The organism is Nocardia sp. NPDC058244, assembly GCF_042882065.1.
In the GTDB taxonomy this organism is placed as follows: Bacteria; Actinomycetota; Actinomycetes; order Mycobacteriales; family Mycobacteriaceae; genus Nocardia.
The window spans coordinates 1-57,671 of record NZ_JBHVWX010000007.1 but is presented as its reverse complement, the minus strand read 5'-3'; the positions used below and the strand labels follow the sequence as shown (position 1 = coordinate 57,671).

The window sequence follows — 57,671 nt, the reverse complement described above, 5'->3', positions numbered from 1 at the left end:
GCGAATCTCGTCCTTGCCGATCGGCCCGCCGAGATCGAAGGTCTCGTCGTCGCCGAGTATCGGCGTCTCCCACTGTCGATTGCGCAGGAGGTAGGCCCGCAGTGCATCGCGCATGATTTCGTTCTTGGATCGACCCTCGCCGTCGGCTTGCGCAGCGAGCGCCGCCTCTTCGTCATCGGTGAGCCGCATTGTCCACGCCATGAGACCCATGGTATCAATCATGACACCACATTGGTACGACCCCGGACACGACGAAGGCCCGCTTCCCTGGGGAAACGGGCCTTCGTGGCAACGATCTCGATGGATCGAGGAGGGACCTTACTTGGCCTTCTCCAGGACCTCGACCAGACGCCAGCGCTTGGTGGCCGACAGCGGGCGGGTCTCCATCAGCTGAACGCGGTCGCCGACGCCGGCGATCTCGTTCTCGTCATGCGCCTTCACCTTGGAGGTGGTGCGAATGATCTTGCCGTAGAGCTTGTGCCGGTGACGGTCTTCCAGCTCGACGACGATCGTCTTGTTCATCTTGTCCGAGACGACGTAGCCGCTGCGTACCTTGCGGCTGTTGCGCTCTTCCTTGTTCTCGCTCATGCCGCATCTCCCTTGCCAGCGGGTGCCGTGGCCAGGCCGAGCTCGCGCTCACGCATGACCGTGTAGATCCGCGCGATCTCATGACGGACGACGCGCAGACGTCGGTTGTTGTCGAGCTGACCCGTCGCCATCTGGAAGCGCAGGTTGAACAGCTCTTCCTTCGACTCGCGCAGGCGGGCGACGAGCTCCTCTTCGTTGAGCTCGCGGAGCTCTGCGGCCGGTGTTCCGGTAGCCATCAGAACTGCTCCTCCCTGGTCACGATCCTGCACTTCATCGGGAGCTTGTGCATCGCGCGACGCAGGGCCTCGCGAGCGATCTCCTCGTTCGGGTAAGACATCTCGAACATGACCCGACCGGGCTTCACGTTCGCGACCCACCACTCCGGCGAACCCTTACCGGAACCCATGCGGGTCTCGGCAGGCTTCTTGGTGAGCGGGCGGTCGGGGTAGATGTTGATCCAGATCTTGCCGCCACGCTTGATGTGGCGGGTCATCGCGATACGCGCCGACTCGATCTGACGGTTGGTGACGTAGGCGGGCTCGAGAGCCTGGATGCCGTACTCACCGAACGCCACCGCGGTGCCGCCCTTGGACATGCCGGAGCGGGACGGGTGGTGCTGCTTGCGGTGCTTGACGCGACGGGGCATCAGCATGCGTCAGCCCTCCTGGTTCTCTGCCGGTGCGTCCGCCACAGCGGTGGCGGCGCGACCGACCTCGGTCGAGGTCGCGGTGGTGCCGGCGGAACCGGAACGACGCGGGCGGCTCGGACGCTCGCGGCGCGGGCGCTCCGGAGCAGCGGCGGCGGCGGTCAGCTCACGACGACCACCGACGATGTCACCCTTGTAGATCCAGACCTTCACGCCGATGCGACCGAAGGTGGTCTTGGCCTCGTAGAGGCCGTAGTCGATGTCCGCGCGCAGCGTGTGCAGCGGGACGCGACCCTCGCGGTAGAACTCCGAGCGCGACATTTCGGCGCCACCGAGGCGGCCCGAGCACTGCACGCGGATGCCCTTGACGTTCGGCGAACGCATGGCCGACTGGATGGCCTTGCGCATCGCGCGACGGAACGCCACACGGTTGCTGAGCTGCTCGGCGACACCCTGAGCGACCAGCTGCGCATCCGACTCGGGGTTCTTGACCTCGAGGATGTTCAGCTGAACCTGCTTCTTGGTGAGCTTCTCCAGCTCGGCGCGGATGCGGTCGGCCTCCGCGCCACGGCGACCGATCACGATGCCGGGACGCGCGGTGTGGATATCCACACGGACGCGATCACGGGTGCGCTCGATCTCGACCTTCGAGATACCAGCCCGCTCCATGCCGGTGGCGAGGAGCTTGCGGATCTGAACGTCTTCCTTCACGTATTCCGCGTACTGCTTGTCCGCGTACCAACGCGACTTCCAGTCGGTGGTGATACCGAGGCGGAAGCCATGGGGGTTGATTTTCTGTCCCATTTACTTTGCCCCTCCCTTCCGGCGGCTACGAGTGGCAGCGCCGGCAGTGGGCACGCTCTCGACCTCGATGGTGATGTGGCTGGTGCGCTTGCGGATCCGGAACGCGCGGCCCTGGGCCCGCGGCTGGAAACGCTTCATGGTGGCACCCTCGTCGACGAACGCGGTCGAGATGACCAGGGTGGCCGGGTTCAGACCGAGGTTGTTCTCGGCGTTCGCCGCGGCGCTGGCCACGACCTTGGCAACCGGCTCGCTCGCGGCCTGCGGCGCGAACTTCAGGATCGCCAGGGCGTCCTCGACACGCTTGCCGCGGACCAGGTCCACGACGCGACGCGCCTTCATCGGGGTGACCCGCACGTGCTTAGCGGTAGCGCGGGCAGTCGGGTTCTGAACCGTTTCGGTGTTGGTTTCAGTCATCGCCGCTTGCTCTTCCGGTCGTCCTTGACGTGGCTCTTGAACGTCCTGGTCGGCGCGAACTCACCGAGCTTGTGGCCGACCATGTTGTCCGACACGAACACCGGGACATGCTTGCGACCGTCGTGGACGGCGAAAGTGTGGCCGATGAAATCGGGGATGATGGTCGAGCGACGCGACCAGGTCTTGATGACCTGCTTCGTGCCCTTTTCGTTCTGCACGTCCACCTTCGCGAGGAGGTGGTCGTCGACGAACGGGCCCTTCTTGAGGCTGCGTGGCATTTCTTACCTCCTCCTTAGCGCTTCTTGCCGGTCTTGCGGCGGCGAACGATGAGCTTGTCGCTCGGACGGTTGGGCTTACGGGTGCGGCCCTCAGGCTGACCCCACGGGGAGACCGGGTGGCGACCACCGGAGGTCTTACCCTCACCACCACCGTGCGGGTGGTCGACCGGGTTCATGACGACACCACGGACGGTAGGACGACGGCCCTTCCAGCGCATACGGCCGGCCTTGCCCCAGTTGATGTTCGACTGCTCGGCGTTGCCGACCTCGCCGACGGTGGCGCGGCAGCGCACGTCGACACGGCGGATTTCACCGGAGGGCATACGCAGGGTCGCGTACGGCCCTTCCTTGCCCAGCAGCTGGATGCTCATGCCTGCGGCACGGGCCATCTTGGCGCCGCCGCCCGGACGCAGCTCCACGTTGTGGATCGTGGTACCGGTCGGGATGTTGCGCAGCGGCAGGTTGTTGCCCGGCTTGATGTCGGCCGTGGGGCCGGACTCGATCGGGCTGCCCTGCTGGATGCCCTTCGGCGCGATGATGTAGCGCTTCTCGCCGTCGGCGAAGTGCAGCAGTGCGATGTTGGCGGTGCGGTTGGGGTCGTACTCGATGTGAGCGACCTTGGCCGGGATGCCGTCCTTGTCCAGGCGACGGAAGTCGATGACACGGTAGGCACGCTTGTGACCGCCACCGCGGTGACGCGTGGTGATGCGACCGTGCGCGTTACGACCACCGGACTTGGTGAGCGGGCGCAGCAGCGACTTCTCCGGCGTCGACCGGGTGATCTCGGCGAAGTCCGAGACGCTGGAGCCACGACGGCCCGGCGTTGTCGGCTTGTACTTACGGATTGCCATGAGTTCTTCTCTACTTTCTGGATGACCAGCCGCTTACGCGACCGGGCCTCCGAAGATCTCGATGGGCTTGCTGTCGGCCGAGATGGTCACGAGCGCGCGCTTGGTGTCCTTGCGCTTGCCGTAACCGAAGCGGGTCCGCTTGCGCTTGCCCTGACGGTTGGCGGTGTTGACGCTGGTGACCTTGACGCCGAAAACCTTCTCGACGGCGATCTTGATCTGCGTCTTGTTCGAATCCGGGTGCACCAGGAAGGTGTAGGTGCCTTCCTCGATCAGTCCGTAGGACTTCTCCGAGATGACCGGTGCGAGCAGGATGTCGCGGGGGTCGGCGATGGTGCTCACTTGCTCTCCTCCTGGGCCGCCTCGGCGGGACCGTGAACGAACGCGTTCAGGGCCTCGACGCTGAACACCAGTTCGTCGCTGTTGAGGACGTCGTAGGTGTTGAGCTGATCCGGGGCGATCGGCAGCACGTTCTGCAGGTTCGCCACGCTCTTCCACGCGGCGACGTCCTCGCGACCGACGACGACCAGGAACTTCTTGCGGTCCGACAGCTCGGACAGGAAGCTCTTGGCGGCCTTGGTCGACGGGGTCTGACCCGCGACCAGCTCGGTGATCACGTGGATGCGCTCGTTGCGGGCCCGGTCGGACAGGGCGCCACGCAGGGCGGCGGCCTTCATCTTCTTGGGGGTCCGCTGGCTGTAGTCACGCGGCTGCGGGCCGTGGACGGTGCCACCGCCGGCGAACTGCGGCGCACGGGTCGAACCCTGGCGGGCGCGGCCGGTGCCCTTCTGGCGGTACGGCTTCTTGCCACCACCGGAGACCTGACCACGAGTCTTCGTGGCGTGGGTGCCCTGGCGAGCGGCGGCCAGCTGCGCGATGACGACCTGGTGCATCAGCGCGACGTTGGCGGTCACGTCGAAGATCTCCGCGGGGAGTTCGACGGTGCCTTCGGTCTTGCCGCCTGCGGCCTTAACGGTCAGCGTCAGGTTGGCCTTCTTGTCGAGGCTGGTCATGCGTGCGCACCACCCTTCACGGCGCTCTTGACGATCACGACGTTGCCCTTGCGGCCAGGGATGGCACCCTTGACCAGGAGCAGGCCGTTCTCGGCGTCGACCTTGTGAACCGAGAGGTTCTGCGTGGTGACGCGGTCGTTACCCATACGGCCCGACATGCGCATGCCCTTGAACACGCGGCCGGGAGTGGCGCAGCCACCGATCGAGCCCGGGCGACGGTGCACAGCCTGCGCACCGTGCGAGGCGCCCTGGCCCTTGAAGCCGTGACGCTTCATGGTGCCGGCGAAGCCCTTGCCCTTGCTGATGCCGGTCACGTCGACGTAGGTGCCCTCTTCGAAGACGTCGGCGGAGAGCTCCTGGCCGACCTCGAAGGTGGAGGCATCCGCGACGCGGATCTCGGTGACGTGGCGGCGCGGGGTGACACCGGCCTTGGCGAACTGGCCGGAAGTCGGCTTGTTCACCTTGCGCGGGTCGATGGCGCCGAAAGCGATCTGGACGGCCGAGTAGCCGTCGCGCTCCACGGTGCGGATCTGGGTGACCACGTTCGGGCCCGCCTTGATGACGGTGACCGGGACGACGCGGTTCTTCTCGTCGAAGACCTGGGTCATGCCGAGCTTGGTGCCCAGGATGCCGGCTGCGGGCCGGTTCTTGTTGTCAGTCATATCTCGAGTCCCCGTCACTGAATGTTGACGTCGACGCTGGCCGGCAGGTCGATGCGCATGAGCGCGTCGACCGTCTTCGGCGTCGGGTCGAGGATGTCGATGAGGCGCTTGTGCGTACGCATCTCGAAGTGTTCGCGCGAGTCCTTGTACTTGTGCGGCGAACGGATGACGCAGTACACGTTCTTCTCGGTGGGCAACGGCACAGGCCCGACCACACGGGCGCCAGTGCGGGTCACCGTCTCCACGATCTTGCGCGCAGACGCGTCGATCGCCTCGTGGTCATAGGCCTTGAGCCTGATGCGGATCTTTTGTCCCGCCACGCTAAGTGTCCTTTTCTCCGCTTTCCTTCGTGGTCACAGGAGCTGGCTCCTGCACCACCCTCATTTGCACAGCCCGAACACACGAAAGACGCCAGAACGCCACCGGGCACCGCCCAGTCTTCGCCGCTGTTCATCTGTCATGGTTCTCCGGTCCACGCGGTCGGGCGTGTCGCCTTTTCGCTCATTCTTCAGCCCTGGTCACTTGCTCACCGTTGGCCTGGAACGTGGTCCCGGACGTATCCACACCGGCGAACCGGCGGGATACAAACTACTGCTCGCCTCGCTCGACCCGCTTCTCCGTGGAAAAGACATGATCCTGTGCAAGGCAACCCGAACAGTATGCACCATGCCGACGACGCTCTTCAAATCGGGGGTCGTGAGGTATCGATCACGCCCCTGCGGGGCCATCTACCTGGACCGCATCGCCGGCTGGGCTGTACCGGACCATGGTAGCTGGCGCGACGCTCGCACCGGTCGGCGGAGGGTTCCGCGCTATCTTACTTTTGAGTAAGATAGCGGTATGACACAGGAAACCGCGACGTACCGCGGCTGGAAGAAACTGCCCGACAACCGCCTCGGGCACACGCTGTTCTCGCTCGGCATGGTCGCCCGGGTGCCCTACTTCGGCACGGTGCTGCCGCAGGTGGTGCGGCTCGAGCCCGGCATCTGCGAGGTGACCTCGCCCAAGTGGTTCGGCATCCACAACCACCTGGGCACCTTCCACGCGATCGCGGCCTGCAATCTGGCCGAGGTCGCGATGGGCATGCTCAGCGAGGCCACCGTGCCGACCACGCATCGCTGGATTCCCAAGTCGATGAACGTGCAGTACCTGGCCAAGGCCGAGTCCGGGCTGCGCGCGGTGGCCCGGCTGACCGAGATCCCCGACTTCGACGCCATCACCGAGGGCACCGAACTCACCGTCCCCGTGTCGATCTACGACAAGGACGGCATCGAGGTCGTGCACGCCGACATCACCACCTGGGTCACGCCGCGCTGAGCTGAACATCGAGCCCGGTGCGGCGTCGGATCGGTACCGTTGGGGCGAGACGACAACAGACGGGGAGTTCGATGTTGGAAGTCGCGCAACTCATCCGGCGCTTCGGCGACAACGTGGCGGTCGACGAGGTGTCCTTCACCGTGCCGCCGGGGGCGCTGACCGGGTTCGTCGGGGGGAACGGGGCGGGCAAGACCACCACCATGCGGATGATCATGGGGGTGCTGGCGGTGCACGGGGGCGAGGTCAGGTGGGACGGACGGGCGGTGACCGCGCTCGATCGCCGCTCGTTCGGGTACATGCCGGAGGAGCGCGGACTGTATCCGAAGCAGCCGGTGCTCGATCAGCTCGTCTATCTGGCCAGGCTGCGCGGACTGAGCGCGGCCGAGGCGAAGGCGCGGGCCGCCGAACTGCTGGAGCGGTTCGGGCTCGGCGACCGGAGCAAGGACAAGCTCGAGTCGCTGTCGCTGGGTAATCAGCAACGGGTGCAGATCGCGGCCGCGGTGATCGCGCAGCCGACGGCGCTGATCCTGGACGAGCCGTTCTCCGGGCTCGATCCGGTCGCCGTCGATTCCATGGCCGAGCTGCTGCGCGAGTACGCCGAGCAGGGGGTGCCGGTGCTGTTCTCCTCGCATCAGCTCGATCTGGTCGAGCGGCTGTGCGATCAGCTGGTGATCCTCGCCGCGGGGCGGGTGGTCGGGCAGGGCACGGTGGAAGCGCTGCGGGCGACGAGCGCGGCGCGGTATCGGCTGGTCGTCGGCAGCGATCCGGGCTGGTTGCGGGAGTTCGCCGGGGTGCGGGTGATCGAGACGAACGGGTCGGCGGCGGTGATCGAGCTGGCGGACGCCAGTACCGACGCGGTGCTCGCCGAGGCGCTGGCGCGGGGGTCGGTGCGCGAGTTCGCCGAACTGCGGCCGACCGTCGCGGAGATCTACCGGGAGGTGACGGCGTGACCACTCCCGCTTCGCGTGGCGTGTGGCGGATCGTCGCCGCCAGGGAGATCGTGGTGAAGCTGCGCGATCGCAACTTCGTCATCTCGACGGTGATCACCATCGTCGCCATCGTCGCCTCGCTGGCCGTGAGCGGGTTCGTCAGCAGCAGGCCGGACAAGATCGAGGTCGCCGTCACCGGGCCGGAGACGGCGACGGTGGTCCAAGCGGCGGGTGGCCTGGCCGCGGCGGCCGATACCGATATCTCCTTCAGCGCCTATCCCTACCCGGATCGGGCCGCCGTCGAGCAGCAGGTGCGCGACGGGACGGTCGAGGTCGGCTTGGTGCCGGTGGACGGCGGGTGGCAGCTCATCGGCAAGACCGCCGAGAACGACGACGCCACCACCTACATCTCCGCCGCCGCCGCGCAGCTGGCCCTACAGCGCAATGCCGAGGCCGCCGGTGTGTCGCTCGAAGAACTCGCGCGCGGGGCCGGGGTGAGCTATGCGCTGCTGGAGCAGGGCGGGGTCGATCCGGGGCTCGCCAGGATCGTGGCGTTCGTGTTCGCGTTCCTCTTCTATCTGGCGTCGGTGCTGTTCGGCATGTCCATCGCGCAGAGCGTGGTGGAGGAGAAGCAGAACCGGATCGTCGAGATCCTGGCCAGCGCGATGCCGTTGCGGCAGTTGCTGATCGGCAAGGTGGCCGGCAACGCGGTGCTGGCGTTCGCCCAGCTCAGCCTGTTCGTCGGCGCGGGTCTGATCGGCTTGGCCGCGACCGGGCAGGCCGATCAGCTGGGCCGGATCGCCGGTGCGGCGGGGTGGTTCATCGTCTTCTTCCTGGTCGGGTTCCTGGCGCTGGCCAGCCTCTGGGCGGTCGCGGGTTCGCTGGCGACGCGCAGCGAAGACCTCCAGTCCACCGCCACTCCCCTGTCGATGCTGATCATGATCGTGCTGTTCGCCGGCATCTTCCTCACCGGCGGCGCCCGCGTCGTCGCGTCGTATGTCCCGATCATGTCCATCGTCGCCATGCCGGGTCGCCTCGCCGACGGCACCGCCGCCTGGTGGGAACCGTTCATCTCCCTGGCGCTGATGGCCGTGGCCACCTACGGCATCGTGGTCGTGGCCGAACGCGTCTACCGCCGCTCCCTCATGCAGACCCAGGGCCGGCTCACCTTCCGCCAGGCCCTGGCCCTGGAGGACTGAGCCGAGCAGCGGTGCTTGCGCCGTGACGGCCGGTGCGGTTTGAATGCGGGCGTGAGCGTTGTGCGGGAATTCGATATCTGCGTGGTCGGGTTGGGGCCGACCGGGCGGGGGTTGGCGCATCGCGCCGCGGTGGCCGGGTTGCGGGTGGCGGCGGTGGATCCGCGGCCGGAGCGGCTGTTCCCGCCGACGTTCTCGTGCTGGGTGGACGAGCTGCCGGAATGGCTGCCCGCGAGCGTGATCGCGCAGCGGATCGAGGCCCCGACGGTGTGGACCAAGACCGAGCACCGGATCGCGCGGCCCTACTGCGTGCTGTCCAAGGCGGGGTTGCACGCGGCGCTGGCGCTCGACGACGCGACGGTGTTCGCGGATCGGGCGCGCCGGGTCGACCGGCACGAAGTGGAGCTCGCGGACGGGACGGTGATCGCGGCGGCGGTGATGTTCGACACCAGGGGCCTGCCCGTGCTGGGGCAGCGCCGGGCGGCGTCGGCGCACGGGATCTTCGTCGACGCCGAGACCGCGGCGCCGATGGTGGCCGACGGCGAGGGCCTGCTGCTGGACTGGCGGCCGGAGAACGGGGCCGGTCCGGACGAGCCGCCGTCGTTCCTCTACGCCGTACCGCTGGGCGACGGGACGGTCATCTTCGAGGAGACCAGCCTCGGCTTACGCGGCGGGATGCCGCAGCACGAGCTACGTAAGCGCACGCTGAGCAGGCTCACGGCGCACGGCATCCGGCTCACCGGGGACGAGCCGCACGAGGCCGCCCACTATCCGCTGGATCAGCCGCCGCCGAAGAAGGGCACCGCCGTGGCCGTGCCGTTCGGGTCGCGCGGCGGGATGATGCACCCGTGCACCGGGTACTCGGTGGCCGATTCGCTCGCCCTCATCGATACCGCGATCGACGCCGTCCGGGCGGGTCGCGACCCGATCGCCGCGCTGTGGCCGTGGCGGGCGCGAGCGGTGTACTGGATGCGGATGCGCGGCCTGTGGGGCCTTGGCCGACTCACCACCGACCAGTCGATCGCGATGTTCGAGGCGTTCTTCACCGAGTCCGAACGCGGTCAGCGGGCACTGCTGACCGCCCACGACGACTACGCCGCGCTCGGCGCGGTCCTGTTCAACACCGTCGCGCATACCTGGCCGTTCCGCTGGCGCTACAACCTGGTCGGCTGGACCAACCGGAATCGCTGGCTCGATTACCCGTTCGCGCCCGCGGACGCCGAACGGCCCGTGGGCTGAGCCCCGAGCCGCCCGGCTGCCACTACGACGACTGCGCCGCCTTCTTGTAGCCGACGATCGCCGGGTAGGCGAAGACCGCGATCATCCCGATCGTCCAGGCCAGCGTCTTCAGCAGCGGCTCGGCGACCGGCCCGCCGTAGGACAGGCCGATCATCGCGTTGATCGCGCAGCTCATCGGCTGGTTCTCCACGATGGTCTGCAGCCAGGTCGGATAGGCGAAGACCGGGACGAAGCCGGTGTTGAAGAACATCAGCAGCGTGTTGACGATGCTGATCAGGCTGATCAGCATGACGCCCTCGGTGACGGTGGCCAGCGCGGTCACCATCACCGCGAAGCCGAGGCCGAACAGCACCGGCACGCAGACCAGCGCGATATTGGTGAGCGGGTCCTCCATGAACAGGAACCCCAGCGGCACCGCGACCAGCAGCACGATCACGGTGGTGATCAGGATGCGCACCGCCTCGGCCAGCAGGCGGCCGGTCAGCAGCGAGGCCTTGTTCAGCGGCATCGTGTAGAACCGGCTGAGCAGCCCGGCCGCCTTCTCCCGCTTGAAGCCGAGCGCGCTGACCACCGCGCCGGTCATGGCCGCCACCAGGGTGAGCAGCGCGGCCTGTCCGTAGATCGCGGGCATGCCGCCGTAGGCGGTGATGTAGTCGCCGAGCACGATGCGGAACATCAGCAGCGTCACCGCGGGGTAGACGATGGTCTGGATCGTCGTCGCCGGGTCGCGCAGCCACACCATCAGCAGCCGCTTGCACTGGAGCACGCTGTGCGTCGCCCACATCGACACCGAGCCTTCCGGCTTGGCGTGCACCACCGGCAACAACGCCGCGGTCTCGTCGACCGGCAGCGTGTGCTGGTCGGGCGTTGTCGTCGTCATGATCGCCTCACACTCGCCCACACAGCCAGTGGGAGGAAGAAAATGGTCAGACCGGCGAGCCACGCCAGCGACACCCAGGTGCCCGCCCAGCTCAGGTGGCCCGCGGCCATGTCGCTGAGGGTCTGGGCGGCCTGCGAGATCGGCTGATTGCGGGCGAAGCCCCGCGCCCAGCTCGGGAACGCCTGCTCGGGAACGAACCCGGTGGACAGCATTCCGAAGATCAGGATCGGCAGGGTGAGCGCCTGGCTCAGCGACTCGGGGTTCTTGGTGAGGCTGCCGAGCGCGTCGGCGCCGAGCGTCAGGACCAGGCCGACCGCCAGCGCGAAACCACAGAAGGCCAGCGCCTGCAGCCAGCCGCCGGAGAACCGGAAGCCGATCAGGTAGCCGTAGCCGATGGTGGCGATCAGCGAGATCACCGAGCGCACCAGACCGGCGCTGATCCGCGAGACCAGCGGCACCAGCGAACCGATCGGCATGGTCTGCAGCCGCGAACTCAGCCCGGTGAGCGCCTCGAACGCCGCGAGCTGGGCGTTGGACATCATCGTCATCGCCATCGTCTGGAGCACGATGATCGGCATGACGTACTGCGCGTAGTCGATGCCCTGGACCTTCATCACGTACCGCAGCGGCAGATAGAAGGCCACGGTGATCACCAGCGGGAAGAGCACCGCGACGATCAGCTCGCCCTTGGTGACCATGGTCCACACGACCCGGCCGGTCAGCGCGCGCCACTGCGCGAAGCTGCTCGGCTGGGCCGCGGGTAGGTCGTCGAACAGGGTGGTCCCCGCGACGGTCGGAGCGCTCACTAGTGGCCGCCCGAATGACCGGTGATCGACAGGAACACGTCGTCGAGCGAGGGCCTGCGCAGCGCGATGTCGGCCAGGTCGATGCCCGCGCTGTCGAGCCTGCGCAGCGCCTCGGCGAGGGTGGCGGCACCGTCGGGAGCGGGGACCGACAGCTTGTCCGCGCCGGCGATGTCGGCGGCCACGGCGGCGGGGACCAGGTCGCCGAGCGCCTCGACCGTCGCGGCCAGGCGGCTCGGGTCGAGCGGGACGATCTCGCAGAAGCTGCCGCCGGTCTTGGCCTTGAGCTGATCGGCGGTGCCCTCGGCGATGACGGTGCCCTTGTCGATGACGATGATGTTGTCGCTGAGGACGTCGGCCTCTTCGAGGTACTGCGTGGTCAGCAGCACCGTGATGCCCTGGTTCTTGAGCGCGGTGACCAGGTCCCACACGCCCTGACGGCTGCGCGGGTCGAGGCCGGTGGTCGGCTCGTCGAGGAAGACGACCTCGGGCCGCACGACCAGCCCGCAGGCGATGTCGACGCGGCGGCGCATGCCACCGGAGTAGTTGCGCACGGCGCGCTTGCCCGCGCTGACCAGGTCGAACTCCTCGAGCAGCACTTCCGCGCGCTTGCGGGCGGCCGACTTGGACAGACCCATCAGGCGCCCGAACAGTTCCAGGTTCTCGCGACCGGTCAGGTTCTCGTCGAGCGCGGCGTACTGGCCGGTCATCATGATCGCCCGGCGCACGCCCGCCGCGTCGGTGCGCACGTCGTGCCCGGCGACGATCGCGGTGCCGGAGTCGGGGCGCAGCAGCGTCGACAGGATCTTGACCGTGGTGGTCTTGCCCGCGCCGTTGGGGCCGAGGATGCCCAATACGCTGGCCTTCTCGGCCTGGAAACTGATGCCCTGCAACGCGTGCACATCACCGAAGGACTTGCGCACATCGGACACCAGCACCGCGGGCTCACCGCCGGGCGACGCGACGCCACCCGCCGGCGAATCCACTGAGATCGAACTCGGCATCAACTCTCCACCATCAGCCGGGTGCGGCGCCCTGACCGGACGAGCGCACACGGAATTTGCTTCTCGGTAGGTGATCCATACCGTTCGGCGCGATGTTACCGGTCCGGCGGTTTTCCGGGTCGCGTCTGCGCGCACCCGGCCGGTTTCCCGCGCGGCTGTGGTCTTGCTCACCAGGGCAGTGGAAGGGCAGTGCGCCGACCTTGTCGGCGCGCTCGGGCGCCCATACGCTGGCGACGGGGAAACACTCGTCTCACCGGCCCGCGCGCGGGCGTGTTCGATCTCGTGAGAGGTGACAATGGGCGACTCAGCACCGGCAGGCGCCGCCGTGCCGACGGGGCGATCCGACGTGCTGACGTCGTTCGACCCGCGCACCGGCGAACAGCTCGCGCAGTATCCCGTGCACGGGCAGGCCGAGGTCACCCGCGCGGTGCGCACCGCGCGCGCCACCCAGAACTGGTGGAGCGAACTGGGATTCGCGGGCCGCAAGCGGCTGCTGCTGGACTGGCGCACGCGGATCGCCAGGCGCACCGGCGAATTGGTGGAGCTGCTGCGGGCCGAGACCGGCAAGCCGGAGGCCGACGCCGCGCTCGAGGTGATGCTCGCGGTGGAGAACCTGGACTGGGCCGCCCGCAACGCCGAGCGGACGCTGGGCCGAAAGCGCCTGGCCACCGGGTGGTTCACCCGCAATCAGCACGCCTCGGTCGGGTATCTGCCGCTGGGTGTGGTCGGGGTGCTCGGCGCCTGGAACAACCCGGTCTTCACGCCGATGAGTTCGATCGCCTACGCGATGGCCGCGGGCAACGCGGTCGTGTTCCATCCGCACGAGCTGACCACCGGCGTCGGCACCTGGCTGGCCGAGAGCTGGGCCGCGGTGGCGCCCGATCAACCGGTGCTCCAGGCCGTCACCGGTGACTCACGCACCGCGACCGCGCTGTGCAAATCCGGCGTGGACAAGATCGCCTACGCCGGGCCCGAGGCGGCCGGGCGCGATGTGATCGCCCGGTGCGCGCAGACGCTGACGCCGGTCGTGGTGGAGCACAGCGGCAAGGGCAGCATGATCGTGCACGTCGACGCAGTCCTCGACGCGGCGGCCGAGGCCGCGGTCTTCGGCGCGATGGCCAACGCCGGGCAGAACGCCTCGGGCATTCAGCGCTGCTATGTCGCCGATTCGGTCTTCGACGACTTCCTGGCCAGGGTGGCCGAGCGCGCGGCGAAGCTGCGCCCCGGCGCCGACAACCGCGCCGCCTATGGCCCGATGATCAACGCGGCCCAGGTCGACGTGGTGCGCAAGCAGGTCCGCGACGCCATCGCGCGCGGCGGGCACGCGGTGCTCGGCGGCCTCGATTCCTTCCGCGATCCGTACGTGGAACCCATCGTGCTGGCCGAGGTCCCGGAGGAGAGCATCGCGATCACCGGCGAGGGCACCGGCCCGGTGCTGGTGGTGAATCGCGTCGCCGACCTGGCCGACGCGGTGACCAGGGTGAACGCGGCGGGCAACGGCATCGCCGTCACCGTCTTCACCCGCGACATCCCCAGCGCGGAGTTCATCGCCGAGCAGCTCAGGGTCGGTGTGGTGACGGTGAACTCGTCGACCGCCTTCACCGGGATCCCGGCGCTGCCGTTCGGCGGGGTCGGCGAGTACGGACAGGGTCACAGTCACGGTCAGCAGGGCCTGCGCGAATTCAGCCGGACCATGTCGATCGCCCGCAGGCGCTATCGGGCCCCCGTCCGACTATCGACCTTCGACCGGCATCCCCGGCATCTGCACACGGCGCGCGCCCTGTTCCGGCTGCGCCACGGCCGGGCCTAGCCCTGGGCGTCGTCCGGCGCGGCCTTGTCGCCGAGCAGGACCGCGCCGGTGAGCGCGGCCAGCCGGGCGAGCTGTTCGGGCCTGGAGTCGAAGCGCAGCAGCCGGCCGACATCGATGATCTGACCGATCGCGGCGTGCACCCGGAACCTGGCCTCGATCGGGTCGCCGTCGAGCAGGTTGGCCCATTCGAGGACGTTCTGGCGCTGGATGGCGCGCAGCCGGTGCTGTTCGGCCTGCGGGAGGTTGCTGAACTCCGCGTAGTACACCGGCATGATCTCCGGCGTCGCGAAGGTGAGCCGGGCGTAGCGGTCGGCGATGCGGCGGGCGGCGTCGGCCCGGCTCTCCGACTCGGCCAGCGCCTCGCCGATCGCCACGGCGAGCCGGTCGCCGGTGCGGTGGAAGGCGGCGGCGAGCAGGTCGGCCTTGCTGTCGAAGTGCCGGTAGACGCTGGAGGCGTTGATCCCGACGGCGGCGCCGATCTCCTCGATGCCCGACTCGTGGTAGCCGTTGCGGCCGAAGATCCTGATCGCCTCGGTGAGCAGCTGTTCACGTTTCGATGTCACCGGCAGGCCGCGATTCTGCCGGTCCGGTTCCGCGGCGGCGGGGGCGGGCGGCAGGTCGGCGCGCACGATCGCCCAGGACATGTCGAGCTGGAGCGCGAGGACGCGCGCGTGCGACAGCGTGGTGCGGTGCGCGGCGATACTGGCCAGCGAGCTCAACGCGCCGACCGCCCGCAGGGTGACGTTGTCGGGGCTCTCGTCGGGGTGCAGTTCGGCGATCGGCGCCGCGACCATGGCCTCGAGTTCGCGATAGAACGCGCGGATGCGCACGCGGTCCTCGCGCTCGAGATAGCGGCGTTCCCAGCGGTAGAGACCGGCCTCGCGCCGGAAGTCGATGTTCTGCTCGGCGACGGCCGTGAGCAGCGCGTCGAGCCGGGCCTCCGCGGGCAGCGACGGGTCGTCGGCGGCCGCGGCGCAATCGCGCAACCCGCGCGCGCCCTCCTCCGCGGCGGCCACGAGCAGGGCGTACTTGTTGGCGAAGTGGCGGTACAGGGCGGGCCCGGAGATGCCGACCTCGGCGGCGATCTCGTCCACGCCGACCGGGTAGTAGCCCCGGGCGCTGAACGCGCGCGCGGCGGCCCGCATGATCTGGATCTTGCGGTCCTTGGGCCTGCGGCGCACGACCCGCGCCGGTGCGGTGGTCGGCTCGCAGGCGCGTTCGGCCTCACTGCGATCGGCGACCATGCACTCACTTTCCGTTCCGCGAACCGGGCTGTTGACGACTGGCTGCGCACCCACCGGGCGGCGCCGGACCAGTCAACCTAAGTTAACCACAATTCGCAAACGTCGAGAGGCAGTCCGGAAAACGAAAACCGCCCCGGCGATACCGGGGCGGCCTTCGTGGAACGCGACGCGCTTACAGGCCGAGACCGCGGGCCAGCACCGGCCACGACAGCTTCAGCTCATCCTTCCAGTAGCCCCACGAGTGGGTGCCGTTGGGACGGAAGTTGAAGGTCGCCGGGATGCCCAGCTCGTTGAGCCGGTTGGCCAGGTTGTGCGTGCAGAAGTTGGTGCCCGCCTCGATGACGCCGCCGATGACGATCTGGTTGGCCAGGCCGTAGGCGCCGGGCAGGGCGTACGGGCCGTCGAGGGTGTCGTACGGGCCGGGCAGGCCGTTGCCGGTGGAGATGTAGAGATCCAGCCCGCGCAGTCCCTCGGCGTGGACGTACGGGTCGTTCGCGACCCACTCCGCCGAGCCCTGCGGGCCCCACATGTTCATGGTGTCGCCGCCACCCCAGGTCTCGACCGTGAGCTTGACGAACTCCGAGCCGACCGGGTCGGAGGTCTGCGCGCACCCGGAGTAGGCCGCGGCCGCCTTGTACAGGCCGGGCTTGGCGATGGGCAGCGCGAGCACGGTGGTGCCCGAGGTGGACAGACCCGCGATGGCGTTCACGCCGTTGGTGCCCAGCGCGCCGTCGACCAGCGGGGGCAGCTCCTCGGTGAAGAACGTCTTCCACTTGTTGCGGCCGACGACCGGGTCGTCGGCGATCCAGTCGGTGTAGTAGCTCCACGCGCCACCGATCGGCTGGATGACGTTGACGTTCTTGTCGCTGAGGAACTCCAGCGCGTCGGTCTTGGCGACCCAGGACGCGGAGTCCTCGCCACCACCGGCACCGTTGAGCAGGTACAGGGTGGGGCGCGGCACGGAAGCGTCGGCGGGGCGCTGGACGTCGACGATGATGTTCTCATCCATCGCCGCGGAGTACACGTGCAGCCGCAGGCTGCGCGAGTCCTTCACCTCGGCCTTGACGATCTTGGAGCCGTCCTCGGAAACGGGGTTGGCGAGCAGGCTCTTGGAATCGATGATCGGATCAGCCGAGGCCGGGCTCGCGCCGATGCCGGACAGCAGTCCGGCGGCCACTGCGGTCGCCGCGATCATCGCCGCGGCGCGGGAGCCACGACGCCGGGAGTGCCGACGAATCAATTTCGCACCTTCGCTTCGTTTCGAATGGGTTGCACCACGCCAGAACCCTACGGGTTACCCAGGCGATACAACAGTAGGAATCGTTACAACAGCGCGGTCACATCATGCCTCACCAGCATCACCGATGTCATCGTGCCCCGGACTCCCGGTCGCCGGCATCCAGCAACTCCGCCAGGCGCGGGCCGATCTCGGCCAGCGCCTCCGGTGAGGTCATCTGATCATGCACCACCGCGACCGGCCGATCGCGGACCTCGCCCTCGACATACGGCGCCCAATTCCGTGCTGCCGTCTCGTGTCCGAGCGCGCTGAAGTACTCCAGCCTGCCCCGGTACCTCGCCGGCTGATGCTCGGCGATCAGCTCGGCCGAGCGCACCGCGCTGCGGTAGATCCGGCGCAACCGCTCGGGGGTGAGCACGGCCATGTTGGCCGGGACGATCGCGTGCAGCGCGGCCAGCGCGTCCTCGCTGAGTTCGCGCACCCCGGAGGCGGGCAGCGCCGCGCCGATGTCGACGCCGAGTTCGGCGAGCGCGTCCCGGACCGCGGTGTGGAAATCGGGCACATCGATGTCGGGATGCGAGTCGAGCATCGCCAGCAGCGCCACCCGCTCCCCCTGCGCCTGTAGTTCGGTGGCGACCGCGTGCGCCAGCACACCGCCCAGCGACCAGCCCATCAGCCGGTACGGGCCGTGCGGCTGGGCGGCCTTGATCTCGGCGACGTAGCGGCGGGCCATCTCGGTGAGCGTGCCGGGCAGGTAGCCCGCCTCGCTCAGCGCGGGCGACTGCAGGCCGAAGATCGGCCGCCGCGCCGGGATGTACTGGGCGAGCCCGGCGTAGCACCAGGACAGGCCGTACATCGGATGGACGCAGAACAGCGGTCCGCCCGCCTCGGTGCCGTGCGGCACCCGGTTGCGGATGGGCAGCAGCACGCCGAGCGCGTCGTCGGAGTCGACGTCGTAGTCGCCCGCGTCGGACTGGGTGGCGTCGATGCGGGCGGCGAGCGCGGCGACCGTGGCGTCGGTGAAGAACCACTGCACCCGCACCTCGGCGCCGACCCTGGTCCGCAGCCTGCTGATCGCCTTGGTGGCGACCAGCGAGTTGCCGCCGAGCTCGAAGAAGTCGTCGTCGAGGCCGACCTTGCCCGCGCCGAGCACCTCCGCGTACACCTCGGCGACCGCGCGCTGCAGCGGGGTCGTCGGCGGACGGTAGGGCCGGGTGGTGACGGCGGGCACCGGCAGCGCCCTGCGGTCGAGCTTGCCGCTGGCGTTGAGCGGCAACGACTTCAGGGTCACCAGGGTCGACGGGACCATGTACGACGGCAGCGCGGCCCTGGCGTGCGCCAGCAGCGCCGCCTCGTCCAGCCCGTCCGCGCTCGCGCCGCTCTCGATCGAGTAGCCGGCCGCGGGCGGCGCGGTCTCGGTCTCGGCGGGTTCGGCCGCGTCGACCGGGACGACGTAACCGACCAGCCGATCCCCGGTCGGGCCGTGCACGAGCGCCACGGCGGCGTGCCTGACCTCGGGGTGATCCAGCAGCACGGCCTCGACCTCGCCGAGCTCGATCCGCTGACCGCGCAGCTTCACCTGGAAGTCGCTGCGCCCCAGGTACTCCAGCTCGCGCTCCTCGGTCCAGCGGACCACGTCGCCGGTGCGGTAGAGCCTGCCGCCGCCTGCCTTGGCGACGAATCGCTCGGCGGTCAGCGCCGCGGCACCGAGGTAGCCGCGGGCCAGCTGCACGCCTTCCAGATACAGCTCGCCCGCGGTGCCGGGCGGCACCGGCCGCAGCTGCCGGTCCAGCACGTGCACGCGTGTGTTGGCGACCGGGGTGCCGATCGGAATGCTCACGGCGGCACCGGCTTCGGCCCGCGCGGCGGTGACGACGGTCGCCTCGGCCGGGCCATACCAGTTGATCAGGTCGACGCCGGGCAGCGCCTGCGCGAAGCGCCGCGCGGTCGAGGCCGACAGCGCCTCACCGGCGGCGAACACCCGGCGCAGCGCCGGGAAACCGCCGTCGGCGCGGTCGGCGAGGAACGCGTCGAGCATCGACGGCACGAAATGCACCGTGGTGACGGAGCGTTCGGCCAGCACCTCGGCCAGGTAGGCCGGGTCGCGGTGCCCGTCGGGCGCCGCGATCACCACGGTCGCGCCGGTCTGCAACGGCCACAACAGTTCCCAGGTGGAGATGTCGAAGGTGACCGGCGTCTTGTGCAGGACCACGTCACCCGGGCCGTGCGGGTAGGCGCGCTGCGCCCAGCGGAACTGGGCGACCAGCTGCCGGTGGGTGAGCATGACCCCCTTGGGCGTGCCGGTGGAGCCGGAGGTGTGGATGACGTAGGCCAGGTTGTCCGGCTGAACCGCCGCGCGCGCCACCGGCGTCGAGCCGGGCTCGAGCGTGTCGACGGTGACGACGGAAACCTCGGCGGCAGTGGTGAATCCGGTGCCGGTGGTGGTGAGCACGCAGACGGGCGCGGCCGCGGCCAGCACCCGGTCGGTGCGCTCGGCCGGATGGTCCGGATCGACCGGCACGTAGGCGGCGCCGGTGCGCAGCACCGCGTAGATCGCGGTCACCAGGTCGACGCCGCGCCGCATGGCGACAGCGACCAGCGCGTCGGGACCGGCGCCCCGCGCGCCGAGCGCCGCGGCGAGCGCGCGGGCCTTCGCGTCGAATTCGCCGTAGGTGAGCGAGGTTTCGCCGTCGACGAGGGCGATGGCGTCGGGTGTCTTCGCCACCTGCGCGTCGAACAGCGACAGCAGTGTCGCGTCGTCGAGCAGCTCCGGCGCGTCGGTGGCATTGGCCGCCGACAGCACGGCCCGCTCCTCGGCCAGCAGCACATCGATCTCGGCGAGCCTGCTCTCCGGCGCGGCGGTGAACCGGGCCAGCAGCATCGAGAGTCGTTGCGCCAGTGCGGTCGCGGTGGCCTCGCCGAAGACGTCGCGCAGGTACTTGACCGACACCCGCAGTTGGCCGTCGGCGACGACCTGCACGGTCAGCGGGTAGTGGGTGCCGTTGGCGGCGTCCATCCCGGTGACCGCGGCGGAGCCGGACGCGGCCTGCGCCAGCCCTTCCCGGTCGACCGGGAACGACTCGAACACCACCAGCGTGTCGAACAGCGCGTCGATGCCGGCGATCTCCTGGATCTCGCCGAGACCGAGGTAGTGGTGCTCGAGCAGGGCCGCCTGGTCGTCCTGCAGCCTGCGCAGCAGTTCGGCGACGGTGTCGCCGGGGTGCAGCCGCACCCGGACCGGGATGGCGTTGAGGAACAGACCGACCATGCGTTCCACGCCGTCGAGGGTGGCGGGCCTGCCGGAGACGGTGGCGCCGAACACCACGTCGTCGCGGTCGACCAGGCGCGCGATGAGCAGGCCCCACGCGGCCTGGACCACGGTGTTCACCGTGACGCCGAGCCCCGCCGCGAGCGTGCTCAGCGCGGCGGTGTCGGCGGTGGACAGCTCGAAGCCGGTTTCGCCGGTCCCGGTGGCGATCTCGCGACCCTGGTCGACCGGTGCCAGCGGCGTCGGCTCGGCCAGGCCGGTGAGCGCGCTCCGCCAGGCCTGGCGCGCGGCGTCGAGGTCCTGTGCGGCCAGCCAGGCCAGGTAGTCCCGGTAGGGCGCGATCTTCGGCAGGCGGCGCGAGCGGCCGCCGACCGCGTAGGCGGTGAGCAGTTCCTGCAGCAGCAGCGGGGTCGACCAGCCGTCGATCAGGATGTGGTGGCTGGTGACCAGCAGGTGCGCGGTCTCGGGCGTGCGCACCAGGGTGAAGCGCAGCAGCGGCGCGGCCGCCATGTCGAAGTGCGTGGTCAGGTCGGCCGTTTTGATCCGCTGGTAGGTGGCGGCGTCGGCGTCGATGACCTGCCACGGCACGTCGATGTCGTCGAGCACCACCTGCAGCGGGGTGCCCGCCGCGTCGGCGGCGAAGGCGACGCGCAGGTTGTCGTGCCGGTCGAGCACGGCCTGCGCGGCCTGGTGCAGCCGCTCGTCGTCCACGGCCGGATCGAGGTCGAGCGCGAACTGGGTGATGTAGGGGTCGACCGAGTTCTCCGCGAGCAGCGCGTGGAACAGCATGCCCGACTGCAGCGGGGTCACCGGCCAGACATCGCTGAGCAGCGGGTAGCGCCGCACCAGCCGGCTCAGTTCGGTCTGGCCCAGGCGCACCAGCGGGAAGTCCGACGGGGTGAATCCGCCGGCGCCGGGCCGCAATCCGTGTTCGGCGAGGCCGCCGAGGGCGCGGATCCAGTGTTCGGCGAAGGTCTTGACCGCGTCGGCGGTGAGCGCCGCGGTGGCGTAGTCGAAGCGGGCGACCATGCCGTCGTCGGTGGCGTCGACGGTGAGCACGAGCGCCAGATCGTCGGCGGCGACGTCGGTGTGCACCTTGGCCGGGCGCAGGTCGCGGAAGCGCACCGCGAACCGGCCCCGATCCAGCGAGCGCACGCTGTCGGCGGCCTCGGCGTCGAGATAGCGCAGCAGGCCGAAACCGGCGCCGTGCGCGGGCACCGTCCGGCGCAGTTCCTTGATCTGGGCCAGCGCGGTCCCGGCGGCGGGCCCGCCGACCAGCGCGTCGGCGATGTCGACGCCCTCCAGGCGCAACACCAGCGGGTAATCGGTGGTGAAACCGCCGACCACGCTCTCGGCGTCGGGCCTGCCCAATACGCGCTGATCGGCGCGCAGCCGGGCCACGGTGCCGATGACCCGCGCGACGGCGGTGTCGGCGGCGGTGTGCAGGGCCAGCGCGGCGGCGGTGAGCAGGACCTCGTCCACGGTGGCGCGGTAGGCGTCGGCGACGGTGGTGACCGCGGCGGTGCCCTCACCGGTGATGCTCAGCGAGACCCGGTTGCGCTGCCGCAGATCGGCGGATTCGCCTGCCCTGGACCGGATCGCGCGGTGCCAGTACTCGCGTTCGGCGCGGGCCCGGCCCGAGGACGGGTAGTCGGCGAGCCTGCGCACCAGGTCGCCGAGTCCGGCGTCGGGTGCGGCGGGCGCCGCGTGGCGGCCCCGGCTCCACGCCGTGGTCAGCTGATCGACGATCGAGCGCCAGGACGGCTCGTCCAGGACCAGGCTGTTGGCGACCACGACCAGCGTGGAGCTGCGCTCGCCGTCGCCGGTGAGCACGAAGTGGATATTGCGGCCCTCGTCCGGGTCGAGCGCGGCGGCGGCCGCGGCGACGATGTCGTCGACCGGCAGCGAGGACTCGCCGTCGGTGGCGTCGAGCCTGCGGAAGGCATCGCCGGTGCGCTCCTCCTGCGACGGGATCACCAGCACCGGGGCCCGGCCGCTGCGGTCGAGCACCGCCCACAGCATCGGGTGCTGGTTCATCACGGCGTGCACGACCTCGGCGACGGCGTCGTCGGAACAGTCGACGGGCACGTCGAGCAGCACGGCCCTGGGTTCGACGGCGTTGTCCCCGGTCTCCATCAGCTGGGCCGCGGTGGCGGTCAGCGGCAGGGCGGCGGGCCGCGAGCCCGCGTCGAGGGTGATCTCGGCGCGCCCGGCGAGCGCACCGACGGTCCGCGCGTCGAAGAGGTCGCGCGGCCGCAGCCCCACCCCGGCCGCACCGGCCCGCGAGACCACCTGGATGGCGGTGATGCTGTCGCCGCCGAGGGCGAAGAAGTCGTCGTCGAGGCCGACCCGGTCGTGGCCGAGGACCTCGCCGATCACCCGCGCGAGCGCGCGTTCGGCCGCCGTGCGCGGCGGACGGTGTTCGCGGCGCACGGTGACCGGATCGGGCAGCGCGCGCCGGTCCAGCTTGCCGACCGGGGTGAGCGGCAGCTCGTCGAGGACGACGATCGCCGCGGGCACCATGTAGTCGGGCAGCACCCGGCCTGCCAGCGCGGTGAGTTCGGCCGGGTCGAGCCGCTCCCCCGGTTCGGCCAGCACGTAGGACACGAGCATGGTGGTGCCGGTGCCGTTGTCGCGGCCCAGCGTGGTGACCCAGGAGACGCCGGGCGCGGCGGCGAGCACCGCGTCGATCTCGCCGAGTTCGATCCGCAGGCCGCGGATCTTCACCTGGAAGTCGTTGCGGCCCACGAACTCCAGCACGTCACCCCGGCGGCGCACGAGGTCGCCGGTGCGGTAGAGCCGGGTGCCCGGCGCCCCGTACGGATCGGCGACGAAGCGCGCCGCGGTCAGGCTCGCGCGGCGGTGGTAGCCGCGGGCGAGCTGGATGCCGCCCAGGTACAGCTCACCGGTGACGCCCTCGGGCACCGGACGCAGCCGCCCGTCGAGGACCAGCGCCGTGGTGCCCCGGATCGGACCGCCCATGTGCGCGTCGGTGCCGGGGGTCAGCGGATCGCTGATGGTGGCCATGATGGTGGTCTCGGTGGGACCGTAGCCGTTGTGGAACTTGCGCTGCGCCAGCGTGTTCCAGCGCGCGACCAGGTCGGCGGGCACGTGCTCGCCACCGACGACCAGATGCCGCAGCCCCGGCACACCCGCCGGGTCGAGGGTGGCCAGGACGGTGGGTGTGAGGAAGGTGTGGGTCACCCCTTCGGTGCGGATCAGCTCGGCGAGTTCGGTGCCGCCGACGGATCCGGCGGGCGCCACCACCAGCGTGCCGGCGCCACCGAGGGCGAGCAGCAGCTCGAGCATCGAGGCGTCGAACGACGGCGAGGCGAAAGCCAGTGCCCGCGAACCGGAGTCGAGCCGGTAGCGCTCCTTCTGCTCCGCGCAGAAGTTGGCCAGGCCGGCGTGGGTGACGACGACGCCCTTGGGCAGACCCGTCGACCCCGAGGTGTAGATCATGTACGCGCCGTTGGCGGTCCTCGGCTGGGCCCGCAGTTCGATCTCGCGCAGCGCCACCGAGGCGTAGCCGGCGACCTCGGCGGTGAATTCGCGATCGTCGAGGGCGACCCAGCCCGCGTCGCCGGGCAGGGTGGGCAGCCCGGTCAGCTCGGCGGCGAGGGTGACGCCGAAGACCGCGCCGGAGTCGGCGGCCATGTGGGTGATCCGCTCGTCCGGGTAGCCGGGGTCGATCGGCACGATCATCGCGCCGGTGCGGGCGATGGCCCACACCGCGAGCACCGATTCGACCGACCGCCGGATCGCCACGGCCACCGCGACTTCCGGTCCGGCGCCACGGGCGATGAGACCCCTGGCCAGCTGGTTGGCCGCCGCGTCGAGGTCGGCGTAGGTGAAGCCGCGTCCGTCACCGCGCACGGCCACCCCCGTCGGGTTGGCCAGCACGGCGGCGTCCATCAGCTGCGCCAGCGTGCGCTCCGACTCGGCGGGCGGACCGGTGAAGGTGGTCTGCGCGGTGAACTCGGCGTCGTCGAGCAGCTCGACAGCACCGACGGCGACCTCGGGATCGGCGACGAGCTCGCCGAGCAACCGGGCGAACCTGGCGCCGAAGGCCGCGACGGTGGCTTCGTCGAACAGATCTGTCGCATAGGTGAATTCGGCGTGCATGCCGCCGTGGTCGGGCAGCTCGCGGACGGTGAGCAGCAGGTCGAACTTGGCCTCGGCGGTGCGGGCGTCGAGCGCGCCCACCGTGATGCCGGGCAGCTCGAACGCGACCGGGGCGAGGTTCTCGAACGACAGCGCCACCTGGAACAGCGGGTGCCTGCCCGCCGACCGGACCGGCTGCACCGCCTCGACGACCCGCTCGAACGGGATATCGGCGTGCGCGAAGGCCCGCAGGTCGGTGTCGCGGGTCTGCCGCAGCAGCGCCGTGAACGGCTCGGCGTCGGACACCCGGCTGCGCAGCACCAGGGTGTTGACGAACATGCCGACGAGGTCGTCGAGTTCGCGGGCGCCACGACCGGCGATCGGGGTGCCGATGGCGACGTCGTCGGTGCCGCTGGTGCGGGCGAGCAGTACCGCGAGGGCGGCCTGCACCACCATGAACACGGTGACGCCCTGGGCCCGCGCCAGCCCGGCCAGACCCGCGTGCAGCGCCGCGTCGATCTCCACGGTGCTCAGCGCACCGGCGAAGGACTGCACCGGCGGCCGCGGCCGGTCGGCGGGCAGCGCGATCTCCTCGGGAAGCCCGGCGAGTTCTTCGGTCCAGTAGCTCAGCTGCGCGGCGGCGGTGGACGCGGGATCGGCCTCGTCGCCCAGCGATTCCCGCTGCCACACCGCGTAATCCGCGTATTGCAGCGGCAGCGGCGACCACGCGGGGGCGGCGCCTTCGGTGCGGGCGGTGTAGGCCAGCACCAGGTCACGGGTGAGCGGGCCCATCGAGAAGCCGTCGGCGGCGATGTGGTGGGCGACGAACACCAGGACGTGGTCGTCGGCGCCCAGGCGAAGTAGTCGCAGCCGCACCGGCGGCGCGGCGGTGACGTCGAAGCCCTCGGCCACGGTCCGGCGCACCTCGTCGACCAGGTCGTCGGCGGTGACCAGCATCGGCGTCAGGTCGACCCGCGCCGCGCCGGGCGCCAGCACCTCCTGGACCGGACCGTCGCCGCGCTCGGGGTAGCGGGTGCGCAGCACCTCGTGCCGGGCGAACAGGTCACCGACGGCGACGGCCAGCGCCGCGAGGTCGAGCGTGCCGGTGAGCCGGATGGCGGCCGGGATGTTGTAGACGGTGGCCTCGGGATCGAGCCGGTTGAGCAGCCACATCCGCTGCTGGGCCAGCGACAGCGGCAGCCGGTCCGGGCGCGGTCCGGCCACCAGCGGCAGCGCGGCGAGCTCGGCGGACCGATGCACCCGCAGGGCGAGGTCGGTGACGGTCGGCGCCTCGAACAGCAGGCGGACCCCGACCGCGCGGTCCAGCGCGGCGCTGATCCGGGCGGCGGCCCTGGTGGCGAGCAGCGAGTTGCCGCCGAGGGCGAAGAAGTCGTCGTCGGCGCCGACCGCGTCGACCCCGAGGATCTCGGCGTAGACCTCGGCGACCAGCTGTTCGGTCGGCGTCGCGGGCGCGCGGAAGGCCGCGGCCTCGAACACCGGGGCGGGCAGCGCGGCCCGGTCCAGCTTGCCGTTGACGGTGCGCGGCAGCGTGTCGAGCACGACGAACGCCTCGGGCACCAGGTACGCGGGCAGCTTGTCGCGCAGCGCCGACTTCAGCTGCGCCACATCGACTTCCCCGCCGACCACATAGGCGACCAGCCGGTCCCCGAAGTGCGCGTCGGTGCGCGCCAGCACGGCGGCCTGGGCGATCCCGGGCAGTCCGAGCAGCACGGACTCGACTTCGCCCGGCTCGACCCGGAAACCGCGGATCTTCACCTGGAAGTCCGTGCGGCCCAGGTAGTTCAGCGATCCGCTGCGGTCACGGGCGACGAGGTCGCCGGTGCGGTACATCCGCGCGCCGGGCTCGAACGGGTCGGCCACGAAGCGTTCGGCGCTCAGCGCCGCCTTGCGCAGATAGCCGCGCGCCAGCTGGGCGCCCGCGAGGTAGAGCTCACCCCGCACGCCCGGCGCGACGGGGCGCAGGCGCTCGTCGAGGACGTACACCCGGGAGTTCCATTCGGGGGTGCCGATCGGCACACTCAGCACGTCGGCCGAGGTCACCCGGTGGTCGGTGATCGACACGGCCGCCTCGGTGGGGCCGTACAGGTTGTCGATCCTGGTGTCCGGCAGCGCGGTCAGCAGGCGCTGGGCGAGCGCGGCGGGCAGCGCTTCGCCGATGGCGAGGATGCGGGTGAGCGGCTGCGGCCGCGCCTCCCAGTAGCCGGCCAGCGCGTCCAGCAGCGAGGGCACCGCCGTGAGCGTGGTGACCCCGGCGTCGGTGATGAGCGCGTCCAGGTAGGCGGGGTCGCGGTGCCCGTCGGGCGCGGCGATCACCAGTTTGCCGCCGCAGACCGCGGCGGACCAGAACTCCCACACCGACAGGTCGAAGGTGGCCGGGGTCTTCAGCAGGAACACGTCGTCGGCGCCGGTGCCGAATTCACCGCGCAGCCACTGCAACTGGTTGACCACGGCGGCGTGCGGCACCGCCACGCCCTTGGGGCGTCCGGTGGAACCGGAGGTGAAGATGACGTAGGCCGTGTTCTCCGGCCGCAACGGCGCGCGCCGGTCGGCGTCGGTGATCGGCGCCGGGTCGGCCGAGGCGATCACCGGATGGTCGACCCGAACGACCGGCGCCGCGTCGGTCCGGAAACCGTTGCTGAGCACACAGATCGGGGCCGCGGTGCCGAGGATGTAATCGGTGCGATCGGCGGGCTGATCCGGATCGATCGGCACGTAGGCGCCGCCCGCGCGGGTCACCGCGAACATGGCGACGACGAGATCGATCGAGCGCGGCAGCGCGAGCGCCACCAGCGACTCGGGACCGACGCCCAGCGAGATCAGGTGCCGGGCAAGGCGATTGACCCGCGCCTCGAACTCGGCGTAGGTGAGTTCCAGCCTGCCCTCGGGCAGATCGGCCACCAGCGCGACGGTTTCGGGGCGCGCCAGCGCGGGCAGGTCGGCCAGCGTGCCACCCGGGATGGCGAGATCGGCGGCGCCCGCGGTGATCTCGGTCGCGCGCTCGGCCGACGTGCGCAGGTCGACATCGCCGACGACGATGCCCGGCTCGCGCACCACCGCGTCGAGCAGCAGACCGAGCCGGTCGGCGAAGGCCTGTACGGTCTCCGCGTCGAACAGACCGGTGGCGTAGGTGAAGAAGCCCTCGATGCCGGTCGGCGTGCCGTCGGCGGCGTAGCCGTCACCGACGATCAGGTGCAGATCGAACTGGGACACGGCCAGATCCGCCGACACGGGGGCGATCCGCAGACCGGGCAGTTCCAACGCGGCGCGGTCGACGTTCTGGAACGACAGGCCCACCTGGAACAGCGGATGCCGCGCGGTCGAGCGCGGCGGGTCGAGCACCTCGACGAGCCGCTCGAACGGGATGTCGGCGGCGGCGAAGGCGGCCAGGTCGCGGGTGCGCTGCGCGGCGAGCAGGTCGGTGAACGAGGCGCCGCCGTCGTAGTGGGTGCGCAGCACGACGGTGTTGACGAACATGCCGATCAGGTCGTCGAGCTCGCGCTCGCCCCGACCGGCGAACGGGGTGCCGACCGCGACGTCGGCGGTGCTCGCCGTGCGGGCCAGCAGCACCGCGAAGGCGGTGTGCAGCACCATGAACACGGTGGCGCCGCTGTCCTTGGCCAGCTTCGCGAGCCCGGCGTGGGTCTCGGCGTCGATGCGCACCGGGACCCGGCCGCCCGCCAGCGAGGCGACAGCGGGACGCGGGCGGTCGGCGGGCAGTTCGAGCAGGTCCGGCAGGCCGGACAGCTCGTCGCGCCAGAACGAGATCTGCGCGGCGGCGGCGGATTCCGCGTCGGTCTCGGCACCGAGGCGATCCAGCTGCCACAGCGCGTAGTCGGCGTACTGCACCGGCAGCGCGGGCCACCCGGGGGCGTGCCCGGCCGTCCGGGCCAGATAGGCGGTGGTCACGTCACGCACCAGCGGCGCCATCGAGGACGCGTCGGCGGCGATGTGGTGCACGACCACCGCGAGCACGTACTCGGTGGGCGCGTCGGGGCCGTCGCCGGTGATGTCGAGCAGCCGGACCCGCAGCGGGACCTCGGCCGTCACGTCGAAGGCGGTCGCGGCGAGCGCGCCGACCTGCTCGATCAGCGTGGCCGGATCGACGCGGCGCACGGTGACGTCGAGGTCGACCTGCTCGACCGGCAGCACCCGCTGGATCGGGCCGTCGCCGGTGTCGGGGTAGACGGTGCGCAGCACTTCGTGCCTGGCCAGCACATCGCGCAGCGCAGTGCCGAGCGCGGCCACGTCCAGGCTGCCGGTCAGGCGCAGCGCGAACGGCAGGTTGTAGGCCGCGGCGCCGTCGCCGGCGGCCGCGCCCTGGTCGAACCGGTTGAGGAACCACATGCGCCGCTGCGCGGGCGAGAGCGGCAGGTCGGCGGGCCGGGTGAGGGTGCCGAGGCCGCTGGTCGCGGCCGTGTCGCCGCCCGTCCCCAGCGTCGCGGCGAGACCGGCGACGGTCGGGGTCTCGAACAGGGCGCGCACGGCGACCCGGTCCCCGGTGGCCGCGCCGAGACGGGCGACGAGCCGGGTCGCGACGAGCGAGTTGCCGCCGAGGGCGAAGAAGTCGTCGTCGGCGCCGATATCGGTGCGGCCGAGCACTTCCCCGAACAGCCCGGCGACGAGCTTCTCCTGCTCGGTGCCCGGCGCCCGGAAGGCGCGGGCCGAGAAGTGCGGCGCGGGCAGGGCTTTGCGGTCGAGCTTGCCGCTGGCGTTGAGCGGCAGCGCGTCGAGCACGGTCACCGACGCGGGAACCATGTACGCGGGCAAGGTCTTCGACGCGACGGTCCGCAGCCGGTCCGGATCGGCGGCCCGGCCGGGCGCCGGCACGACATAGGCGACGAGCTGATCACCGAGTTCGGTGGGCGCGACCAGCGCGACCGCCTGGCTGACGGAGTCGTGCGCGAGCAGCGCGGTCTCGATCTCGCCGAGCTCGATGCGCTGGCCGCGGAACTTCACCTGGAAGTCGATGCGGCCCAGGTAATCCAGCCGATGCGGCGCGGTCGCGGTGGGACGGCGCCACACCACCAGGTCACCGGTGCGGTACATGCGCTTGCCCGCGTCGAACGGGTCGGCGACGAAGCGGTCGGCGGTCAGGCCGGGCCGGGCGACGTAGCCGCGCGCGAGCTGATCGCCCGCGAGATAGAGCTCACCCGCGATCCCGGGCGGCACCGGTCGCAGCCGCGAATCCAGCACGTAGACCCGGGTGTTCCACTGCGGCAGGCCGATCGGCACGGTCCGCTCGCCTGCGCGGGCGGGCCAGTAGGTCACCGAGACCGCGGCCTCGGTGGGACCGTAGAGGTTGTGCAGCCGGGCCGAGCTGATCTCGGCCATGGCGTCGACCGTCTCCGGCGGCAGCGCCTCACCGATCACGAATACCTCGCGCAGCGACGGCATCGCGCCGGCGGACCCGGCCTGGGCGGCGAAGACGGTGAGCATCGACGGGACGAAGTCGGTCACCGTGACGTTGTGCCGGGCGATCAGATCGATCAGATAGGCCGGGTCGCGGTGCCCGTCCGGGGTGGCGAGCACCAGCGTCGCGCCGACCCGCAGCGGCATGAAGTAGCCCCACAGCGACACGTCGAAGGTCGTCGCGGTCTTCTGCAGGTAGACATCACCCAGGGCCAGTGGGTATTTCGCGAGCATCCACACCAGCTGGTTGTGGATGGCCGCGTGCGAGATCGCCACGCCCTTGGGCTTTCCGGTGGAACCGGAGGTGAAGATGACGTAGGCCGGGTGGTCGGCGCGCAGCGGCGCGCGTAGTTCGGCCGGGCGCACCGGATCGACCGGTACGCCCCGCGTATCGAGCTCGTCGAGCCGGAGCAGTTCGGTGCCGTCGGGCACCGGCATCGGCTCGGTGCTCAGCACGGCGGCCGGGCGCGCGGTGTCGAGGATGTAGGCGATGCGCTCGGCCGGATGGTCCGGGTCCAGCGGCACATAGGCGCCACCGGCGGTGAGTACCGCGTACATGGCGACGACGAGGTCCGGCGAACGCCGGATCGCCAGGCCGACCAGGCCTTCCGGGCCGACCCCGGCCTGGATCAGCAGCCGGGCCAGCGCGTTGACCCGCTCGTCGAACTGCCGGTAGGTCAGGTCGGCGCCCTCGTAGACGAGCGCGGTGGCGTCCGGATGCGCCTGCACCGCACGGCGATACGCGTCGAGCATCAGCTCGGGCGCCACCGGGTGGCCGGTCCCGTTCCAGGCGGTCAGGGTCAGTTCGCGCTCGGCGGCGGTGAGCAGATCGATCTCGGCGATCGTCAGGTCGGCGTCGGCCGTGACGGCGGCGAGCAGGTGGGTGAAGCGCGCCGCCATGGTCTCGATCGAGTCGGCGTCGAACAGATCGGTGGCGTAGTTGAACGACGCGGCCATCGGCTCGGCCGGGTCGGTGCCCGGCACGACGGTCAGCTGGAGGTCGAAACGGGCGACTGCGCCGCCGAATTCGACCGGCGTCGCGTCCAGGCCGGGCAGCCGCAGATTCGGCAGGTCGAGGTTCTGGAAGAACAGCGCCACCTGGAACAGCGGGTGGTGCGCCTGCGAGCGGACCGGGTCGAGCAGCTCGACCAGGCGCTCGAACGGCAGGTCGGCCTGGGCGAAGGCGGCGATGTCGGCGCGCTTGGTCTCGCGCAGCAGCTCGGCGAAGCTCGCGTGCTCGTCGACGCGCGACCGCAGCACCAGGGTGTTGACGAACATGCCGATCAGGTCGTCGAGTTCGCGGGCGCCGCGACCGGCCACCGGGGTGCCGATGGCGATGTCGTCGGTGTGCGCGAGCCTGCTCAGCAGCACCGCGAACGCGGCGTGCACGACCATGAACTCCGAGGCGCCGCTGCGCTGGGCCAGCGCGGCGATCGCGGTGTGCACCTCGGCCGGGATCCGGAAGCCGAATTCGGCGCCACGGCCGGTGAACACCGGCGGGCGCGGGCGATCGGTGGGCAGGTCGAGCCGGTCGGGCAGCCCGGCCAGGGTGTCGCGCCAGAAGCCGACCTGGGCGGTGGCGACCGAGTCGGGATCGTCCTCGGCGCCGAGCAGTTCCCGGTGCCACAGCGTGTAGTCGGCGTACTGCACCGGCAGCGGCTGCCAGCTCGGCCGCGAGCGGTTGCGCCGGGCCAGGTAGGCGCCGAGCAGGTCGCGCAGCAGCGGCGCGACCGAGGCGCCGTCGGCGGTGATGTGGTGCAGCGCCACCGCGAGCACGTGGTCGCGCGGGCCGAGTTCGGCCAGCGCCACCCGCAGCGGGACGCCCTCGGCCACGTCGAAACCGGTGGTGGCGAATTCGCCCAGCCACAGCGGCAATTCGTCCTCGGTGAGCTCGTCGACGAGCACATCGGGCACGGCGTCGGCCATCGGCAGCACCACCTGGTGGCCGACACCGTCGATCGCCGGGTAGTAGGTGCGCAGCGACTCGTGCCGCAGCACCAGGTCGGTCAGCGCGGAGTGCAGGGCACGCGCGTCGAACGGGCCGGACAGCCGCAGCGCGAACGGGATCGTCTCGGCGACCGAGGCCGGGTCGAACTGGTTGAGGAACCACATCCGCTGCTGCGCGGGCGAGAGCGGGATCAGCTCCGGCCGCTCACGGCGTGTCGGGGCGGACTGGCCGCCCGCGCCCTTGAGCGGCTCGAGCAGCTCGGCCAGACCGGCCACCGTCGGCCGTTCGAAGACATGACCGGCGGGCACCCGGGCCGACAGCTCGGCGCCGAGCCGGGCCGCCGCCCTGGTGGCCAGCAGCGAGTTGCCGCCGAGTGCGAAGAAGTCGTCGTCGGCGCCGATCGCGCGCTCGGGGGCGAGCAGCTCGGTGAAGATCTGCGCGACCAGCTCCTCCATCGCGCCCGACGGCGCGCGGAATTCCTCGGTACGCAGGGTCGGTGCGGGCAGCGCGGCCCGGTCCAGCTTGCCGACCGGCGTCAGCGGGATGGCGTCGAGCACGGTCAGCGCGGTCGGCACCATGTGCGCGGGCAGTCCGGCCCTGGCGTGGGCGAGCAGCTCGTCGGAGTCGACCCGCGCGCCCGGCGCGGCGTGGACGTAGGCGGCGAGGATGGTGGTGCCGTTGTCGAGCTGGTGCCCCACGGTCACCGCGAAGTCGACGCTGTCGTGCGCGGAGAGCACCGCGTCGATCTCGCCGAGCTCGATCCGGAAACCGCGGACCTTCACCTGGAAGTCGTTGCGGCCGACGAATTCCACCGCACCGTCGGCGCGCCTGCGCACCAGATCGCCCGTGCGGTACATGCGGCCACCGGCGGGATCGAACGGGTCGGTGACGAAACGGGCCGCCGTCAGCGCCGGTCGCCCGTGATAGCCGCGGGCCAGCTCGTTGCCCGCGATGTACAGCTCGCCGATCATCCCGTCCGGCACCCGGACCAGGCGCTCGTCGAGCACGTACTCGGTGACCCCGCGCAGCGGCGGGCCGAAGTTCACGGCCGCGCCCGGCGCCAGCGCGGCGCTGATGTTGGTCATGATGGTGGTCTCGGTCGGCCCGTAGCCGTTGTGGAAACGCCGTGTGCCCGAGGGTAGTTCGATGGCCCAGCGGCGAACCATGGCGGGCGGGACGTCCTCGCCGCCGCTGGCGATCACGACCAGGTCGTCCAGCCCGGCCGGGTCGAGCGCGGCGAGCGCGGCGGCCGTGATGAACATGTGCGTCACCGACTCGCGGCGCAGCACCTCGGCCAGCTCGGCGCCGCCGAGCATCCCGGCGGGCGCGACCACCATGGTCGCGGCGGCGCCGACCGCCATCAGCAGTTCGAGCACGGCGCCGTCGAAGGAGGGCGAGGCGAAGTGCAGGGTCCGCGAGGTCGGCTCGACGCTGTAGAGCGCGCGCTGTTCGGCGCTGAATCCGGCCAGGCCGGCGTGGGTCACCACGACGCCCTTGGGCAGGCCGGTGGAGCCCGAGGTGTAGGTGATGTAGGCCGGGTGCGGCAGCCGCAGCGGGCGCACCCGGTCGGCGAAGGTCACCGGGTCGCCGGGCTGCTCCTCGGCGGCGCGGCGCACGGCCGGATCGTCGAGGCACAGCCAGTCGACGGTGCCGGGCAACTTGTCCAGCGCGGCGCCGACGGCGAGGCCGAGGACCGCGCCGGAATCGGCGAGCATGTGGGTCACCCGGGCGGGCGGATAGTTCGGGTCGACGGGCAGGAACGCGGCGCCCGCCTTGGTGACCGCCCACATGGCCAGCACGGAGTCGGCCGAACGCGGGATGCCGATGGCGACGATGTCCTCCGGGCCGACCCCGCGCGCGATCAGCAGCCGGGCCAGCCGGTTGGCGCGTTCGTCGAGCTCGGCGTAGGTCCAGCGGACCGGAGCGGACACGCCGTCGTCCCAGGACAGCGCGATGCCGCCGGGGTTGGATTCCACGGCGACGGACAGCAGTTGCGGCAGCGACTTCCCCCGCTGCCTGGCACGGGCGCCGGACGCCCTGCTGGCCCGGGTCACGCCCGTTCCCTCCGCTCGACGGAGTCGACTAGCCGTTCCCCGGTCATGCGCACCTGCACCTATCCATCCATCCCGACCGCCGCTCGCCGCTGCTGCGGCACTCCGGCGTTGCCGATCATCTCACTCAAAGCCACGATCGTCGCACCGGTGCCGTCGCCCGGCGCGGCCACCGCGACCGCCGACTCGGTGAACACATGGCTCACCTCGTCCCCACCACCGTCATCCGGCGCCAGCACCAGCGTCGCGCCGGCAATCCCAGCCGCGACGATCTCCAGCACTCCGGCCACCGAATCCGGCCTGCCCGCCGCCCTGGTCCGCGACTCGAAATTGAGCCCGGTGCGCTGGGCGACACGCTCGGCGGCACCGGCCAGCTCGTCGTAGCTGAGCGTGCGGCCGCCGCCGATGAAGGCGACATCGTCACCGCGCAGCGCCCTGGTGCGGTGCGCGTAGCCGATCGGGCGCGGCGATTCGGCCGCCAGCTCCGCGATCAGCGCCGGATCGGCCAGGTCGTACCAGTCCAGGCCGTCGGGCGCGTCGAGGATATCGATGGTCAGGCCCAGTTTCACCTCGAGCCGGTCGGGCAGGCCCGCGTCCAGCGTCATCAGCGGCACCACCGCGGCACCCGCCTTGAGCACCGCCCAGGTGGCGATCGCCGCGTCCACGCCCCGGTCGAGGCGCACCGCGACACCGGTGCCGGGACCGGCGCCGCGCGCGATCAGCGACCGCGCCAGCTGCGAGGAGCGGGCGTCGAATTCGTGGTAGGTCAGCTCGGCGTCGCCCAGGTCGAGCGCGGGCGCCTCCGGGTCCTCCTCCACCGCGGCGGCCAGTTCCTGGGCCAGTGCGGCGCCGTTGGCCGACGGGGCCGGGGCGTACGCCGCCGCGGTCAGCTCGCGTTCGCGTTCCCTGGCGTCGCGCAGGTCGATGTCGCCGATCCGGACCTTCGGGTCGGCCGCCACCGCGGCGACGATCTCGACGAGTCCGCGCGCGAAGGCCGCGACGGTGTGCTCGTCGAACAGGTCGGTGGCGTAGGTGAACACCACGCCGAGCTCGTCGGGCTCCCCGGACGCGGTGAGGCGCGGCTCCACATTGACCTGGAGGTCGAACTTGGCGGGCCGGGCCGCCAGGTCCATCGCCTCGACGGTGAGCCCGGGCAGCCGCAGCACCGGCGCCTCGGTGTTGTGGAACGACAGCACCACCTGGAACAGCGGGTTGTGCGAGACGGCGCCGCTGGGCGCCACCTCGTCGACGATCCGCTCGAACGGCAGGTCGGCGTTGGCGAACGCGGCGAGGTCGACCTCGCGGGCCAGGGTGACCAGCTCGTCGAAGCCGCGCAGCGGCGAGACCTCGGTGCGCAGGGTCAGGGTGTTGACGAACATGCCGACCAGGTCGTCGAGTTCGGGTTCACCGCGCCCCGCGATCGGCGTGCCGATCGCGATGTCGGTGCTGCCGGAGATGCGCGCCAGCAGCACCGCCAGCGCCGCGTGCACGACCATGAACAGCGACGCGTTGTGCGCGCGGGCGATCTCGGTCAGCCGCGCGTGCACGTCGGCGGGCAGGATGGTGGTCACGTCGGCGCCGCGCAGCGAGGCGTGCGGCGGCCGCGGATGGTCGTGCGGCAGGTCGACGGTCCCCGCCTGGCCGGCCAGCGTGTGCCGCCAGAAGTCGAGTTGCCGTGCGGCGGTGGAGGTCTCGTCGGACTCCTCGCCCAGCACCGCGCGCTGCCACAGCGCGTAGTCGGCGTACTGCACCGGCAGCGGCGCCCAGCTCGGCGAGCGGCCCTCGACCCTGGCCCGGTAGGCGATCACCAGGTCGCGGGCCAGCGGCGCGAGCGAGGCGCCGTCGGCGATGATGTGCTGCACGACCACGGCGAGCACGTGCTCTTCCTCGGCCAGCGGATCGGTATCCGGGACGGTGAACAGCCCGGCCCGCAACGGAACTCGCTCGGCGACGTCGAATCCGCCCGCGAGCAGCCACATCACGCGATCGCGCGGATCGGCGCACTCCTCGATCACCAGCCCGGTCGGCAGCACCGCGCTGACCGGCAGGATCTCCTGGTACGGAGCGCCGTTCGCGTCGGCGGGGAACCGGGTGCGCAACGCCTCGTGCCGTTCCAGCACGTCGGCGACCGCGTAGCGCAGCGCCGAGGTGTCCAGTGCGCCGCGCAGCCGCAGCACCAGCGGGATGTTGTAGGCGGGCGAGTCCGGGTCGATGCGGTTGAGCAGCCACATCCGCTGCTGGGCGGGCGAGAGCGGGATGACGCCCCGATCCTGCGCCGGGATCAGCGGCGGGCGCGGCGCGGTCACCGCGCCGGGGCGCACCCGCGCGGCCAGCGCGGCCACGGTCGGCGCCTCGAACAGGTCGCGGACCACCAGATCGGCGCCGAGCGCCTGATCGATGCGGGCGATGGCCCTGGTGGCCAGCAGCGAGTTGCCGCCACGGTCGAAGAAGTCGTCGTCCAGGCCGACCTCGGGGACGCCGAGCAACGTGGCGAACACCTCGGCGACGCTCAGTTCGATCGGCGTCGTCGGTGCCCGGAACGCCGCGGCCGCGGTGAACTCGGGCGCGGGCAGCGCGGCCCGGTCGAGCTTGCCGTTGGCGGTCAGCGGCAGCGCGACCAGCACCACGACGGCGTCGGGAACCATGTAGCCGGTGAGGAATTCGGCCACGGCGGCGCGCACGGCCACCGGGTCGAGGGCGGCGCCGTCGATCGGGACGACATAGCCGATCAGCCGGTCGCCCGCGTGCTCGTCGGCCCGCACGACGACCGTGGCCTGGCCGACCCCGGGCACGCCGAGCAGCGCGGCCTCGATCTCGCCCGGCTCGATCCGGAACCCGCGCAGCTGCACCTGTTGATCGCCGCGGCCGCCGTATTCCAGTGCGGGCGTGCCGCGGAAGCCGATCCAGCGGCCGAGGTCACCGGAGCGGTAGCGGCGGGCACCGGGCGGGCCGAACGGGTCGGCGACGAAGCGCGTCGCGGTGAGCCCCGGCTTGCCGAGGTATCCGCGCGAGACCTGGCCACCGGCGATGTAGAGCTCACCGGCGACACCGAAGGGCACCGGCCGCAGCCGGTCGTCGAGCACCGCCACCGACAGGCCGGGCAGCGCCCGTCCGATCAGGCTGCTCGGCAGCTCGGCGGCGCCCGCGTCCATGGTCAGATGCGAGACGTGCACCGTGGTCTCGGTGATGCCGTACATGTTCACCAGTCGCGGTGCGCCGGGCCCGGTTCCGTAGCGGGCGTACCAGCGGTTGAGCTTGCGCGGGTCGAGCGCCTCGCCGCCGAACACGACGTAGCGCAGCGGCAGCGGCGCGGCGCCGGCGGCCTGGGCGGCCCGGTCGGCCTCGTCGAGCTGGGCGAACGCGGTGGGCGTCTGGCTCAGCACCGTCACCTGTTCGCGGGCGAGCAGTTCGCGGAACTCGATCGGCGAGCGCGAGGTGAGGTGGTCGACCACGACCACCGACGCGCCACCGGCCAGCGCGCACCACAGTTCCCAGATCGAGAAGTCGAAGGCGAAGGAGTGGAACACCGTCCACACGTCGTCGACGTCGAACTCGAAGAGCCGATGGGTGTTGGCGAACAGCTCCAGCACATTGCGGTGGCTGACGCCGACGCCCTTGGGCAGGCCGGTGGAGCCGGAGGTGTAGATGACGTAGGCGAGGTGGTCTGGCCGCAGCGGCGCGCGCCGTTCGGCCGGACGCAGCGGCGCGGTCGAATACCCCAGCTGCGCGTCGAGCAGCACGACCGGCAGGTCGGCGGGCACCAGCCCGCGCTCGGCCGAGGTCGTCAGCAGCACAGTGGGTTTCGCGTCGGCGAGCACGTACTCGAGTCGCTGCGCGGGATAGCCGGAATCGATCGGCAGGTACCCCGCGCCGGCGAGCAGCACCGCCAGCAGGGCGACCGGCAGCTCCTCGGTGCGCGGAACCGCCACGGCCACCAGGGTTTCCGGGCCTGCGCCGTTGGCGATCAGCGCGCGGGCCAGCGCCGAGGCGCGGCCGAGCAGGTCGGCGAAGGTCAGCGAATACCCGCCCGCCCTGACCGCGATCGCGTCCGGGCGCTGCTGGGCCTGCATGCAGATCAGGTCGGCCAGGGTCACCTCGGGCACCGCGATGCCGGGCGAATCCCCTTCGCGCAGGACGAGTTCGCGCTCGCCGGGGGCGAGCACGTCGATATCGCCCACCGGCACCGACGGATCGGCGACCACCGCGGCGAGCACCCGCGACCAGCGGTCGGCGAAATCGGCGACGGTGGCGTGGTCGAACAGATCGGTGGCGTAGACGAACGCGGCGGTCAGGCCCTGCGGCGCGCCGTCGGCGCCGATCCGCTCGGCCAGTTCCACCTGGAGATCGAACTTCGCCAGCGGCACCGCGAAGTCGGCCGCCGAGACGGCGAGGCCGGGCAGCGCCAGATCGGAGCGGGCCAGGTTCTGGAAGGTCAGCATCACCTGGAACAGCGGGTGCCGCGCGGTCGAGCGCACCGGCTCCAGCAGTTCCACCAGACGCTCGAACGGCACGTCGGCGTGGCCGAAGGCCGCCAGGTCGTCGGCCCTGACCTCGCTGAGCAGCGCGCCGAAGCTCGTCGCCGGGTCGACCTGGGTGCGCAGCACCAGGGTGTTGACGAACATGCCGATCAGCTCGTCGAGCGCCTGCTCGCCGCGCCCGGCGACCGGGGTGCCGATGGCGATGTCGCGGGTGCCGGAGAGCCGGGCCAGCAGCAGCGCCAGCGCGGTGTGCACCACCATGAACAGGGTGGCGTTGTGGTCGCGGGCCAGCCCGGACAGGCCGGCGTGCACGGAGGCGGGTATCTGCACGGTCAGCGTGCCGCCCGAGCGGCTGGCGACGGCGGGACGCGGCCGGTCGGTCGGCAGTTCCAGCTGTTCGGGCAGCCCGGCCAGGGTCCGCCGCCAGAACGCGACCTGCGCGGCCAGCAGCGACGACGGGTCGGTCTCGATGCCGAGCAGCGCGCGCTGCCACAGCGTGTAGTCCACGTACTGCACCGGCAGCGGCGGCCAGTGCGGCGCGCCGCCACCGCGGCGCTCGGCGTAGGCGGTCAGCAGGTCCCTGGTCAGCGGCGCGAAGGAGAAGCCGTCGGCGGCGATGTGGTGCACCACGCAGACCACGACGTGCTCGGATTCCGACAAGGCCAGCACCCGCACCCGCACCGGCGGGGCGGCGGTGACGTCGAAACCGGTCAGCGCGGCCGCGGCGATGGCGTCGCCCAGCTCGTCCTCCGCGATCTCGACGACCTCGAACTCCGGCGCCGCCGCCGGATCGCCCGGGGCGAGCACCACCTGATGGCCCTCGCCGTCGAGCACCAGGCCATCGGCGGCCAGGCCGTCCGACACCGGGTACACGGTGCGCAGCACTTCGTGCCGGGCGATCAGGTCGGCGACGGCCGCGCGCAGGGCGGGCAGATCGAGCCGGCCCGACAGCCGCACCGCGACCGGGATGTTGTCGACCGCCGAGGCGGGATCGAAGCGGTTGAGGAACCACATCCGCTGCTGGGCGTACGACAGCGGGATCTGCGCGGGCCGCTGCTGCCTGGTCAGCGGCAGCGCGTGCGCCGAGACCCGCTGCTGTTCGGCCTTGTTCGCCAGCGCGGCCACGGTCGGCGCCTCGAAGACGGCCTGCACCGGCACCCGCACGTCGAGGGCGGCGCCGATCCGGGCGACGGCCTGCGCGGCGAGCAACGAGTCACCGCCGAGCTCGAAGAAGTCGTCGTCGGCGCCCACGCGGCCGGAGCCGTCGCGCAGCAACAGCGCGGCGAACACATCGGCGACGACCTGTTCGGCGGGCGTCGCCGGGGCGCGGAACCCGCGCGCGGTGAACACCGGCGTCGGCAGCGCGGCCCGGTCGAGCTTGCCGACCGAGGTCAGCGGCAGCGCGTCGAGCACCATGATGACGGCCGGAATCATGTACGCGGGCAACGAGGTGGCCAGGAATTCCGCCAGCGCCCCGGTGTCGACCGTGCGTCCGACGCGCGGCAGCACGTACGACACCAGCGCGGTCGCGCCCGAGGGCATGGTCTTGCCGAGGGTCACCGCGTAGTCGAGATCGGGATGCGCGGTGAGCGCGTTGTCGATCTCGCCCAGCTCGATCCGGAAGCCGCGCACCTTGACCTGGAAGTCGGTGCGGCCCAGGTATTCCAGCGTGCCGTCGTGTTCGAGCCTGCGCACCAGGTCACCGGTGCGGTAGAGCCTGCCCGGCCCGAACGGCGAGGCGACGAACCGCTCGGCGGTCAGCCCCGGCCTGCCCAGATACCCCTGGGCCAGCGCGGGACCCGACAGATACAGCTCGCCGACGACACCCGCCGGCACCGGCCGCAGCCGGGCGTCGAGGACATAGAGGCCCATGCCGGGCACCGCGTTGCCGATGGTGATCGGCGCGCGCGGATGCAGCGGCGCGGTGCTGGTGGCGAGGATGGTCGCCTCGGTCGGGCCGTAACCGTTGTAGAAGGCGCGCCCGCCGCTCGCCCAGCGGCCGACCAGTTCCGGGCCGAACCGGTCACCGGCCACGACCACCGTCCGCAGGTCGGGCAGCCCGGCCGGATCGACCGACTCCAGCGCGCCCGGCGTGATCAGCACATGTGTGATGCGTTCGCGCCGAAGCAGATCCGACAGCTCGAAGCCGCCGAAGATCCGCGGCGGCGAGATCACCAGGGTCGCGCCGGTCGCGAAGGTCAGCAGCAGCTCGAGCACCGACACGTCGAAGTTCGGCGAGCAAACGTGCAGCACCCGCGATTCCGGTTCGACGCCGAAGTGTTCGCGCTCGGCGGCGACCAGCGCGCCGAGCCCGGCGTGCGTCACGACGACGCCCTTGGGCTTGCCGGTGGAACCGGAGGTGTAGATGACATAGGCCGGGTGGCGATCGTCGATCTGCCGGACCCGGTCGGCGTAGCTCACCGCGTGCGCCGGGCGCGCGTCGATCCGCTCGGCGACCACCGGATCGTCGAGTTCGATCCAGTACAGGCCGGTCCCGAGCGCGGCCCGGTGGGTGGCGGTGGTGAGGCCGAGCGTCGCGCCGGAATCGGCGACGATGTGCGCGATCCGGTCGCTCGGATAGGCCGGATCGACCGGCACGTAGGCGGCGCCCGTCTTGGCGATGGCCCAGACCGCGAGGACCGACTCGATGGAGCGCGCGATCGCGATCGCGACCACGTCGCCCGCGCCGATGCCCCGGTCGATGAGTTCACGTGCCAGTCGCGAGGATTCCGCGTCCAGCTCGGAGTAGGTGAGCTGCCGCTCACCACCCGGCATTCCGGTCGGGTTGTAGCGAACAGCTATCGACCCGGCCGCGGATTCGACCGCGGCCGTGAGCAGTTGACCGAACAGCGGTGCGCCGGTCGTTCGTCGGCGACCGGCACGGCCAGTGCGGCGGGGGGTTTCCACAGACCAATACACCTCTCGCGTCCGGCAGCCGAGTCGGACACAGCATAGTCACACCTATATCGCTGTCGCCGACCGTCGCCGAGGTGTGCGCCACGACACACCAACTCTCTGCAACAGAATCGTAATCTGCGCGGAGCCTGTTACGTGGAGCTATCGATGGACCGCCCAGAAATGGCGATGACCTGCGCCGTTACCGGGCCGACTGTGGTGACTGCCACCGGGCCGAGCATCTGCTGATGACTCGTGTCGACCGGATGATCGGTGATGACCCCACTGAAATAGGGGCGCCAGCGCGACGCGCCACCCGGCGCTTTTCCGGCCGTCCGCAGGGCGGTGAAGAAGGTGAGATCACCCACGAATCGATCCGGCATCAGTTGGGTAACCAGTTCGACAGTCCGCAGCGCACCCCGGTACATACCGACGAAGCGCGGCAGCGAGATCGGCGTCGACCCGGCCAGCGCGCCGTGCAGCGCGGCCAGGGCGTCGTCGCCGAGACCGACCAGTCGGTCCGCGGCGGGCAACTGCTGGTCGGGGATGCCGAGTTCATGGAACGCCGCCCGCAATTCGGCGCCGAAATCGGCCAGGTCGGCGCCGGGCACGCTGTCCAGCAGGGTCAGCGAGGCCACCGTCTCCCCCGCCGCCTGCAACCGGGTGGCGACCGCCTGCGCGAGCACGCCGCCCAGCGACCAGCCGAGCAGGTGGTACGGCCCGTGCGGCTGGGTCGCGCGGATCTCGGCGAGGTAGTGGTCGATCAGCGCGTCCACCGTGGCGGGCCGGAAGTCCGGGTCGCGCAGGGCGGGCGACTGGATGCCGATGATCGGGCGGTCCTCGGGCAGGTGCGGGGCCAGACCCGCGTAGGCCCAGGCCAAGCCGGAGACCGGGTGCAGGCAGAACAGCGGCTCCCGGTCGCCGCCCCGGCGCAGCGGCAGCGTGGTGGCCAGCGCCGCGTCGAGGTCACCGCCGAGCCCGGCCGGACCGGCGGTGAGCCGGTCCGCGAGTCCGGCGACGGTCGGGTCGGCGAAGAAGGCGGCCACGGTCAGCTCGGTGCCGGTGCGCTCGCGCAGCCGGTGCACCACCCGGGTGGCCAGCAGCGAGTTGCCGCCGAGGGAGAAGAAGTCGTCGTCGAGACCGGGCCGAGCGACACCGAGCACCTCGGTGAACACCTCCGCCACGGCGATCGCGCTGTCCCCCACCGGTTCCCGGTAGCGGCGCGGTTCGAGTACCGGCGCAGGCAGCGCGGCGCGGTCGAGCTTGCCGTTCGCGTTGAGCGGCAGCCTCTCGAGGACGACGAAGGCGGCGGGCACCATGTACGACGGAAGCACCTGCGCCACCGCGGCTTTGGCCGCGCTCGCGGTGAGCTCGATGTCCGGCGCGGGCACCACGTAGGCGACGAGCCGGTCGCCGAGCTGCGCGTCGGACTGCGCGAGCACGGCCGCCTGCGCGACCTGCGGCGCGGCCAGCAATGCCGCCTCGATCTCACCGAGTTCGATGCGGAAGCCCCGGATCTTCACCTGGAAGTCGGTGCGGCCCCGGTATTCCAGCTCGCCGTCGGCCGTCCAGGCCACCAGGTCGCCGGTGCGGTACATCCGGGCGCCGTGGGACCGGGTCTCGGCGTCGACCACTCGGTGGCCGGAGCCCGCGTCGAAACCATCGGCGGCGCTGTCGGTTCCGGCGAGCGAATCGGCACCGAGGTTCTCAGCCGCCCGACCGGACCCGGCGAACGGGTCGGCGACGAAGCGGTCGGCGGTCAGGTCGGGGCGGCCGAAGTAGCCGCGCGCCAGCTGCGCGCCCGCGAGGTAGAGCTCGCCCGAGACGCCCACCGGCACCGGACGCAGACGCGCGTCCAGGACGTAGACCCGGCTGTTCCATTCGGGTGCGCCGATCGGCACCGTCGCCCGGTCGGCCGTGGTCACCCGGTGATCGGTGATCGAGACGGCGGCCTCGGTCGGGCCGTACAGGTTGTGCAGCGCGGCGGAATTCGTGGCGACGAAGCGTTGCGCGGTCGCGGCGGGCAGGGCCTCGCCGATGGCGAGCACCCGGCGCAGCGCGGGTGGCAGTGCCCCACCGGACTCGGTGAGCAGCGCGTCGAGCATCGACGGGACCACATGCAGCGTGGTCACCGACCGTCCGGCGAGCACGCCCAGCAGGTACGCGGGGTCGCGGTGCCCGTCGGGCGCGGCGATCACCAGCGTGCCGCCGCACACCGCGGCCGACCAGAACTCCCACACCGACAGGTCGAAGGTGGCGGCCGTCTTCAGCAGCACCGAATCCTCGCGGCCGAGCCCGAACGCGGCGGCCTTCCACCGCAGCTGGTTCACGATCGCGCCGTGCGAGACGGCGACACCCTTCGGCTTGCCCGTCGACCCGGACGTGAAGATCACGTACGCCGTGTTCTCCGGGCGCAGCACACCACGACGCTCGGTCGCCGCGATCGGCTGATCCGAGAGCGCGGACAGGTCCAGCGCGTCGACGACGACCACCGGCACCGCGCCGGGAACCGCGGTGAATCCCGCTGCTGCCGTGGTCAATACGCAGACGGGGGCGGCCGTGTCGAGCACGTGCCCGATCCGGTCGGCCGGTTGGGACGGGTCGACGGGCACGTAAGCGGCACCGGTCGCCGTCACCGCGTACATCGCGACGACGAGCTCCACGGATCGTGGAATCGCCAGCGCGACACGGTCTTCCACGCCGACGCCCTGCGCGATCAGATGCCGTGCCAGCCGATGGACCCGCGCGGCGAAGTCACGATAGGTCAGGGGCGCGCCGTCGGGATCGATCAGCGCGACACCGTCGGGGTGCCCGGCGGCCGTCTCGGCGAACAGCGAGGCCAGGGTGGCGGGCGGACAGGGATGCCCGGTCGCGTTCCAGCCGTGCAGGATTCGCTCCCGCTCGCTGTCGGAGAGCAGCTCCAGCTCGTCGGCGGGGCGCTGCGGTGCGGCGGCCACGGCCGCGAGCACGCGCGCGAAGCGGTCCGCGTAGCCGGCCGCCGTCGCCTCGTCGAAAAGGTCGGTGGCGTAGGTGAAGACACCGCTGATGCCCTGGGCGACACCGTCGGCGTCGTAGGTGTCGGCGACGACGGCGTGCAGATCGAACTGCGACACCGCCAGATCCACATCGACGCCCTCGACCGCCAGTTCACCGAGCTCGAGCCCGGTGCGGGTCAGGTTCTGGAAGGACAGACCCACCTGGAACAGCGGGTGCCGCGCGGTCGAGCGGGCCGGGTTGATCGCCTCGACGAGCCGCTCGAACGGCAGGTCGGCATTGGCGAACACCTGCAGGTCGGTGTCGCGCTGCCGAGCGAGCAGCTCGGTGAACGGCTCCCCCGGCCGCAGCGTGGTGCGGAAGACCAGAGTGTTGACGAACATGCCGATCAGGTCGTCGAGCGCGGCCTCACCCCGGCCCGCGATGGGCGTGCCGATGGCGAGGTCGTCGGTGCCCGCCAGCCGGGCCAGCGTCACCGCGAGGGCGGTGTGCACCACCATGAACAGGGTCGCGCCCCGCTCGTGCGCCAGCGCGAGCAGCGCGCGGTGGGTCGCGGCGTCGATCTCGATCGGCACCCGGCCACCGGCGAAGGTCTGCACGGCCGGACGCGGGCGGTCGGCGGGCAGGTCGAGCTGATCGGGCAGCCCGGCCAGCGCCTGGCGCCAGTAGGCCAGCTGGGCCGAGGCCAGCGATCGCGGATCGTCCTCGCTGCCGAGCAGGGCGCGCTGCCAGAGCGCGTAGTCCGCGTACTGCACGGCCAGCGGCGCCCACTCCGGTGCCGCGCCCGTCGAGCGCGCCGCGTAGGCGAGCATGAGATCCCTGGTCAGCGGGGTCAGCGAGGAGCCGTCACCGGCGATGTGGTGCACCACCACGGCCAGCACCGACTCGTCCGGGCCGAGCTCGAACAGCGCGACCCGCAACGGCACCTGGTCACGCACGTCGAAGCCGGACGAGCCGAGCGCGTGCATGGCCGCGCCCAGGTCGGCGGGCTGGACCCGGCGCACCTCGAGCTGCGGCGTCGCGGCCGACTCGGGCAGCACCCGCTGGATCGGGCCGTCCTCGGTCTCGGGGTAGACGGTGCGCAGCGTCTCGTGCCGGGCGACCAGATCGCCGACCGCGGCCCGCAGCGCGTCCACGTCGATCGCGCCGCCGAGCCGCACCGCCATCGGGATGTTGTAGGCGACCGACTCCGGGTCGAACTGGTTGAGGAACCACATCCGCTGCTGCGCCAGCGACAGCGGAATCCGTTCCGGCCGTTCGGTCGCCACCAGCGCGGGACGCGCGCCCGCACCCGCGGACTCGGCGAGCCGCTGGGCCAGCGCCTCCACCGTCGGGGCCTCGAACAGCAGCCGGACCGGGAAGTCGGTGTCGAGCGCGGCGCCGAGCCGGGCGGCGACCTGGGTGGCCAGCAGCGAGTTGCCGCCGAGGGCGAAGAAGTCGTCGTCGAGGCCGAGCTGGGTGTCTTCGCCGAGGTCGAGCACCTGGGCGAAGGTCCCGGCGACGATCTGTTCCACCGGCGTCGCGGGCGCCCGGAACGCCGCGTGCTCGAGCACCGGCGCTGGCAGCGCCCGGCGGTCCAGCTTGCCGACCGGGGTCAGCGGGATGCTGTCGAGCTCCATCAGCACGGTGGGCACCATGTGCGCGGGCAGGCTGCGCTCGGCGAACGCCGTGAGCGCGGCGGTGTCGATCGTCGCGCCGGGCGCCGCGTGCACGTAGGACACCAGAATCGTGGCGCCGCTGTCGAGTTCGTGCCCGACGGTGGCGGCGAAGTCGAGGCTCTCGTGCGCGGAGAGCACCGCGTCGATCTCGCCGAGCTCGATCCGGAAGCCCCGGATCTTGACCTGGAAGTCGTTGCGGCCCACGTATTCCAGCGCGCCGTCGGCGGTCCAGCGGACCAGGTCGCCGGTGCGGTAGAGCCGGGAACCCGCCGGATCGAAGGGATTCGGGACGAAGCGCGAGGCGGTGAGACCGGGCCGCGCGTGGTAGCCGCGAGTCAGCTGGGCGCCGGTGATGTAGAGCTCGCCGGTGACACCGGGCGGGACAGGGCCGAGCCGGTCGTCGAGCACGTACTCCGCGACGCCGCGCAGCGGGCCGCCGATGGTCAGCGGGTCACCGGGCTTGAGCGGCACACTGATATTGACCACGATCGTGGTCTCGGTGGGCCCGTACACATTGTGGAACTGCCGCAGGGTGCCGTCGGCGAGCGGGATCGCCCAGCGCCGCAGCAGATCCGGCGGTACCGCCTCGCCACCGACCGCGACCACCCGGAAGTCGTCGAGGCCGTCCGGGTCGATCGAGGCCAGCGCGGCGGGGGTGATGAACGCGTGGCTCACCCGTTCCCGGCGCAGCAGCGCGGCCAGGTCGTCGCCACCGTAGACACTCGGGTCGACGATCACCATCGTCGCGCCCGCGCCCACCGCGAGCAGCAGCTCCAGCAGCGAGGCGTCGAACGACGGCGAGGCGAAATGCAGGGTGCGCGAGCCGATCTCGATGCCGTAGTGCAGCCGCTGTTCCTCGCAGAACCCGGCCAGCCCGGCCTGGCTCACCGCGACGCCCTTGGGCAGACCGGTGGAACCGGAGGTGTAGATGAGGTAGGCGAGGTCCTCGGCGCGGATCTGGCGCAGCCGGTCGGCGTTGGTGACCGGGTCACCGGAGACCTCGTCGAGCAGCGGGGCGAGGGCCGCGTCGTCGATGGCCAGCCAGTCCACCTGGGTGGGCAACCGGTCGGCGACCGCCGTCACGGTCAGCCCGAAGACCGCGCCGGAGTCGGACACCATGTGCGACACCCGATCCGGCGGATAGTTCGGGTCCACCGGCACGAACCCGGCACCCGTCTTGGCGACCGCCCAGACCGCCAGCACCGACTCGATCGAGCGCGGGATGCCGATGGCCACCAGGTCACCGGCCCCGATTCCCCGCGCGATCAGCAGCCGCGCGATCCGGCTGGAACGCTCGTCGATCTCGGCGTAGCTCAGGCTGCCCAGCGTGCTCGCGGCGTCGGCGAGCACCACCGCGACACCGTCGGGATTGGTCTCCACGGCGGTGGCCAGCAGCTGCGGCAACGCGGTCACCCTGGCGCGGCGAGTCCGCACCGGGCGTGTTCGTGCTGGTCGTGTCATCGCGATTCCACCTCACCCATCACCGGAACTCGTCGCCCCGTCACCACGGTCACGGCTCAGGACACCGACGGACGCGGGTCCCCGAGCACCAGTACGACTTCGGCCGGGCCGGGGTTGCCCGGCGCGACCTCGTCGGCGATCAATGCCTGCAGGTCGTCGAGCCCGGCGGTGTCGACCGCTTCGAGACCGGCTCGATCGCCGAACAGGTGGCTCACCCACTCCTCGGCCAGTACCGCCGAGAGGTCCTCGCCCGCCGCGGGTGCCAGCACCATCGACGCGCCCGCGACACCGGCCGCGACCGGCTCGACGAGCACGGCGAAGCTGTCCGCCGCGCCGTTGCCGAAGGTGCGCGACTCGAAGGTCAGCGCGGCGTCGGCGCGCACGCGCGCACCCGCCGTGGCGAGTTCGTCGTAGCTGCGGACACCGTCAACGCCGACGAAGGCCGGGTCGCCGCCGCGCAGCGCCCTGGTGCGGTCGGCGTAGGTCACCGGGCGGGCCGACTGGGTCGACAGCTCGGTGCGGATCGCCGGGTCGTCCAGGACCACCCATTCGAAATCACCGTCCGGCGTCGCGCCCGCGGTGATGCCGATCTTGGCGGCCGGTTCGGTGGGCGCCGCGCCGATGCCCGGCGCGGGCAGCACCGCGGCACCGGACTTGAGCACGGCCCAGACCGCCACCGCCCAGTCGACACCACGCGGAAGATCGACGGCCACACCGGCACCCGGCCCGAAGCCACGGCCGATCAGCAGCCGCGCCAACCGCGAGGAGCGGGTGTCGAGCTGCTCGTAGGTGAGCGAGTCGTCGCCCCAGACCAGCGCGGGCCCGTCCGGGTCGTCCTCGGCCGCGGCGGTGAACGCCTGCGCCAGCGTGGTGCCGCCCGACGGCGCGACCGGTGCCGGCGTCTGGGTGGCGCCCGCGAGCAGCCTGGCCCGCTCCTGCTCGTCGAGGATGTCGATATCGCCCACCCGGATCTGCGGATCGGCGGCCACCGCGGTCAGGATGCGGGCGAAGCGCGCGCCGATGGTGCGCACCGTGGCCTCGTCGAACAGGTCGGTGGCGTAGTTGAACAGCGTGACCAGCTCGTCCGGCGCGCCCTCGGCGGTGAACCGGGGCTCGACGTCGACCTGCAGGTCGAATTTCGCCGCCACCGCGGTCTCCAGCGCGGTCACGCTGAGACCGGGCAGTTCGAGCGCGGCCGCTTCGTTGTTGCTGAAGGTCAGCGCCACCTGGAACAGCGGATTGTGCGCGCTGCCCTTGCCCGGCGCGACCACCTCGACGACCCGCTCGAACGGCAGGTCGGCGTGCGCGAAGGCGCCGAGGTCGGTCTCGCGGGCCAGGTCCACCGCCTCGTCGAAGGACCCGGCCGGGTCCAGCGCGGTGCGCAGGGTCAGCGTGTTGACGAACATGCCGACCAGCTCGTCGAGCGCCCGCTCACCACGCCCGGCGACGGCGGTGCCGATGGCGATGTCGGTGGTGCCCGAGAGCCGGGCCAGCAGCACGGCCAGCGCCGCGTGCACGACCATGAACAGCGACGACTTGTGCTCGCGCGCAAGGTGGTTCAGCTGCGCGTGCACCTCGGCGGGCAGCCGCAGCTCGGTGGTGGCGCCCCGCAACGTCGGCGTCGCGGGCCGCGGGCGGTCCTGCGGCAGCTCCAGCAGCGGCGGCACGCCGGCCAGCTGGGTCCGCCAGTAGTCGAGCTGCGCGGCGGCGACCGAGTCCGGCTCGTCGTCGGCGCCGACGACCGCGCGCTGCCAGAGCGCGAAGTCGGCGTACTGCACCGGCAGCGGCGTCCAGGCCGGGGCCTGCTGTCCGGCCCGGGCGACGTAGGCCGTCATCAGGTCGCGGGCCAGCGGGGCCAGCGACGCGCCGTCGGCCGAGATGTGGTGCACCACGAACACCAGCAGCCAGTCGGCCGCCGATCCGTCGGTGAGCAGCCGCGCCCGCACGGGTACTTCCCTGGTCACGTCGAATCCGGCCTCGGCCAGCGCGGCGGCGCGGGCGAGCACCTCGGTCGTGGTCTCCACCGCGAGCCCGGCGGGCAGCACCTCGGCGACCGGCAGGATCTCCTGCACCGCGGTGCCGTCCTGTGACGGGAAGCGGGTGCGCAGCGATTCGTGGCGGGTGAGCACGTCGGTCACCGCGGCGTCGAGCGCGGCCACGTCGAGCGCGCCGGTCAGTCGGATGGCGAACGGGATGTTGTAGGAGCCCGACGCCGGATCGAGCTGGTTGAGCACCCACATGCGCTGCTGGGCCAGCGACAGCGGAATCCGTTCCGGCCGTGCGGTGGCCAGCAGCGCGGGCCGGGCCGCCGCGCCGCCGAGGGCGCCGACGCGCGCGGCCAGCGCGGTGACGGTCGGCGCTTCGAACAGGTCGCGAATGGTCACCTCGGCGTCGAGCGCCTCGTTGATCCGGGCGATCGCGCGGGTGGCCAGCAGCGAGTTGCCGCCGAGTGCGAAGTAGTCGTCGTCGGCGCCGACGCGCGCCATGCCGAGCAGCTCGGCGTAGACGCCCGCCACGATCTCCTCGGTGGGCGTGGCCGGGGCGCGGAACTCGCCCGCGGTGAAGGTGGGCGCGGGCAGCGCCTTGCGGTCGAGCTTGCCGCTCGGGTTCAGCGGGAACGCGTCCAGCTCGACCAGTGCGGCCGGAATCATGTACGCGGGCAGCGAATCACCGATCGCGGCGAGCAAGGCCGCCTGCTCGATCCGCTCCCCCGGCTTGGGCACCACGTAGGCCACCAGCTGCTCACCGGCGGGCGAATCGGCGACGACGGCGACGGTCTGGCTGACCGACGGCTGCGCCAGCAGCGCCGTCTCGATCTCGCCCAGCTCGATGCGCTGACCACGGAACTTCACCTGGAAGTCGGTGCGGCCCAGGTATTCCAGGACGTGGTCCTCGTCGGCGGGCGTGCGCCAGACCACCAGGTCACCGGTGCGGTACATCCGCGCGCCGGGCGTGAACGGGTTGGCCACGAAGCGATCCGAGGTCAGATCCGGCCGGGCGACGTACCCGCGCGCGAGCTGATCGCCTGCCAGGTACAGCTCGCCGACCACTCCGGCGGGCACCGGCCGCAGCCGCGCGTCCAGCACGTAGACCTGGGTGTTCCACTGCGGCACACCGATCGGCACCGAGCCGCGATCGGTCTCGCCCGCGGGCCAGTACGTCACCGACACCGCGGCCTCGGTCGGGCCGTAGAGGTTGTGCACCTGCGCGGGCGAGACCGCGCGCAGCGCCGCGACGGTCTCCGGCGGCAACGCCTCACCGATGGCGAACACGTCGCGCAGGGTGGGGATGGCGCCGGGCGCGGTGTGCGCGGCGAACACCGTGAGCATCGACGGCACGAAGTCGGTCATCGTGACGCCCTGCGCCGCAATGGTTTCGGCGATGTAGGCGGGATCACGATGGCCGTCGTGGGTCGCGACGACCAGCTTCGCGCCGGTGCGCAGCGGCATGAAGTAGCCCCACAGCGACACGTCGAAGGTGGTCGCGGTCTTCTGCAGGTACACGTCACCGGGCGCCAGCGGGTACTCCGCCAGCATCCACGCGATCTGGTTGTCGATCGCCCGGTGCGAGACCGCGACACCCTTCGGGCGGCCGGTGGAACCGGAGGTGAAGATGACATAGGCCGGGTGCTGCGGCAGCACCGGCCGGACCAGCTCGGCCCGGCTCAGCGGCGCACCCGAGAAGTCGTCCAGCGCAACGGTGTCCATGGTGATCACCGGCGTCGACGCCGGCACCTCGACGGCGTCGGCGGTGGTGGTCAGCACGCACACCGGCCGCGCGGTGTCGAGGATGTGCGCGATCCGCTCGGCCGGATGATCCGGGTCGAGCGGCACGTACGCGCCACCGGCGGTGACGATCGCGTACATGCCGACGACCAGATCCAGCGACCGGCGCACCGCCAGCCCGACCAGCGACTCCGCGCCGACCCCGCGCCGCACCAGCAGCCGGGCCAGCCGGTTCACCCGCTCGTCGAACTCGCGGTAGGTCAGCTCGGCGCCCTCGTAGGACAGGGCGATCGCGTCGGGCCGCGCGGCGACCGCAGCGCGGTAGCCGTCGAGCAGCAGCGCGGGCGCGAGCTCGTGCCCGGTGTCGTTCCACCGCTGCAGGATTCGTTCGCGCTCGACGGTGTCGAGCAGCTCGATCGCGCCGACCGGGCGGGCCGGATCGGCCACGACCTCGGTCAGCAGGCGCACCAGCCGGTCGGCGAACCCGGCGACCGTGGCCTCGTCGAACAGGTCGGTGGCGTAAGTGAACGCGGCCGATACCCCGTTCGCGACCCCGTCGGTCTCCAAGGGGACGAGGGTGAGTTCGAGGTCGAACTTCGCGAACGGCACGGCCAGATCGACACCGGCGACCGTGAGGCCGGGCAGCGTCAGCTCGGCGCCCGCGAGGTTCTGGAAGGTGAGCATCACCTGGAACAGCGGGTGGCGCGCCATCGACCTGGCCGGGTCGAGCAGCTCGACCAGCCGCTCGAACGGCACGTCGGCGTGCCCGAAGGCGGCCACATCGGTGCCGCGGACGCTGCCGAGCAGTTCGTCGAAGCTGCGGGCCGGGTCCACCTCGGTGCGCAGCACCAGGGTGTTGACGAACATGCCGATCACGTCGTCGAGCACCGCTTCGCCACGACCGGCGACGGGGGTGCCGACGGCGATGTCGGTGGTGCCCGACAGGCGCGCCAGCAGCACGGCCAGCGCGGTGTGCACCACCATGAACAGCGTCGAATTGTGTTCGCGGGAGAGCCGATCCAGCGCGGCGTGGGTGTCGGCGTCGATTCGGAAGTCGTAGCTCGCGCCGCGGTTGCTCATCGCCGCGGGACGGGGCCGGTCGGCGGGCAGGTCCAATTGCTCGGGCAGCCCGGCCAATTCGTCACGCCAGAACGAGATCTGCTGGGCCAGCAGTGAATCCGGGTCGGACTCGGCGCCCAGCGTGGCCCGCTGCCACAGGGTGAAGTCGGCGTACTGCACGGGCAGCTCACGCCAGGCGGGGGCACTGCCGCGCAGTCGGTCGGAGTAGGCGGCGATCAGGTCGCGGGTCAGCGGTGCCATCGAGAAGCCGTCGGCGGCGATGTGGTGCACCACGCACAGCAGCACGTGTTCCTCGGCCCCGAGGCGGAACAGCCGCACCCGCACCGGCGGCGCGACCGCGACGTCGAAACCGGCCACCGCCTGCTCGGCGATCAGGCCGGGCAGCTGCTCTGGGGTCGCCTCGACCACGTCGACCTGCGGGACGGCGCGCGGATCACCCACCGGCAGCACCAGCTGCACGGCGTCACCGTCGACCTCCGGGTAGATCGTGCGCAGCACCTCGTGCCTGCCGACCAGGTCGGCGACGGCGGCGCGCATGGCGGCCACGTCCAGCGCGCCGGACAGCCGCACGGGCAGCGGAATGTTGTTGGCGCCACTGTGCGGATCGAAGCGGTTGAGGAACCACATCCGCTGCTGCGCGTAGGACAGCGGGATCTGCTCGGGCCTGGTCTGGGCGGTCAGTGGGTTACCGGTACCGGCGCCGACGTGCGATTCGACGCGCGCGGCCAGCGCCGACACCGTCGAGGCCTCGAACACCAGCTGCACCGGCACCCTGGCGTCGAGCGCGGTGCCGATCCGGGCCACGGCCTGGGCGGCCAGCAGCGAGTTGCCGCCGAGTTCGAAGAAGTCGTCGTCCGCGCCGACCTGCTGGATGTCGTCCGACACCAGCAGCGCCGCGAACACCTGCGCGACGATCTCCTCGATCGGCGTACTCGGCGCGCGGAACTCGCGGGCGGTGAAGGTGGGCTCCGGCAGGGCCTTGCGATCGAGCTTGCCGACCGGGGTCAGCGGGATCTCGTCGAGCAGCACGATCGCCGCGGGCACCATGTACGCGGGCAGCAGACCCGACAGGTGGTGGGCCAGGTCGGCCGGGGTCACCGCGGCGCCCGCGCGGGGCAGCACGTAGGCGACCAGCGAGGTCACGCCGTTGGTCAGGGTGCGGCCGAGGGTGGCCGCGAAGTCGACGTCCGGATGGGTGGTCAGCGCGTTGTCGATCTCGCCGAGCTCGATGCGGAGGCCGCGGATCTTGACCTGGAAGTCGGACCGGCCCAGGTATTCGAACTCGCCGGAAGTGTTGCGGCGCACCAGGTCACCGGTGCGGTACAGGCGTCCGCCGGGCGCGCCGGCGTCGGCGCCGAACGGGTTGGCGACGAAACGCTCGGTGGTGAGCTCGGGGCGGTCCAGGTAGCCCTGGGCCAGCGCGGGCCCGGCCAGGTACAGCTCGCCGACGACGCCGGCGGGCACCGGGCGCAGCCGCGCGTCCAGCACGAAGGCCGCGACACCCGGGATCACCGAACCCAGCGTCACCGCTTCGCCCGCGGTCATCTCGCCGGTGGTCACCATGACGGTGGCCTCGGTGGGACCGTAGGCGTTGAACACCGAACGGCCCTGGGCCGCCCAGCGATCCACCAGTTCGGGGCCGAGCTTGTCACCGCCGGTGACGACCACACGCACGGTGTCGACCCGGGTGGAGTCGACCGATTCGAGCGCGCCCGGGGTGATCAGCAGATGCGAGACCTGTTCGCGGCGAACCAGATCGGCGAGTTCTTCGCCACCGAACACGGTCGGCGGGACCACGACCAGGGTCGCGCCCGCGGTGAAGGTGAACAGCATCTCCATCAGGGAGAAGTCGAAGCTGGGCGAACTCAGGTGGGTCACCCGCGAACCCGCGTCGATGCGGTACTGCCTGCCCACCGCGGCCATCGTCGACAGACCGGCCTGGGTCACCACGACGCCCTTGGGCAGACCGGTGGAACCCGAGGTGTAGATGACATAGGCCGGGTGCCGCTCGTCGAGCGTGCGCACCCGGTCGCTGTAGGAGATGGCGTGCGCGGGCTGGGCCGCGACGCGCGCCGCGACGGCCGGGTCGTCGAGCTCGAGCCATTCGGTCGACGTGCCGAGGGCGGGCCGGTGCGCGGTGGTGGTGACGCCGAGGACGGCGCGCGAGTCGGTGACGATGTGGGCGATGCGCTCGGCCGGGTAGGCCGGGTCGATCGGCACGTAGGCGGCACCGGACTTGGCCACCGCCCAGACGCTGAGCACCGATTCGATCGAGCGGGTGATCGCGACGGCGACGATGTCGCCGGGGCCGACGCCGCGGGCGATCAGCTCCCTGGCCAGCCGGGAGGATTCCTCGTCCAGCGCGCGGTAGGTGAGTTCGCGCTGGTCGGCCTGGTCGCCGGTGGGGTTGAACCGGATGGCGGTGGCGTCGGCGGCCGATTCGACGGCGGCCGTCAGCAACTGACCGAATGTCGGACTGCTCGACCGGCGACGGCGGTTACCGCGGGCAGAACGACGGGCGGTTTCCATTCGGGTTCATTCACCTCTCATCGAGCATGGACGCGCCGACAGCCGCCCCAGATCGAGCCATCATATCGAGCGACCACAGACCGGCCGAACGTCGTGCCGACAGCCCCCGATTACGGGGCCCCCGGTTCCACGGGCCCTGAGGAGTATCGGCCCGTCGATCAGGCGTGTTGCCGGATCACACAGCAAAGTGACGGGGCTCATACTGAACCACCGTCACTCGGCTTTCGCGGAGAAGTCCGCGACTCGAAAAACTCAGTGCGCGGACGGGCCCCACTCGAGCGGCACGCCCTTGGCGGCGAGGTAAGGAATGGGGTCCATCTTGCCGCCACCCTGATCCCAGATCTCCAGGTGCAGGTGCGGGCCGGTGGACTGGCCGCGGTTGCCGACGGTCGCGATGACATCGCCCGCGTTGACCCGCTGACCCTGGGTCACCAGCATCTCGTTGACGTGGCCGTAGACGGCGGTGGTGCCGTCGTCCTGCAGCACGCGGACCCACAGGCCGAAGCCGGAGGCCGGGCCCGCCTCGATGACGGTGCCGCTGGACACGGAGTGGATCGGGGCGCCGATCGAGTCGGCGAAGTCGACGCCGTAGTGCATGGCGCCCCAGCGGGCGCCGAAGCCGGAGCTGATCGGGCCCGCGACCGGACGGGCGGCCTGCGGCGGCGCGACCTGGTGCTGGATGCCCTGGATGATGTCCTCGACCTGGGCCAGCGGGCCCGCGATCTCGGGCGGCAGGTTGCCGATGCCGAACGGGGCGGCGACCGGGGCCGCGATCGGCGCGGCGACGGCGTCGACCTGCGCTGGCGCCTCGGCGGGCGCGGTGACCTGCTTGGCGGCGACGAAGTTCACGTCGGCGGCCTGGCGAGCGGAATCGGGGACGACGGATTCCTCGACGTCGTCGTTGTGCGTCGGTAGCAGCGGGGCCGCGTAGGCGATCGCCGGAGCGATCGAGGCGGCGGTGCCGACGATGGCGCCCGCGGCGACCGCGGCGCTGGCGGCGACCCGCATCCGGTCGGAACGCGACGGTTCGGCGCGGTGCCGGCTCGGGCGCCCGGCGCCTCCGTCACCCAGCAGGGCCTTGACGGAGATGGATTCGGGGCCCATACGGTGCTGCGACAAAGTCTCGTCCTAGCGTCCGACAACAAGGAAACGAAACCGGCTTGCGACCGGCCCGGAATCCGCCTGAGCGGTTCCCGCCACCTCACCGTGTGTAACGGTTCGGCATCCGTTGTGACGGGAACTCTACCCGGTCGTGATCATTCCGCAACCTTCTGTATCGAACTCGCTGGTGGGAGGCCCATCGCACAGTAACGATCCCGTTGCCGAGCCGGTCACACGCGGCCGTCCGGGCGCCGCACCCGGCGCCGACCGGACAGACTCGGGACATGGTGATCGAGAGCTTGCGTGTCCCCATCGTCGCCGCGCCCATGGCGGGCGGCCCGTCCACCCCGGAGCTGGTGGTCGCCGTCTCGAACGCGGGCGGGTTCGGCCAGCTGGCCGCCGGCTACCTCGCGCCCGCGGCGATGGCCGACCAGATCGCGGCGACCAGAGCCGCGACCGCCGCGCCGTTCGGCATGAACCTGTTCGCACCCGGCCCGGTCGCCGAGCCGGCGACCTACGCGGCCTACCTGGCCGAACTCGGCGAGGAGTACCCGCTCGGCACGCCCAAGCACGACACCGACGGCTGGGCCGAGAAGATCGACCTGCTGGTCGCCGACCCGGTCGCGGTGGTGTCGACGACCTTCGGCTGCCCCACCGCCGTCGAGGTCGACCGGCTGCACGCGGTCGGCACCGAGGTCTGGGTGACGGTCACCTCCCCCGCCGAGGCGGCGATCGCCATCGACGCGGGCGCCGACGCGCTCATCGCCCAGGGCGCCGAGGCGGGCGGGCACCGCGCGAGCTTCCTCGACGATCCCGCCGACGACCAGGTCGACCCCCTGAGCCTGCTGGCCCTGCTCCAATTGCTCACCGCGAGCACCGACCGCCCGATCATCGCCGCGGGCGGCATCGCGACCGGCGCCGGCCTGGCCGCGGTGCTCGCCGCGGGCGCGGCGGCCGGGCAGCTGGGCACCGCGCTGCTGCGCTGCGCCGAGGCGGGCACCAACGCCACGCACCGCGGCGCGATCGGGTCGCCGGAGCCGACGATGCTCACCCGCGCCTTCACCGGACGACGTGCGCGCGGAATCCGCAACCGTTTTCTTCGGGAGCACACCGCGACCGCCCCCGCCGCCTACCCCGAAATTCATTACGCCACCGCACCGTTGCGGGCCGCCGGACGGGCCGCGGGCAACACCGACGATGTGAATCTGTGGGCGGGACAAACGCATTCACTGGCGACCGAGCTATCGGCAGGCGAACTGATCGCGGACCTGGCCGCCGACGCGAAAAGCGCACTACGGAAAGCACTTTCAGAATGAATCCAGGGTTATTGACAACGGATTTCGTTTAGACTCGAAGGGGCATCGCATCCCGCCGACCACCACCAAGCAGGAGGAGAGCGCCATGTCCCTCGATGTTCCCGCAGCATTGCTCGAGCGCGCCGAACAGGGCGATATCGACGACGCCGAATTCGTCGAATGCGTCCGCACATCACTGCCCTACGCCTGGGAAGTGGTGAGCCGGGTAGCCGGCGACCTGCGGGCGGGCGACGCGGAATTCGCCGACAACGTGGTGCCGCCGCCGGACGAGGTCGCTCGCGGCCAGCTGCTGCGCGCCCTGGCCTCCGACGCGATCCGCGGCGGGCTGGAACGGCACTTCGGCGTGAAACTCGCCTTCCAGAACTGCCATCGGGTCGCGGCGTTCCCGCTCTCGGCGGTCGGCGGCGAGACCTACAGCCGCTACATCAGCCCGCGCGCCCAGCTCCTCAACCAGAGCCCGGAACTCCGGAACTGTTGAGCACCAGCGTTTCTGTCGACAACTGAATATCGACAACTGCATCGCACAACAGGATCCGACAACAGAACAAACAACTGAACAGAAACGGCGGGCGTGGAAGCGATTCCACGCCCGCCGTTGTTCGGCCGGGGATCAGCCCACAGTCGTCACGTCCAGCTCGCCCTCGGCGTACTGCGCGCGCAGCCGCTTCTTGTCGAACTTGCCGACGCTGGTCTTGGGCACCTCGGCGATGAAGGTCCAGCG

At 71.4% G+C, this 57,671-nt stretch carries 29 protein-coding genes (1 of these 29 running past the window's edge); 7 read left to right on the top strand and 22 right to left on the bottom strand.

All coding sequences use genetic code 11. The features are described from left to right. From ACFVW6_RS22535 to rpsJ, 12 genes are all read right to left on the bottom strand, one after another. Positions 1 to 222, bottom strand: partial view of a ribbon-helix-helix protein, CopG family gene (locus tag ACFVW6_RS22535; RefSeq protein ID WP_355271227.1) — the 5' portion only. 24 nt of this gene lie to the left of the window's left edge; the window shows 222 of its 246 coding nt (coding positions 1-222); the start codon lies at positions 220 to 222; its stop codon lies off the left edge, out of view. Positions 223 to 318: 96 nt separating this feature from the next. Beyond that, positions 319 to 588 (bottom strand): 30S ribosomal protein S17, encoded by a 270-nt coding sequence (gene rpsQ / locus ACFVW6_RS22530; RefSeq protein ID WP_110037226.1) that lies wholly within the window; start codon positions 586 to 588, stop codon positions 319 to 321. Continuing rightward, positions 585 to 824: a 50S ribosomal protein L29 gene (gene rpmC / locus ACFVW6_RS22525; RefSeq protein WP_071926410.1), complete on the bottom strand. Its 240-nt coding sequence runs from the start codon at positions 822 to 824 to the stop codon at positions 585 to 587. Before rpmC ends, rpsQ begins: the two co-directional genes overlap by 4 nt. Then, positions 824 to 1,240, bottom strand: a complete 417-nt coding sequence (gene rplP, locus ACFVW6_RS22520; protein WP_019045023.1) for a 50S ribosomal protein L16 — start codon at positions 1,238 to 1,240, stop codon at positions 824 to 826. The genes rpmC and rplP overlap by 1 nt, the downstream gene beginning before the upstream one ends. A gap of 3 nt (positions 1,241 to 1,243) precedes the next feature. Further along, a complete protein-coding gene (rpsC, locus tag ACFVW6_RS22515) occupies positions 1,244 to 2,038 on the bottom strand; it encodes a 30S ribosomal protein S3 (protein WP_019045022.1) in 795 nt (264 codons plus the stop codon). Then, positions 2,039 to 2,452: a 50S ribosomal protein L22 gene (rplV, locus tag ACFVW6_RS22510; RefSeq protein ID WP_019045021.1), complete on the bottom strand. Its 414-nt coding sequence runs from the start codon at positions 2,450 to 2,452 to the stop codon at positions 2,039 to 2,041. Beyond that, the gene (gene rpsS / locus ACFVW6_RS22505) at positions 2,449 to 2,730 is read right to left on the bottom strand and encodes a 30S ribosomal protein S19 (RefSeq protein ID WP_019045020.1); all 282 of its coding nucleotides are present in this window, start codon (positions 2,728 to 2,730) and stop codon (positions 2,449 to 2,451) included. Before rpsS ends, rplV begins: the two co-directional genes overlap by 4 nt. Positions 2,731 to 2,744: 14 nt before the next feature. Continuing rightward, positions 2,745 to 3,581 carry a 50S ribosomal protein L2 gene (rplB, locus tag ACFVW6_RS22500; protein WP_019045019.1) on the bottom strand — a complete coding sequence of 279 codons (837 nt, stop codon included), beginning with the start codon at positions 3,579 to 3,581 and terminating at the stop codon, positions 2,745 to 2,747. Between the two features lie 33 nt (positions 3,582 to 3,614). Further along, positions 3,615 to 3,920 carry a 50S ribosomal protein L23 gene (rplW, locus tag ACFVW6_RS22495; protein WP_019045018.1) on the bottom strand — a complete coding sequence of 102 codons (306 nt, stop codon included), beginning with the start codon at positions 3,918 to 3,920 and terminating at the stop codon, positions 3,615 to 3,617. Beyond that, the gene (gene rplD, locus ACFVW6_RS22490; RefSeq protein WP_019045017.1) at positions 3,917 to 4,591 is read right to left on the bottom strand and encodes a 50S ribosomal protein L4; all 675 of its coding nucleotides are present in this window, start codon (positions 4,589 to 4,591) and stop codon (positions 3,917 to 3,919) included. Before rplD ends, rplW begins: the two co-directional genes overlap by 4 nt. Continuing rightward, positions 4,588 to 5,253: a 50S ribosomal protein L3 gene (rplC, locus tag ACFVW6_RS22485; RefSeq protein WP_019045016.1), complete on the bottom strand. Its 666-nt coding sequence runs from the start codon at positions 5,251 to 5,253 to the stop codon at positions 4,588 to 4,590. The genes rplD and rplC overlap by 4 nt, the downstream gene beginning before the upstream one ends. Before the next feature lie 14 nt (positions 5,254 to 5,267). Beyond that, positions 5,268 to 5,573 (bottom strand): 30S ribosomal protein S10, encoded by a 306-nt coding sequence (gene rpsJ / locus ACFVW6_RS22480; protein WP_003938093.1) that lies wholly within the window; start codon positions 5,571 to 5,573, stop codon positions 5,268 to 5,270. A 520-nt stretch (positions 5,574 to 6,093) separates the two neighbouring features. Between rpsJ and ACFVW6_RS22475 the strand changes: the two genes are divergently transcribed. From ACFVW6_RS22475 to ACFVW6_RS22460, 4 genes are all read left to right on the top strand, one after another. Continuing rightward, a complete protein-coding gene (locus ACFVW6_RS22475; RefSeq protein ID WP_355271223.1) occupies positions 6,094 to 6,570 on the top strand; it encodes a hotdog fold domain-containing protein in 477 nt (158 codons plus the stop codon). 71 nt (positions 6,571 to 6,641) lie between these two features. Further along, entirely contained in the window at positions 6,642 to 7,520 is an 879-nt protein-coding gene (locus tag ACFVW6_RS22470) for an ABC transporter ATP-binding protein (RefSeq protein ID WP_378829486.1), read from the top strand. After that, entirely contained in the window at positions 7,517 to 8,698 is a 1,182-nt protein-coding gene (locus ACFVW6_RS22465) for an ABC transporter permease (protein WP_378829484.1), read from the top strand. Before ACFVW6_RS22470 ends, ACFVW6_RS22465 begins: the two co-directional genes overlap by 4 nt. A gap of 51 nt (positions 8,699 to 8,749) precedes the next feature. Beyond that, the gene (locus ACFVW6_RS22460) at positions 8,750 to 9,934 is read left to right on the top strand and encodes a lycopene cyclase family protein (RefSeq protein WP_378829482.1); all 1,185 of its coding nucleotides are present in this window, start codon (positions 8,750 to 8,752) and stop codon (positions 9,932 to 9,934) included. Between the two features lie 22 nt (positions 9,935 to 9,956). Here ACFVW6_RS22460 and ACFVW6_RS22455 read toward each other — a convergent pair whose 3' ends face one another. From ACFVW6_RS22455 to ACFVW6_RS22445, 3 genes are read right to left on the bottom strand one after another with little or no spacing between them, the layout of a single operon-like run. Continuing rightward, positions 9,957 to 10,814 (bottom strand): ABC transporter permease, encoded by an 858-nt coding sequence (locus tag ACFVW6_RS22455; protein ID WP_378829480.1) that lies wholly within the window; start codon positions 10,812 to 10,814, stop codon positions 9,957 to 9,959. Next, complete coding sequence (locus ACFVW6_RS22450) at positions 10,811 to 11,620, bottom strand: ABC transporter permease (RefSeq protein WP_355271215.1); 810 nt, start codon at positions 11,618 to 11,620, stop codon at positions 10,811 to 10,813. The genes ACFVW6_RS22455 and ACFVW6_RS22450 overlap by 4 nt, the downstream gene beginning before the upstream one ends. Next, entirely contained in the window at positions 11,620 to 12,621 is a 1,002-nt protein-coding gene (locus ACFVW6_RS22445) for an ATP-binding cassette domain-containing protein (protein ID WP_355271213.1), read from the bottom strand. The genes ACFVW6_RS22450 and ACFVW6_RS22445 overlap by 1 nt, the downstream gene beginning before the upstream one ends. A gap of 295 nt (positions 12,622 to 12,916) precedes the next feature. On the opposite strand from ACFVW6_RS22445, the gene ACFVW6_RS22440 reads away from it, so the two are divergent. Then, complete coding sequence (locus ACFVW6_RS22440) at positions 12,917 to 14,431, top strand: aldehyde dehydrogenase family protein (RefSeq protein WP_378829476.1); 1,515 nt, start codon at positions 12,917 to 12,919, stop codon at positions 14,429 to 14,431. Here the strand turns inward: ACFVW6_RS22440 and ACFVW6_RS22435 are convergent. From ACFVW6_RS22435 to ACFVW6_RS22405, 7 genes are all read right to left on the bottom strand, one after another. Further along, positions 14,428 to 15,675 carry a TetR/AcrR family transcriptional regulator gene (locus tag ACFVW6_RS22435; RefSeq protein ID WP_378829474.1) on the bottom strand — a complete coding sequence of 416 codons (1,248 nt, stop codon included), beginning with the start codon at positions 15,673 to 15,675 and terminating at the stop codon, positions 14,428 to 14,430. The genes ACFVW6_RS22440 and ACFVW6_RS22435 overlap by 4 nt on opposite strands. A 172-nt stretch (positions 15,676 to 15,847) precedes the next feature. Next, on the bottom strand, positions 15,848 to 16,870 hold the full coding sequence (locus ACFVW6_RS22430; RefSeq protein ID WP_378830076.1) for an alpha/beta hydrolase: 1,023 nt from the start codon (positions 16,868 to 16,870) through the stop codon (positions 15,848 to 15,850). 172 nt (positions 16,871 to 17,042) lie between these two features. Further along, entirely contained in the window at positions 17,043 to 33,716 is a 16,674-nt protein-coding gene (locus tag ACFVW6_RS22425; protein ID WP_378829472.1) for an amino acid adenylation domain-containing protein, read from the bottom strand. 59 nt (positions 33,717 to 33,775) lie between these two features. Then, the gene (locus ACFVW6_RS22420) at positions 33,776 to 41,098 is read right to left on the bottom strand and encodes an amino acid adenylation domain-containing protein (protein WP_378829469.1); all 7,323 of its coding nucleotides are present in this window, start codon (positions 41,096 to 41,098) and stop codon (positions 33,776 to 33,778) included. Between the two features lie 140 nt (positions 41,099 to 41,238). After that, positions 41,239 to 47,172 (bottom strand): amino acid adenylation domain-containing protein, encoded by a 5,934-nt coding sequence (locus tag ACFVW6_RS22415; protein WP_378830075.1) that lies wholly within the window; start codon positions 47,170 to 47,172, stop codon positions 41,239 to 41,241. Positions 47,173 to 47,255: 83 nt separating this feature from the next. Next, positions 47,256 to 54,533 (bottom strand): amino acid adenylation domain-containing protein, encoded by a 7,278-nt coding sequence (locus tag ACFVW6_RS22410; RefSeq protein WP_378829467.1) that lies wholly within the window; start codon positions 54,531 to 54,533, stop codon positions 47,256 to 47,258. Between the two features lie 252 nt (positions 54,534 to 54,785). Beyond that, on the bottom strand, positions 54,786 to 55,652 hold the full coding sequence (locus ACFVW6_RS22405; RefSeq protein ID WP_378829465.1) for a M23 family metallopeptidase: 867 nt from the start codon (positions 55,650 to 55,652) through the stop codon (positions 54,786 to 54,788). 266 nt (positions 55,653 to 55,918) lie between these two features. On the opposite strand from ACFVW6_RS22405, the gene ACFVW6_RS22400 reads away from it, so the two are divergent. After that, a complete protein-coding gene (locus tag ACFVW6_RS22400) occupies positions 55,919 to 56,950 on the top strand; it encodes a nitronate monooxygenase (RefSeq protein WP_378829462.1) in 1,032 nt (343 codons plus the stop codon). An 85-nt stretch (positions 56,951 to 57,035) separates the two neighbouring features. Then, positions 57,036 to 57,428 (top strand): SCO5389 family protein, encoded by a 393-nt coding sequence (locus ACFVW6_RS22395; RefSeq protein ID WP_218720750.1) that lies wholly within the window; start codon positions 57,036 to 57,038, stop codon positions 57,426 to 57,428. The last annotated feature ends 243 nt before the right edge of the window (positions 57,429 to 57,671 follow it).

Excerpts from the sequence above, each read along its gene's own strand:
- rpsQ (WP_110037226.1), bottom strand. The coding sequence starts at position 588 with ATGAGCGAGAACAAGGAAGAGCGCAACAGCCGCAAGGTACGCAGCGGC.
- rpsS (WP_019045020.1), bottom strand. The coding sequence starts at position 2,730 with ATGCCACGCAGCCTCAAGAAGGGCCCGTTCGTCGACGACCACCTCCTC.
- rpmC (WP_071926410.1), bottom strand. The coding sequence starts at position 824 with ATGGCTACCGGAACACCGGCCGCAGAGCTCCGCGAGCTCAACGAAGAG.
- rpsC (WP_019045022.1), bottom strand. The coding sequence starts at position 2,038 with ATGGGACAGAAAATCAACCCCCATGGCTTCCGCCTCGGTATCACCACC.
- ACFVW6_RS22475 (WP_355271223.1), top strand. The coding sequence starts at position 6,094 with ATGACACAGGAAACCGCGACGTACCGCGGCTGGAAGAAACTGCCCGAC.
- ACFVW6_RS22400 (WP_378829462.1), top strand. The coding sequence starts at position 55,919 with ATGGTGATCGAGAGCTTGCGTGTCCCCATCGTCGCCGCGCCCATGGCG.
- ACFVW6_RS22395 (WP_218720750.1), top strand. The coding sequence starts at position 57,036 with ATGTCCCTCGATGTTCCCGCAGCATTGCTCGAGCGCGCCGAACAGGGC.
- ACFVW6_RS22435 (WP_378829474.1), bottom strand. The coding sequence starts at position 15,675 with ATGGTCGCCGATCGCAGTGAGGCCGAACGCGCCTGCGAGCCGACCACC.
- ACFVW6_RS22445 (WP_355271213.1), bottom strand. The coding sequence starts at position 12,621 with ATGCCGAGTTCGATCTCAGTGGATTCGCCGGCGGGTGGCGTCGCGTCG.
- rplD (WP_019045017.1), bottom strand. The coding sequence starts at position 4,591 with ATGACCAGCCTCGACAAGAAGGCCAACCTGACGCTGACCGTTAAGGCC.
- rplC (WP_019045016.1), bottom strand. The coding sequence starts at position 5,253 with ATGACTGACAACAAGAACCGGCCCGCAGCCGGCATCCTGGGCACCAAG.
- rplP (WP_019045023.1), bottom strand. The coding sequence starts at position 1,240 with ATGCTGATGCCCCGTCGCGTCAAGCACCGCAAGCAGCACCACCCGTCC.
- rplB (WP_019045019.1), bottom strand. The coding sequence starts at position 3,581 with ATGGCAATCCGTAAGTACAAGCCGACAACGCCGGGCCGTCGTGGCTCC.
- ACFVW6_RS22430 (WP_378830076.1), bottom strand. The coding sequence starts at position 16,870 with ATGATCGCGGCGACCGCAGTGGCCGCCGGACTGCTGTCCGGCATCGGC.
- ACFVW6_RS22440 (WP_378829476.1), top strand. The coding sequence starts at position 12,917 with ATGGGCGACTCAGCACCGGCAGGCGCCGCCGTGCCGACGGGGCGATCC.
- ACFVW6_RS22410 (WP_378829467.1), bottom strand. The coding sequence starts at position 54,533 with ATGGAAACCGCCCGTCGTTCTGCCCGCGGTAACCGCCGTCGCCGGTCG.
- rplV (WP_019045021.1), bottom strand. The coding sequence starts at position 2,452 with ATGACTGAAACCAACACCGAAACGGTTCAGAACCCGACTGCCCGCGCT.
- ACFVW6_RS22455 (WP_378829480.1), bottom strand. The coding sequence starts at position 10,814 with ATGACGACGACAACGCCCGACCAGCACACGCTGCCGGTCGACGAGACC.
- ACFVW6_RS22470 (WP_378829486.1), top strand. The coding sequence starts at position 6,642 with ATGTTGGAAGTCGCGCAACTCATCCGGCGCTTCGGCGACAACGTGGCG.